51 protein-coding genes (2 of these 51 cut by a window edge) are annotated in these 57,671 nt (G+C 59.8%); 29 read left to right on the top strand and 22 right to left on the bottom strand.

Annotated features, from left to right (window positions below):
* Together BOP93_RS27620 and BOP93_RS13215 are read right to left on the bottom strand one after the other, a co-directional pair.
* Positions 1–96: the 5' portion of a hypothetical protein gene (locus BOP93_RS27620; RefSeq protein WP_163001619.1), read on the bottom strand. It extends 69 nt beyond the left edge of the window; the window shows 96 of its 165 coding nt (coding positions 1–96); its start codon is at positions 94–96; its stop codon lies beyond the left edge, outside the window.
* 25 nt (positions 97–121) lie between these two features.
* The gene (locus BOP93_RS13215; RefSeq protein ID WP_003173824.1) at positions 122–424 is read right to left on the bottom strand and encodes a DUF1883 domain-containing protein; all 303 of its coding nucleotides are present in this window, start codon (positions 422–424) and stop codon (positions 122–124) included.
* A 211-nt stretch (positions 425–635) separates the two neighbouring features.
* Here BOP93_RS13215 and BOP93_RS13210 point away from each other — a divergent pair, with 211 nt between their 5' ends.
* The 4 genes from BOP93_RS13210 (at position 636) to BOP93_RS13195 (ending at position 3,036) form a co-directional block, all read left to right on the top strand.
* Positions 636–986, top strand: a complete 351-nt coding sequence (locus tag BOP93_RS13210; protein WP_057722336.1) for a hypothetical protein — start codon at positions 636–638, stop codon at positions 984–986.
* Between the two features lie 186 nt (positions 987–1,172).
* Positions 1,173–1,820, top strand: coding sequence for a c-type cytochrome (locus BOP93_RS13205; protein ID WP_104502980.1), 648 nt, complete (start codon positions 1,173–1,175; stop codon positions 1,818–1,820).
* Entirely contained in the window at positions 1,817–2,728 is a 912-nt protein-coding gene (locus BOP93_RS13200; RefSeq protein ID WP_104502979.1) for a c-type cytochrome, read from the top strand. Before BOP93_RS13205 ends, BOP93_RS13200 begins: the two co-directional genes overlap by 4 nt.
* Positions 2,729–2,805: 77 nt before the next feature.
* Entirely contained in the window at positions 2,806–3,036 is a 231-nt protein-coding gene (locus BOP93_RS13195; protein ID WP_065885677.1) for a hypothetical protein, read from the top strand.
* Between the two features lie 9 nt (positions 3,037–3,045).
* Here BOP93_RS13195 and BOP93_RS13190 read toward each other — a convergent pair whose 3' ends face one another.
* Together BOP93_RS13190 and BOP93_RS13185 are read right to left on the bottom strand one after the other, a co-directional pair.
* Positions 3,046–3,327, bottom strand: coding sequence for a hypothetical protein (locus BOP93_RS13190; RefSeq protein ID WP_057722340.1), 282 nt, complete (start codon positions 3,325–3,327; stop codon positions 3,046–3,048).
* A 325-nt stretch (positions 3,328–3,652) separates the two neighbouring features.
* Positions 3,653–3,838, bottom strand: a complete 186-nt coding sequence (locus BOP93_RS13185; RefSeq protein WP_104502978.1) for a hypothetical protein — start codon at positions 3,836–3,838, stop codon at positions 3,653–3,655.
* A gap of 299 nt (positions 3,839–4,137) precedes the next feature.
* Here BOP93_RS13185 and galU point away from each other — a divergent pair, with 299 nt between their 5' ends.
* Together galU and gorA are read left to right on the top strand one after the other, a co-directional pair.
* Complete coding sequence (galU, locus tag BOP93_RS13180) at positions 4,138–4,977, top strand: UTP--glucose-1-phosphate uridylyltransferase GalU (RefSeq protein WP_003230743.1); 840 nt, start codon at positions 4,138–4,140, stop codon at positions 4,975–4,977.
* 106 nt (positions 4,978–5,083) lie between these two features.
* Positions 5,084–6,442 (top strand): glutathione-disulfide reductase, encoded by a 1,359-nt coding sequence (gorA, locus tag BOP93_RS13175; RefSeq protein WP_104502977.1) that lies wholly within the window; start codon positions 5,084–5,086, stop codon positions 6,440–6,442.
* Here gorA and BOP93_RS13170 read toward each other — a convergent pair whose 3' ends face one another.
* Entirely contained in the window at positions 6,443–7,450 is a 1,008-nt protein-coding gene (locus BOP93_RS13170) for a DNA-binding protein (RefSeq protein ID WP_104502976.1), read from the bottom strand. It lies immediately after the preceding gene.
* A 171-nt stretch (positions 7,451–7,621) separates the two neighbouring features.
* On the opposite strand from BOP93_RS13170, the gene BOP93_RS13165 reads away from it, so the two are divergent.
* The 3 genes from BOP93_RS13165 to ahpF all read left to right on the top strand — a co-directional run bounded on the left by BOP93_RS13165 (position 7,622) and on the right by ahpF (position 10,950).
* Positions 7,622–8,554, top strand: a complete 933-nt coding sequence (locus tag BOP93_RS13165) for a site-specific integrase (RefSeq protein WP_104502975.1) — start codon at positions 7,622–7,624, stop codon at positions 8,552–8,554.
* Between the two features lie 144 nt (positions 8,555–8,698).
* Positions 8,699–9,262: an alkyl hydroperoxide reductase subunit C gene (ahpC, locus tag BOP93_RS13160; protein ID WP_005788226.1), complete on the top strand. Its 564-nt coding sequence runs from the start codon at positions 8,699–8,701 to the stop codon at positions 9,260–9,262.
* 122 nt (positions 9,263–9,384) lie between these two features.
* Positions 9,385–10,950 (top strand): alkyl hydroperoxide reductase subunit F, encoded by a 1,566-nt coding sequence (ahpF, locus tag BOP93_RS13155; protein ID WP_104502974.1) that lies wholly within the window; start codon positions 9,385–9,387, stop codon positions 10,948–10,950.
* A 108-nt stretch (positions 10,951–11,058) separates the two neighbouring features.
* On the opposite strand, the gene gloA is transcribed toward ahpF, so the two are convergent.
* Positions 11,059–11,580 carry a lactoylglutathione lyase gene (gloA, locus tag BOP93_RS13150; RefSeq protein ID WP_065892185.1) on the bottom strand — a complete coding sequence of 174 codons (522 nt, stop codon included), beginning with the start codon at positions 11,578–11,580 and terminating at the stop codon, positions 11,059–11,061.
* 177 nt (positions 11,581–11,757) lie between these two features.
* Here gloA and BOP93_RS13145 point away from each other — a divergent pair, with 177 nt between their 5' ends.
* Positions 11,758–12,294, top strand: a complete 537-nt coding sequence (locus BOP93_RS13145) for a DUF4946 domain-containing protein (RefSeq protein WP_104502973.1) — start codon at positions 11,758–11,760, stop codon at positions 12,292–12,294.
* A 102-nt stretch (positions 12,295–12,396) separates the two neighbouring features.
* On the opposite strand, the gene BOP93_RS13140 is transcribed toward BOP93_RS13145, so the two are convergent.
* A complete protein-coding gene (locus BOP93_RS13140) occupies positions 12,397–12,762 on the bottom strand; it encodes a histone-like nucleoid-structuring protein, MvaT/MvaU family (RefSeq protein ID WP_104502972.1) in 366 nt (121 codons plus the stop codon).
* A gap of 196 nt (positions 12,763–12,958) precedes the next feature.
* Positions 12,959–14,500 (bottom strand): EAL domain-containing protein, encoded by a 1,542-nt coding sequence (locus BOP93_RS13135; RefSeq protein ID WP_104502971.1) that lies wholly within the window; start codon positions 14,498–14,500, stop codon positions 12,959–12,961.
* 395 nt (positions 14,501–14,895) lie between these two features.
* Here BOP93_RS13135 and hppD point away from each other — a divergent pair, with 395 nt between their 5' ends.
* Entirely contained in the window at positions 14,896–15,972 is a 1,077-nt protein-coding gene (gene hppD, locus BOP93_RS13130) for a 4-hydroxyphenylpyruvate dioxygenase (protein ID WP_104502970.1), read from the top strand.
* Between the two features lie 45 nt (positions 15,973–16,017).
* Here the strand turns inward: hppD and rarD are convergent, their stop codons facing one another.
* From rarD to BOP93_RS13115, 3 genes are all read right to left on the bottom strand, one after another.
* Entirely contained in the window at positions 16,018–16,899 is an 882-nt protein-coding gene (gene rarD, locus BOP93_RS13125; protein WP_104502969.1) for an EamA family transporter RarD, read from the bottom strand.
* 183 nt (positions 16,900–17,082) lie between these two features.
* Entirely contained in the window at positions 17,083–18,093 is a 1,011-nt protein-coding gene (locus BOP93_RS13120; RefSeq protein ID WP_104502968.1) for an aldo/keto reductase, read from the bottom strand.
* Positions 18,094–18,175: 82 nt separating this feature from the next.
* Positions 18,176–19,078, bottom strand: a complete 903-nt coding sequence (locus tag BOP93_RS13115; RefSeq protein ID WP_104502967.1) for a LysR family transcriptional regulator — start codon at positions 19,076–19,078, stop codon at positions 18,176–18,178.
* A 100-nt stretch (positions 19,079–19,178) separates the two neighbouring features.
* Between BOP93_RS13115 and BOP93_RS13110 the strand changes: the two genes are divergently transcribed.
* Positions 19,179–19,883, top strand: a complete 705-nt coding sequence (locus BOP93_RS13110) for an SDR family oxidoreductase (RefSeq protein WP_104502966.1) — start codon at positions 19,179–19,181, stop codon at positions 19,881–19,883.
* 559 nt (positions 19,884–20,442) lie between these two features.
* Here BOP93_RS13110 and BOP93_RS13100 read toward each other — a convergent pair.
* On the bottom strand, positions 20,443–21,753 hold the full coding sequence (locus BOP93_RS13100) for an MFS transporter (RefSeq protein ID WP_104502965.1): 1,311 nt from the start codon (positions 21,751–21,753) through the stop codon (positions 20,443–20,445).
* A 160-nt stretch (positions 21,754–21,913) separates the two neighbouring features.
* Between BOP93_RS13100 and BOP93_RS13095 the strand changes: the two genes are divergently transcribed.
* Together BOP93_RS13095 and BOP93_RS13090 are read left to right on the top strand one after the other, a co-directional pair.
* On the top strand, positions 21,914–23,014 hold the full coding sequence (locus BOP93_RS13095) for a sugar diacid recognition domain-containing protein (protein WP_104502964.1): 1,101 nt from the start codon (positions 21,914–21,916) through the stop codon (positions 23,012–23,014).
* A 96-nt stretch (positions 23,015–23,110) separates the two neighbouring features.
* Positions 23,111–24,250, top strand: a complete 1,140-nt coding sequence (locus tag BOP93_RS13090; protein ID WP_104502963.1) for a glycerate kinase — start codon at positions 23,111–23,113, stop codon at positions 24,248–24,250.
* An 8-nt stretch (positions 24,251–24,258) separates the two neighbouring features.
* Here BOP93_RS13090 and BOP93_RS13085 read toward each other — a convergent pair whose 3' ends face one another.
* Both BOP93_RS13085 and BOP93_RS13080 read right to left on the bottom strand, forming a co-directional pair.
* On the bottom strand, positions 24,259–25,836 hold the full coding sequence (locus BOP93_RS13085) for an alpha/beta fold hydrolase (protein WP_205885804.1): 1,578 nt from the start codon (positions 25,834–25,836) through the stop codon (positions 24,259–24,261).
* Positions 25,837–25,977: 141 nt separating this feature from the next.
* Positions 25,978–26,670 carry an aspartate/glutamate racemase family protein gene (locus tag BOP93_RS13080; RefSeq protein ID WP_104502962.1) on the bottom strand — a complete coding sequence of 231 codons (693 nt, stop codon included), beginning with the start codon at positions 26,668–26,670 and terminating at the stop codon, positions 25,978–25,980.
* A 276-nt stretch (positions 26,671–26,946) separates the two neighbouring features.
* Between BOP93_RS13080 and BOP93_RS13075 the strand changes: the two genes are divergently transcribed.
* From BOP93_RS13075 to BOP93_RS13055, 5 genes are all read left to right on the top strand, one after another.
* Positions 26,947–29,166 carry a cytochrome P450 gene (locus BOP93_RS13075; protein WP_104502961.1) on the top strand — a complete coding sequence of 740 codons (2,220 nt, stop codon included), beginning with the start codon at positions 26,947–26,949 and terminating at the stop codon, positions 29,164–29,166.
* On the top strand, positions 29,163–29,960 hold the full coding sequence (locus BOP93_RS13070; RefSeq protein WP_104502960.1) for a class I SAM-dependent methyltransferase: 798 nt from the start codon (positions 29,163–29,165) through the stop codon (positions 29,958–29,960). The genes BOP93_RS13075 and BOP93_RS13070 overlap by 4 nt, the downstream gene beginning before the upstream one ends.
* A 39-nt stretch (positions 29,961–29,999) precedes the next feature.
* Positions 30,000–30,542: an isopentenyl-diphosphate Delta-isomerase gene (gene idi, locus BOP93_RS13065; RefSeq protein ID WP_104502959.1), complete on the top strand. Its 543-nt coding sequence runs from the start codon at positions 30,000–30,002 to the stop codon at positions 30,540–30,542.
* A gap of 123 nt (positions 30,543–30,665) precedes the next feature.
* A complete protein-coding gene (locus tag BOP93_RS13060; protein ID WP_104502958.1) occupies positions 30,666–31,160 on the top strand; it encodes a hypothetical protein in 495 nt (164 codons plus the stop codon).
* Between the two features lie 82 nt (positions 31,161–31,242).
* Positions 31,243–31,908, top strand: a complete 666-nt coding sequence (locus tag BOP93_RS13055) for a DUF3313 domain-containing protein (protein ID WP_104502957.1) — start codon at positions 31,243–31,245, stop codon at positions 31,906–31,908.
* 55 nt (positions 31,909–31,963) lie between these two features.
* Here BOP93_RS13055 and BOP93_RS13050 read toward each other — a convergent pair whose 3' ends face one another.
* Together BOP93_RS13050 and BOP93_RS13045 are read right to left on the bottom strand one after the other, a co-directional pair.
* A complete protein-coding gene (locus BOP93_RS13050; protein WP_104502956.1) occupies positions 31,964–33,364 on the bottom strand; it encodes a DUF1254 domain-containing protein in 1,401 nt (466 codons plus the stop codon).
* Between the two features lie 110 nt (positions 33,365–33,474).
* The gene (locus BOP93_RS13045) at positions 33,475–33,834 is read right to left on the bottom strand and encodes a response regulator (RefSeq protein WP_104502955.1); all 360 of its coding nucleotides are present in this window, start codon (positions 33,832–33,834) and stop codon (positions 33,475–33,477) included.
* A 237-nt stretch (positions 33,835–34,071) separates the two neighbouring features.
* Between BOP93_RS13045 and BOP93_RS13040 the strand changes: the two genes are divergently transcribed.
* From BOP93_RS13040 to BOP93_RS13020, 5 genes are all read left to right on the top strand, one after another.
* Entirely contained in the window at positions 34,072–37,569 is a 3,498-nt protein-coding gene (locus BOP93_RS13040) for a response regulator (protein WP_104502954.1), read from the top strand.
* Positions 37,570–38,400, top strand: coding sequence for a CheR family methyltransferase (locus BOP93_RS13035; protein WP_170827544.1), 831 nt, complete (start codon positions 37,570–37,572; stop codon positions 38,398–38,400).
* Positions 38,397–38,996, top strand: coding sequence for a chemotaxis protein CheB (locus BOP93_RS13030; protein WP_104502953.1), 600 nt, complete (start codon positions 38,397–38,399; stop codon positions 38,994–38,996). The genes BOP93_RS13035 and BOP93_RS13030 overlap by 4 nt, the downstream gene beginning before the upstream one ends.
* A complete protein-coding gene (locus BOP93_RS13025; RefSeq protein WP_104502952.1) occupies positions 38,990–40,183 on the top strand; it encodes a hybrid sensor histidine kinase/response regulator in 1,194 nt (397 codons plus the stop codon). Before BOP93_RS13030 ends, BOP93_RS13025 begins: the two co-directional genes overlap by 7 nt.
* Positions 40,184–40,261: 78 nt before the next feature.
* Positions 40,262–40,639: a response regulator gene (locus tag BOP93_RS13020; RefSeq protein WP_017528049.1), complete on the top strand. Its 378-nt coding sequence runs from the start codon at positions 40,262–40,264 to the stop codon at positions 40,637–40,639.
* A gap of 40 nt (positions 40,640–40,679) precedes the next feature.
* Here BOP93_RS13020 and BOP93_RS13015 read toward each other — a convergent pair whose 3' ends face one another.
* The 4 genes from BOP93_RS13015 to BOP93_RS13000 form a co-directional block, all read right to left on the bottom strand.
* Entirely contained in the window at positions 40,680–45,491 is a 4,812-nt protein-coding gene (locus tag BOP93_RS13015; RefSeq protein ID WP_104502951.1) for a hypothetical protein, read from the bottom strand.
* A 163-nt stretch (positions 45,492–45,654) separates the two neighbouring features.
* Positions 45,655–47,325: a response regulator gene (locus tag BOP93_RS13010; RefSeq protein WP_104502950.1), complete on the bottom strand. Its 1,671-nt coding sequence runs from the start codon at positions 47,323–47,325 to the stop codon at positions 45,655–45,657.
* Complete coding sequence (locus tag BOP93_RS13005) at positions 47,322–48,824, bottom strand: ATPase domain-containing protein (protein ID WP_104502949.1); 1,503 nt, start codon at positions 48,822–48,824, stop codon at positions 47,322–47,324. The genes BOP93_RS13010 and BOP93_RS13005 overlap by 4 nt, the downstream gene beginning before the upstream one ends.
* A gap of 142 nt (positions 48,825–48,966) precedes the next feature.
* Entirely contained in the window at positions 48,967–50,025 is a 1,059-nt protein-coding gene (locus BOP93_RS13000) for a tetratricopeptide repeat protein (RefSeq protein ID WP_104502948.1), read from the bottom strand.
* A 206-nt stretch (positions 50,026–50,231) separates the two neighbouring features.
* Between BOP93_RS13000 and BOP93_RS12995 the strand changes: the two genes are divergently transcribed.
* From BOP93_RS12995 to BOP93_RS12975, 5 genes are read left to right on the top strand one after another with little or no spacing between them, the layout of a single operon-like run.
* Complete coding sequence (locus BOP93_RS12995) at positions 50,232–51,881, top strand: AMP-binding protein (RefSeq protein WP_104502947.1); 1,650 nt, start codon at positions 50,232–50,234, stop codon at positions 51,879–51,881.
* A 21-nt stretch (positions 51,882–51,902) separates the two neighbouring features.
* Positions 51,903–52,670, top strand: a complete 768-nt coding sequence (locus BOP93_RS12990) for an SDR family NAD(P)-dependent oxidoreductase (protein ID WP_104502946.1) — start codon at positions 51,903–51,905, stop codon at positions 52,668–52,670.
* 12 nt (positions 52,671–52,682) lie between these two features.
* The gene (locus BOP93_RS12985; RefSeq protein ID WP_104502945.1) at positions 52,683–53,867 is read left to right on the top strand and encodes an acetyl-CoA C-acyltransferase; all 1,185 of its coding nucleotides are present in this window, start codon (positions 52,683–52,685) and stop codon (positions 53,865–53,867) included.
* A gap of 9 nt (positions 53,868–53,876) precedes the next feature.
* On the top strand, positions 53,877–55,004 hold the full coding sequence (locus tag BOP93_RS12980; RefSeq protein WP_104502944.1) for an acyl-CoA dehydrogenase: 1,128 nt from the start codon (positions 53,877–53,879) through the stop codon (positions 55,002–55,004).
* An 11-nt stretch (positions 55,005–55,015) separates the two neighbouring features.
* Positions 55,016–55,789, top strand: a complete 774-nt coding sequence (locus BOP93_RS12975) for an enoyl-CoA hydratase (RefSeq protein ID WP_065884299.1) — start codon at positions 55,016–55,018, stop codon at positions 55,787–55,789.
* Positions 55,790–56,315: 526 nt separating this feature from the next.
* On the opposite strand, the gene BOP93_RS12970 is transcribed toward BOP93_RS12975, so the two are convergent.
* Positions 56,316–57,467, bottom strand: coding sequence for an acyl-CoA dehydrogenase family protein (locus BOP93_RS12970; protein ID WP_104502943.1), 1,152 nt, complete (start codon positions 57,465–57,467; stop codon positions 56,316–56,318).
* Between the two features lie 3 nt (positions 57,468–57,470).
* A protein-coding gene (locus BOP93_RS12965) for an enoyl-CoA hydratase/isomerase family protein (protein WP_104502942.1) crosses the window boundary here: on the bottom strand, positions 57,471–57,671 show its 3' portion. The gene runs 903 nt beyond the window's last position; 201 of the gene's 1,104 nt are visible here — the last part of the coding sequence; the start codon falls outside the window, past its right edge; its stop codon occupies positions 57,471–57,473.

Below are 57,671 nucleotides of genomic sequence, written 5' to 3'. Positions count from 1 at the left end.
CCGGGCCTCCTCGACGCTGTTGCTGGTCAGTTGGGCAAATTCGAAGCGACGTTCGCCGTTGAGCTTGTACTTGATGACGTATTTGGTGGTGTTCACAGCTTTTTTCCTTACGGTGTTCAGGTCAGCTCAGCTTGGTGCTGGTGCGACGAACGATGCGAATCTTGTGGGACAGCGCCGGCTTGCGGGTAACGCTGATGGCGCGGCGCGTAACCACATCCAGGGTAATGTTCCAGAACCCGGTGCTGGGTGCGGTGATTTTCGCCGGGAATTTGTCGAACGCGCCACCGTGGTAGGTATGGCGGCCACCGTTCTTGAAACTGCGAAAATTCGCGTCGCTCATCAGACGAATATTACAGGTCTGCGAGCATTCGATGACGACAATGTCTCCCTCGTTAAGGTGCTCACGCTGATGGATGAATTTCATGGGTGTCTCCAAAAGGGCTTTTTCTGAAAAATCAGAACGATACGTAGGTTAAGATGGAGTTTATCAGCCCCAGCGCGTTTATTATCGGGCCGTCGTCGACGACTTCGACAATTTAAAACAGTTATTTACCGAGTTTTCAGAGATAAATCCTACATTCGCGGGAGAAATTCCCTATGCCCGCTGTCGTAGGGTCTTTATCGGAGGTTTTAGTATGAAGTGGAGTGTGTTGGTGCTGGCTTTGGCAATAGGTGGGTGTGCTTCGGTTGCCGATATCAAGCAGACCCCACCCACATTGGTGGTCATTTCCGGGAAAAAACCGCAGGAATATGCGGCGTGCGTGGTACGCAAGTTGGAGGCGACGCGTCGTCCGCCACAGATCGAACCCCATAAGGAAGGTATTCAGGTGATCGTGCCGCAGAAGTTCTCGGCCGATCCGTCAGCGATTTTCGAAATCGAGGACCGCTCCAGCGGCAGCAGCATCAAGCTCTATGAAAGCATGTCCAACGTGCCGATTCGGCCGGGCGATGTGAAGAAAGCCGGGGAGGATTGCATTTCCGGTTAAGCCAGGGCGTATTACCACGAACTGAATCCGATAAAGCCCCACCCTGTAGGAACGCGTCTGTCCGCTCCTACAGGGTGGGGCTTTTTTTGTGCTTTTTTTGGTGTTGTAGCAGAAGGCTAATTCCCCTACCATCTGTGCGGTTATGCATTTATTGCCTAAGCTTATAACTATAAACATGGAGCGGTGATGATGTCTCTGGAGCGAGCACTGGTGGGAGGCGCGTTATGGTTGCTGTTGGGCAACGCTTACGCGCTCGACGGTAACAAGATTTTTTCCGAGGGCGGTTCGCAGCCCGGCGCGATGCCCTGTGTGGCCTGTCATGGCGCCGATGGGCTGGGAATGGCCGCGGCGGGTTTCCCCCGGTTGGCGGGGCTGCCCGCCCAATACGTGCGCAGGCAATTGGCAGGCTACGCCAACGGGGCGCGCAGCAATCCAGTCATGCAGCCGTTGGCAAGCGCGCTCACCGATGCCGAAATCGCTGCGCTGAGCGATGCGGTGGCTGCGATGCCTGCCCCCCTGATCGCTGCGGTACCCCGTAGCGAAATGCCTGCCAACCCGATACAGAAGCTGGCCCTGCAAGGTGCGTGGGACCGCCAGGTCCCCGCGTGCGTCAGTTGTCACGGCCCCGCCGGTGTTGGCGTGGGAGATGCGTTCCCACCCCTGGCCGGCCAGCCCGCTGCTTATCTGGCGGCGCAATTGAGTGCCTGGCAGAACGGCACGCGGCGCAACGATCCCAATGACCTGATGGGTCATATCGCCAAAGCCCTGACGCCGGATGAGGTGCAGGGCGTGGCCCATTACTTCGCCTCATTGCCTGTGGAGGCCAAGCCATGAAGGCGATCATATTGATGGGAATGCTGTTTGCACTGCCCGCCCAGGCGACAACGATCGCCATGGAAGATCAGTCCCAATTGCAGGCCGCGAAGCATCCCAGCGCCCCAGCCTTTGAACCGCCCCAGGAAAGCGAACTGCCGGACAATGCCTATGGCAAGCTGGTCAGGCAGGGTTACGGGTTATTCGTGGACACCAAGCGCCTGGCGCCGCAATTTGTCGGCAATGGGCTCAATTGCAGCAATTGCCATCTGGACCAAGGCCGCATGGCCAACTCGGCGCCGTTGTGGGGCGCGTATCCCATGTACCCGGCGTACCGCAAGAAGAACGACAAGGTCAATACTTTTGCCGAGCGCTTACAGGGCTGCTTTCAGTTCAGCATGAACGGCGGTACCCCACCGGCGGCGGACAGTCCCGAGATTACCGCGCTGTCGGTATACGCCTACTGGCTTTCCAGCAAGGCGCCCTTGGGTGTCGAACTACCGGGGCGCGGCTATCCCGATGTAGCGCAGCCCGCCAACGGCTACGACCTGGCCCGAGGCGCAGAGGTGTACAAAGGACAATGCGCGATATGCCACGGTGCCCAAGGGCAGGGGCAGAAAGTCGGCGAGGGGTATGTCATGCCGCCGTTGTGGGGTCAGGATTCTTACAACTGGGGGGCTGGCATGCACCGGATCAACACGGCCGCGTCGTTCATCAAGCACAATATGCCGCTGGGCAAGATTGGCAGCTTGAGCGATCAGCAGGCATGGGATGTTGCGGCATACATCAACAGCCACGAGCGCCCTCAGGACCCGAGACTGGTTGAGGGGTCGATCGAGAATACCCGTATCAAGTTTCACGCCAATGATGGGGTCAATCTCTATGGCCAGACGGTGGATGGCGTGTTGATCGGGCAAGGCATCCGTTAGACTGTCGGCCACTGCCTAAAGAAATGCCGCTCAAACCCTGGGTCTGAGCGGCAGCGCCCTGCCTGGAACGTCCCATTATGAAGCGAGAACACGTCAAAGCCCGCCATGCCGAAGGTCAGATCACGGCGACCCATGTCATCCAGAACCCTGCCGACCTGGGCGAGTGGATCGTATTTTTCAAGAAAAGTGACGGCCGCAGTTACTTCCTGGTGGACGACCAGGATGAGGTCGAGTCATTCCCGCGCCTGGATGACTTGATCGAAACCCTGCGCGGCCTGGGCATCAAGTTCGCCGAAGTTCACCTGTAGGGCTACGCCTTACTTGCATACCACCAGGACGCTACGGCTTTTGAAATTGCCCACGTCCTTGCCCAGGGTCTGTTCGCTTTCCTTGAGGGCAGGGGTGCCGTCGGTACCGACGATACGGTAGCCGGTGCCCGCGCAGGAGGCGTCGGCCTTCTCGTAGCAACTGGCCCACGAGTTGGCTTCGCCGGAGCAGTCGATGGTCAGGCCTTGTTCACCATTTTTCAGGTAAGTGTCGGATGTGGTGGTGCAGCCGGCCAGCGCCAATACCGCAGTGAGTGCCAGGATCTTGTTCATAGAGAGTTGTCTTCGAAGGTGTTGAGGGGGAGCGCTGACACTGTCGTGGGGCGTTGACGGAAGATTATAGCGAACTGCCATCTAGGTACAGCCAAACACAAAAAAGCCCCGCTTTGCGGTAATGCCGTTCAGTTAAGGCTTTTTGTAGGAGCGAGGGGGGGCGCCTAGCTCTTGCTCGCGAAAAACCACAGGCGCCGCGTCCAATCAGGAAACACGCGTTATCGTTGACGTTTTTCGCGAGCAAGCTCGCTCCTACAGAGGGCGATGTACGCTTAACTGAACAGCATTACCGCTTTGCGGGGCTTTTGCTGCAACGCCGCGTGGCTTACTTGCCCTTTGGCCGCTTGCTCGACGCGTGACCGGCTTCGTCCACGAACACTTCGGCCACCGCAATTGCCATGCTTTCGGTCTGGAAAACGCCTGCGACGCTGTCGCCATGGAAGTTGATCAAGTGCCAGCCGTCCGCACGCTGGGTGATCAGGTAGCCGTTTACGCCTTTTGGTTCTGACATCTAATTAGCAATCTCGTAAGCTGATTCAAGGGTGCAATGATAGCCGCAAATACCCCGCCGTTGCCCAAGTAATTCCAGCGCGGTGCCGGTCTTGGAAAAGCGTGCTACAAAGGATCAGGCCTTTTGAAAAATCAACGCTTGAGCACCGGCCAGCCTGCCGGTTGAAAGATCAGCGGAACTTACGCCGACATTTTTTCTCTATGATGACATCGCGGCGCCAGCAGGACCCATTGTAAGGTGACTGCGGCCTGATTAGACTGCGCCGAATTCCGTACGTACAGCCCTTTGTAAGGACTCATATGATCAAGAAATGCTTGTTCCCAGCAGCCGGTTACGGCACTCGCTTCCTGCCAGCGACCAAAGCCATGCCCAAAGAGATGCTGCCGGTGGTGAACAAGCCACTGATTCAGTACGGCGTCGAAGAGGCACTGGATGCCGGCTTGAATGAAATCTCCATCGTGACCGGCCGCGGTAAGCGCGCACTGGAAGACCACTTCGACATCAGCTATGAGTTGGAAAACCAGATCAAAGGCACCGACAAGGAAAAATACCTGGTCGGTATCCGCAAGCTGCTCGACGAATGCTCGTTCTCCTACACCCGTCAGACCCAGATGAAAGGCCTGGGCCACGCCATCCTCACCGGTCGCCCGCTGATCGGTGACGAACCGTTCGCCGTGGTACTGGCCGATGACCTGTGCGTGAACCTGGAAGGCGACGGTGTGCTGACCCAGATGGTCAAGCTCTACCAGAAATACCGCTGCACCATCGTCGCGGTAATGGAAGTCAACCCGGCGGAAACCAACAAGTATGGCGTGATCGCCGGCGACGATATTGGTGATGGCCTGATCCGCGTACGTGACATGGTCGAGAAGCCAGCGCCGGAAGATGCACCGTCGAACCTGGCGATCATCGGCCGCTACATCCTGACCCCGGACATCTTCAAGCTGATCGAAGAAACCGAGCCAGGCAAGGGCGGCGAGATCCAGATCACCGACGCGCTGCTCAAGCAGGCCAAAGACGGCTGTGTGATTGCCTACAAGTTCAAGGGCCAGCGTTTCGACTGCGGCGGCGCTGAAGGCTACATCGAGGCGACCAACTTCTGCTACGAGCACTTCTACAAGACTGGCAAGGCGTACTGATTTCACGCTTGCCGATCTGTTTCAACTGAAAGCCACCTTCGGGTGGCTTTTTCGTTTTTCAGCCCCATGTAAGTCGGTATGCTGGTGTCCTGCCGAGGAGAATGAAATGGCCTACGATTTTGACCTGTATGTAATTGGCGCCGGTTCCGGCGGTGTTCGCGCGGCGCGCTTTGCCGCGGGCTTTGGCGCCAAGGTGGCCGTGGCGGAAAGCCGCTACCTGGGTGGTACCTGTGTGAATGTCGGCTGCGTGCCGAAAAAACTGCTGGTGTACGGCGCGCATTTTGCCGAAGACTTCGAACAGGCCAGCGGTTTTGGCTGGTCGTTGGGTGAGGCGAATTTTGACTGGGCGACCCTGATCGCCAACAAAGACCGCGAGATCAACCGTCTCAACGGTATCTATCGCAACCTGCTGGTCAACAGCGGTGTGACCCTGCACGAAGGGCATGCGCGCCTGGTCGATCCGCATCAGGTGGAGATCAATGGCGAGCGCTTCACCGCCAAGCATGTCCTGATTGCTACGGGCGGCTGGCCGCAGATCCCGGACATTCCAGGTCGCGAGCACGCCATTGGCTCCAACGAAGCGTTCTTTCTCAAAGAACTGCCAAAGCGCGTGCTGGTGGTGGGCGGTGGCTATATCGCCGTGGAGTTCGCAGGCATTTTCCATGGTTTGGGCGCGCAGACGTCGTTGCTGTATCGCGGCGACCTGTTCCTGCGCGGCTTCGATGGCGCGGTGCGCAAGCATTTGCAGGAAGAGCTGACCAAGCGCGGCCTGGACCTGCAATTCAATGCCGACATCGAACGCATCGACAAACAAGCCGATGGCAGTCTCAAGGCCACCTTGAAAGACGGTCGGGTGCTGGAAGCCGACTGCGTGTTCTACGCCACCGGCCGGCGCCCGATGCTGGACAACCTGGGCCTGGAAAATACCGGTGTCACCCTCGATGAGCGTGGCTTCGTCAGCGTGGACGAGCTGTATCAAACCAGCGAGCCGTCGATCCTGGCCATTGGCGATGTGATCGGCCGCGTCCAATTGACGCCGGTCGCCCTGGCCGAAGGCATGGCGGTGGCGCGTCGCCTGTTCAAGCCCGAGCAGTACCGTCCGGTGGATTACGCGATGATCCCGACAGCTGTGTTCAGCTTGCCGAATATCGGTACGGTGGGCCTTACGGAAGAGGAGGCGAGGAAGAACGGCCACAAGGTGCAGATCTTCGAAAGCCGCTTCCGGCCCATGAAGCTGACCCTGACGGACTGCCAGGAGAAGACCCTGATGAAGCTGGTGGTCGACGCCGACACCGACAAAGTGCTGGGCTGCCACATGGTCGGGCCCGATGCCGGCGAAATCGTGCAGGGCCTGGCGATCGCGCTCAAGGCGGGCGCGACCAAACAGCATTTCGACGAGACCATTGGCGTGCATCCGACGGCGGCCGAAGAGTTCGTCACCATGCGCACGCCTGTGGCGGGCTGATCAGGCTTCGGGCGTTGCCTCTGGCGTCGTTGCAACGACGGCGGCCAGGCGCAACGCTTCAATACTGGCCTGGGCTTTGAGAAGGTCCAGCTCCAGCGCCTTGTTGGCCTGCTGATGCTCAGTCAGCGCTGCCTGGCGTGACTGACTTTCCAGCAGCGCCACCCGCAGACGCTCCTGAAGCAGTGTGCGCTCGCTGTCGACCTGGCTGATCTTCTCGTTCAACTCAAGTTGCAAGGCCTGGTCTTTGCGCCGTTGCTCCTGCACTGCGTTCAGCTCCTTCGCGGTCACCCGGTGTTCGATCAACAAGCGTTCGTTGTCTCGATGCAATTGGGTGATTTCGTCCTGACGCACCAGCGCACTCTGCTGGGCCTGGCGCAGCTCGGCTTGTACCTGCTGCAACTGACCTTCATGACGGCGCTGCTCCTGTTCACGCTGCTCCTTGACCGCATTGCGGTAATGCTCAAGGGCATCGCGGGCATGCAGGTGCTTGTCTTCCAGGGAGCGAATCTGCTCGTCCTTGTCCTTGATCCTCAATTCGTAATCGCTGCACGCCTGGCTGAGCCCGGCGTTGCGCGTTTGCTCGGTCTGCAGGCTGGTGCCGGCGGTTTGCAGGGCGGCGCTTTCCTCGGCGAGGGCGGCGGCCTGGATATCGAACTGCTGTTGCAACTGATCATGGGCTCCTTGCAACGCTTCAAGCTGAGTGAGCAGGGCGCTTTTGTGCTGCTCAAACTGCGCCAGGGCGAGGTCGATGGGCTCCTGGGCCTTCTCTTTCAGGCGCTGGGCGAGCCGTGCCACCAACTCCCCAAGCTCATCATCAATGGGGGCTTCGGTAATGGTCTGGCGGGTTTCGCTTTCGTCCAGCTCCTTGAGGTAGCGGTGAATGGTGGTTTTCGAGCCGGTATTGCCCATTTCGATGCGCACGGCGTCGATGCTGGGGTTTTCGCCACGGGCGAGGATCGCCAGGCGTGCCGTCTGAACGACTGCTTTGTTTATGCCACCACGAGCCATGGGGTCTCCTTCGATTTCGTACTGTGGTACAGGGTATGTATTTACATACTATATCACAGCTAAAAAATGCTTTAAATTCATGATTTAACAGATGGGATATTGGCGTATTATCCCGTGTGATAAGCATTTTTAACGCCGATATGGGCGTGAGCAGTACGCATAGGCCCCGCCATGAGTGATCTTGATCGTTACCTCAACGCCGCGACCCGCGACAACACGCGCCGCAGCTATCGCGCAGCCATCGAGCATTTCGAAGTCAGTTGGGGTGGGTTCCTGCCCGCCACCAGCGACAGCGTGGCGCGCTATCTGGTCGCGCATGCGGGCGTGCTGGCCGTCAACACCCTGAAGTTGCGCCTCTCTGCACTGGCGCAGTGGCACACCAGCCAGGGGTTTGCCGATCCGACCAAGGCACCGGTGGTGCGCAAGGTGCTCAAGGGCATCCGCGCCTTGCACCCGGCGCGGGAGCGGCAGGCCGAGCCGTTGCAGCTCAAGCACCTGGAGCAGGTGGTGGCGTCGCTTGAGCTTGAGGCCAGGGAGGCCGGCGATGATCAGGACAGGCCTCGATTGCTACGCGCCAAACGCGACACTGCGCTGATTCTGCTGGGGTTTTGGCGTGGCTTTCGCAGCGATGAACTCTGTCGCTTGAGCATCGAGCATGTCCAGGCAGTGCCTGAGGCCGTCATCAGCCTGTATTTGCCGCGCAGCAAAAGTGACCGCGACAACCTCGGCAAGACCTACCACACACCCGCACTGCTGCGCCTGTGCCCGGTACAGGCCTACAGTGAATGGCTGAGCGCCTCGGCATTGGTGCGCGGCCCGGTGTTTCGCGGGATCGATCGCTGGGGCAATCTGGGGGAGGAGGGGCTGCACCCCAACAGCGTAATTCCATTGCTGCGCCAGGCGCTGGAACGCGCGGGCATCCCCGCCGAGCAATACACCAGCCATTCCCTGCGACGCGGCTTCGCTACCTGGGCCCATCGCAGTGGATGGGATTTGAAGTCGTTGATGAGTTACGTCGGGTGGAGCGACATGAAATCGGCCATGCGCTATGTTGAAGCGACGCCCTTTCTCGGCATGACCTTGGCGACCCAGCCGTTGCTATGAGTTTTCTTCTATTAATACAGTCATCTGATAGAGAAACCCAATCATCAGCATCAGGTTTGCCAATGAGCCATCGTTGCCAAGAGTGGGTAGGATTCGTCCCATCAACTTATTAAGCCTTTCTACAAACCTGACGGAGAGTCAACGATGCCTATCATCAACAGCCAAGTAAAACCGTTTAAAGCCACCGCGTTCAAAAACGGCAGCTTCCTCGATGTGACCGACGCTGACCTGAAAGGCAAGTGGTCTGTGGTGTTCTTCTACCCAGCCGACTTCACCTTCGTTTGCCCAACCGAACTGGAAGACCTGGCTGACAACTACGCCGAATTCCAGAAACTGGGCGTAGAAATCTACAGCGTGTCCACCGACACCCACTTTGCCCACGCCGCCTGGCACAACACTTCGCCAGCCATCGGCAAGATCCAGTACACCATGATCGGCGACCCGACCCTGACCATCTCGCGCAACTTCGACGTGCTGATCGAAGAAGCTGGCCTGGCAGACCGCGGTACTTTCGTGATCAACCCGGAAGGCCAGATCAAGATCGTTGAACTGAACGACGGCGGCGTTGGCCGTGACGCCTCTGAGCTGCTGCGCAAGATCAAGGCTGCCCAGTACGTTGCTGCCCACCCGGGCGAAGTGTGCCCAGCCAAGTGGAAAGAAGGCGAGGCCACCCTGGCTCCGTCCCTGGACCTGGTCGGCAAGATCTAAGTCTGTGAAGTCTCAAGGGCGGGTATCCGCACCTACCCAGTAAGCTGCAACCGCCCTCAAAAACGCCCGGGCGAGATTCGCTCGGGCGTTTTTTTTACCCAGAATTAAAGGAAATCGCCCGTATGTTGGACGCCACTCTTAAAACTCAGTTGAAGTCATACCTGGAGCGGGTTACCCAGCCGATCGAGATCGTCGCCTCCCTCGATGACGGCGCGAAATCCCAGGAAATGCTCGCTCTTTTGCAGGACGTAGCCAGCCTCTCCACGCTGATTACCCTGCACAGCGATGGCAATGATGCGCGCAAGCCGTCGTTCTCCATCAACCGCCCGGGTGCCGAGATCAGCCTGCGTTTCGCCGGCATCCCCATGGGCCATGAATTCACGTCCCTGGTGCTGGCCCTGCTGCAAGTCGGTGGCCACCCATCCAAGGCCAGTGTCGAAGTGATTGAACAGATCCGTGCCTTGAAAGGCGAGTTCAGCTTCGAGACTTACTTTTCGCTGTCGTGCCAGAACTGCCCGGACGTGGTCCAGGCGCTGAACCTGATGGCCGTGCTCAACCCCAACATCCGCCACGTAGCCATCGACGGCGCGCTGTTCCAGGCTGAAGTCGATGAGCGCCAGATCATGGCGGTGCCCAGTGTCTACCTTAACGGTGTGAACTTCGGCCAGGGCCGCATGGGCCTGGAGGAAATCCTCGCCAAGCTCGACACCAGCGGTATCGAAAAGGCCGCCGAGAAAATCAGCGCCAAGGATGCCTTTGATGTATTGGTCGTCGGCGGTGGTCCGGCCGGTTCATCGGCTGCGATCTACGCGGCGCGTAAAGGCATTCGCACCGGTGTGGCCGCCGAGCGCTTTGGTGGCCAGGTGCTTGACACCCTGTCCATCGAGAACTTTATCTCGGTCCAGGAAACCGAAGGCCCGAAACTGGCCAGTGCCCTGGAAGCCCATGTACGTCAGTACGACGTCGACATCATGAACCTGCAGCGTGCCAGCAGCCTGGTGCCGGCGAAAAGCGCCGGCGAGCTGCACGAAATCCACTTCGAAAGCGGTGCGACGCTCAAGTCCAAGACCGTGATCCTGGCCACCGGTGCACGCTGGCGTGAAATGGGCGTGCCGGGCGAGCAGGAATACAAGGCCAAGGGCGTGTGCTTTTGCCCGCATTGCGATGGTCCGTTGTTCAAGGGCAAGCGCGTGGCGGTGATTGGTGGCGGTAACTCCGGCGTCGAAGCTGCCATCGACCTGGCCGGTATCGTCAGCCATGTCACCTTGCTGGAGTTCGACAACAAACTGCGCGCCGACGCTGTGTTGCAGCGCAAGCTGTACAGCCTGCCGAACGTTGATGTGATCACCAGCGCCTTGACCAGTGAAGTCAAAGGCGATGGTCAGAAAGTCACCGGCCTTGTCTACAAGGATCGCGACAGCGGCGAGTTCAAGACCCTCGACCTGGAAGGCATCTTTGTGCAAATCGGTCTGTTGCCCAACACCGACTGGCTCAAAGGCACTGTAGAACTGACGCCTCGCGGCGAGATCATCGTCGATGCGCGTGGCGAGACCTCATTGCCGGGTGTATTCGCCGCCGGTGACGTGACGACTGTGCCGTACAAGCAGATCGTGATTGCCGTGGGCGAGGGCGCCAAGGCTTCCCTGAGCGCGTTCGACCACCTGATCCGCACGTCCGCCCCTGCGTAAAATCCGAAGCGCAAATAAAAAACCCCATGAGTGATCATGGGGTTTTCTCGTTCTCGTTCCCACGCTCCGCGTGGGAATGCCCACCGTGACGCTCTGCGTCACACGGCGTTACATCGGTGCTGGCTGAATGATTTCAACCCAGTACGCATCCGGGTCCTTGATAAAGGCCAGGCTTTTCATGCGACCATCGCTCAGGCGCTTCTGGAAATCGCAGCCCAGGGCTTCGAAGCGTTCGCACGCTGCGACGATATCCGGCACCGAGATGCAGATATGGCCAAAGCCACGAGGGTCGGTGTTGCCGTTGTGGTAGGCGAAATCGGCATCGTTTTCGGTGCCGTGGTTGTGGGTCAGTTCCAGGATGCCAGGGATCGACTTCATCCACTGGGTGCGCTCGGCGGCGTCAGCCGGGATCTGTGCCTTGTCCACGAGAGCCAGGAAATACAGGCTGAATTCGGCTTCCGGGAAATCGCGTTTTTCAACCAGGGAAAATCCCAGTACGCGGGTGTAGAAATCCAGCGACTTGGTGATGTCCTTGACCCGCAGCATGGTGTGGTTGAACACGAAGTTCGCGGTGGCGGTATCAGGTTGGGCAGTCACGCCGGGAAAGGTGTTCAGTTCGTGCAGGCTCATGGGCCCTCCAGAAAAAATGGGGCAAAGCGGTCCCTTGGCTTGCGGCAAGCATCCGTGCAGCGGGGCCATGATACGCAAGGCCTGACGGTCACGCCAAATGAAAAAGCTTACGCAGCCCTTGCGAGCTGTGGGCCTGGGGCCGCAAACTTTGGTGCTGGAACCCTGGATGTTTTTGCAATGATCGAGTTTCGTAAGCCGCTGCTGAGTACCTTGTGTTTATTGCTGGCGAGCCCGCTCGCGTTGGCGGCCGACCCCAAGATTCATTGGCCCAGCGGCTGGCAGGTGGAGGAGGTTGAACCCGACGCCAACGCCGCCGCCAAGAGCCAGAGCGTGACCCGGCAACGTGCGATCAAGAATGATGAAAATGGCCAGACCTTGATGGTGATGGAGCTGACCGGTACGCCAATTGAGGCCGGGCACAAGGTTAATCTTCAAGGCGTCTTGCTGGAGATGCGCAAGTCTATTCAAAAAGATTTTGCCCAGGGCGGTTATCAAAGCGTGTGTACCAAAATGCACGCCGCTACATTGAGCCGCCTTGACGCGCTGGAAACTACCTGCGTGATTACCGAGAACGGCCGGCATGTGCTGTCGCAGACACTAGTGGCGGCGGTGGATGCGGATAAAGCCTACGTGTTTTCATACGCAGGCCAGGCGCAAGCGTACGAGGCCAGTAAGGAGGAAGTCAGTTCAGTGCGTGACAGCCTCACACTTTGAATGGGTGTATGCGAACGAATGTGAACTTTAATTTAAGTTCGTTTGCGAACCTGTAAACGAAAAAGCCCCGTCTGAGCGGGGCTTTCCATTAGCGCATGTTAATCAACCGCGAAGCCAGGAATCTACAGTGGCTGCGCCGTACTCTTCTTTCCAGGCTTTCAGGCCACGATGGTTGCCGCCTTTGGTCTCGATCAGCTCGCCGGTGTGCGGGTTCTGGTAGACCTTGACCACGCGAGCGCGGCGCTGTTTCGGCGCGGCGGCGGGTGAGACGCCCCGTCTGGCCGGGTTTGGATCAAGGATGGAGATCACGTCGCGCAGGCTCTTGTCGTAACTGCCCATCAGTTTTTTAAGTTTTTCTTCAAATTCGATTTCTTTCTTCAGCCCGGCGTCGTTCTTCAGGGATTCCAGCTGGGCAAGCTGCTCTTGAAGGGCTTTTTCTGCGGCGCGAAATTCGGCGAGTCTGGACAAAATCTGTACTCCAATAGTGTAGTTAGCTGATATCTACTGCGAAGAAAGCCTTAAGCCAAGAGGATTAAGCTAACTCAACGAAACACCTGGCTTTGAGTGTATCGCCGGCACGAAAAATTGTAGTAGTTAATCCACTTCGAGTAAATCATGTCCTTTATCTAAATAACGTTCCTTCATCTGGGGCCGTCGATGCTATTCAATGGCGGGACAACGACTTAATGAACTCATCACCCGGTAACGGACGGCCGAACAGGTAGCCTTGCAAAAAATCCACGCCTTTTGCGACAAGGTAATCACACTGTTGCGCGGTTTCCACGCCCTCGGCCACGATGCCCAGATCGAGCTTGGCGGACAGTTCTATGATGCTGTCCAGAATATGTCGTGAGAGTGCATCCGCATCGATCATGGCGACGAAGCTTTGATCAATCTTCAAGTAGTCCACATTGAAGTTGCGCAAATAACCCAGGCTGGAATGCCCGGTGCCGAAGTCGTCGATGGCGATCATCACCCCCAGTTGGTGCAGCGCGTCGAACAGGCGTTGTGTGATATCGGTGGGCTCGATCAACTCGCGCTCGGTCAATTCCAGTACCAGGGTGATCTGGCCGGGCGGGAAGGCCGCCAGGAATGCTCGGCAGTCGTCCACCAGCTCCAGGTCCTGGCAATGACGCGCGGTGATGTTCACGCCGATATGAAAGCCGGGGCTGAAGCGCTCGGCATGCGGTGCCAATTGCGCGGCAGTCTGGCGGAGCAGGGCGCGCGTCATGGGCACGATCAGTCCGCAGTGTTCGGCCAGGGGAATGAACAGATCCGGTCGTACCAGGCCCTCTTTCGGGTGTTGCCAGCGCATCAGCACTTCGCAGCCGGCCCATTGGCGCGTATCTCCGCGCACCACCGGTTGGAAATACGCAATGAATTCGTTGGCGTCCAGGGCACGTTGCAACTCGTGGGTGGGCGCTGAAGAGCGCTTCTGCAGCCAGTGGGCAAGGATGCCGGCCAGCGCTCCAAAAAAAACCACCAGACTGAATACGGCCGGATAACGCGCCTGCATGTAACGCCAGACCTCCCCCTTGGGCATACCCACGTCGACGCTGTATTGATAGCGGCTGGAGGCCAGGAAATGAGGCGCTACGGCAAATTCCGGTGGCGCGCCAGCATGGACCTTGCCGTCGGCGCCCAGCCAATTGGGACCAACCTTCAATACCAGGGAAGCGTAGCGGCTGATCAGACGTAGCGCATTGGTGAGGTGGTAACCGTCTATCGAGGCGAACGCACCTCGATCGCCGTCGACCAATCGGTACACCAGCAGTGCGGTATCCGGCGTGACAGGGTTGCCGTTCATCAACCAAAGACGCCCGCCGACGTAGTCTTCGGGATTGACCGGCGACTCATACCTACTGCCGAATAATGAACTGCAATAGATGTTTTTCTGCCAGGACAAGGTGGTGGCGCGTACGAATGGCCGGCGCGTCACCTGTTCACGCAGGGCTAGCTTCGCCGCGTTGTCACACGGCGAACCGGCCAGCGGCAACAGGTCCTGAGCCGCGAGGGCGGTGTTGTCGAGCATCAAGTCGAATTGACGCACCGCTTCCCGGGCCGTTTGCGCGGTACTTTGCTCAAGCGTGCGCTCGGCTTGCCAATACAGAATCACGACCCCCAGCAAAACGGGGAGCAGACCGCAGACGGTGCTGAAGAAATAACGGGCAATTCGGCTTCGTAGGCCTTTGGAGGTCAGGGGCATAGAGCAGCGGCCATGCAGAAAAGAAGGGGGCTATGCCGATGATAGATGGCATTGCCACAAGGCGCTCAGTAAAACGTCACACGCCCGCCTGGCGATGAAAACCTTTGCGCGCGGCAAGGCAATGGAGGTTTGATAAAGTACGGACAAATACAGTTACGCTGTGTAGAATCCATTTACGCATACAAGAATATGGACTTGCGCTCACGCAAGCCTGGCCGTCAGAGACCGATGACACCATGAAGCAGCTCGGTTCACCCCTCATCTTTGGTGACTTCCTCGCCCGCAGTGTGCGAGGCCTTTCCTGTGCGCCACCCGCCGACCTCATCCTTGCTCGCAAATAACCACATAGCTAGTAAATAACTAGTTGTTACCTCAAGCATGATGAGGCACCCCACATGACCGACCAATACGAAAACCCGATGGGCCTGATGGGCTTTGAATTCATTGAGTTCGCATCGCCGACCCCGGGCACCCTGGAGCCGATCTTCGAGATCATGGGCTTCACCAAGGTGGCGACCCACCGCTCCAAGAACGTGCACCTGTATCGCCAGGGCGAGATCAACCTGATCCTCAACAATGAGCCAAACAGTCTGGCCTCCTACTTTGCCGCCGAACACGGGCCGTCCGTCTGCGGCATGGCGTTTCGGGTGAGGAACTCGCAGCAAGCCTACAAGCGCGCCCTGGAACTGGGGGCGCAGCCGATTCATATCGAAACCGGTCCGATGGAGTTGAATCTGCCAGCGATCAAGGGCATCGGCGGGGCGCCGTTATACCTGATCGACCGTTTTGGCGAAGGCAACTCGATCTATGACATCGACTTCGTCTACCTCGACGGCGTAGACCGCAACCCGCAAGGCGCCGGCCTGAAGGTCATCGATCACCTGACCCACAACGTCTACCGCGGCCGCATGGCCTACTGGGCCGGCTTCTACGAGAAACTGTTCAACTTCCGAGAAGCGCGCTATTTCGACATCAAGGGCGAGTACACCGGCCTGACCTCCAAGGCCATGAGCGCGCCGGATGGCATGATCCGCATCCCGTTGAACGAAGAGTCGTCCAAGGGTGCAGGCCAGATCGAAGAGTTTCTGATGCAGTTCAACGGCGAGGGCATCCAGCACGTGGCGTTCCTCACCGACGACCTGGTCACGACCTGGGACGCGCTGAAGAAGATCGGCATGCGCTTCATGACCGCGCCGCCGGACACTTACTACGAAATGCTCGAAGGCCGCCTGCCCAACCATGGCGAACCGGTGGACCAGCTGCAGGCACGCGGCATTTTGCTGGACGGCTCGTCGATCGAAGGCGACAAGCGCCTGTTGTTGCAGATCTTCTCGGAAACCCTGATGGGCCCAGTGTTCTTCGAGTTCATTCAGCGCAAAGGCGACGATGGGTTCGGCGAAGGCAACTTCAAGGCGCTGTTCGAATCGATCGAACGCGATCAGGTCCGTCGCGGTGTATTGACCGCCGACTGAGCAATACAAAGCCCGGCTTTGGCCGGGCTTTTTTTTGCCTGGGATTCAGGCTTTGCGCTGGCGCACCAAATGCTTGAACCCTTCATACACCAGCACCATCACCGCCAGCCAGATCGGGATATAGGTCAGCCACTGTCCGCCCTTGATACCTTCACCCAGCAGTAGCGCCACCGCGAGCAACAACACTGGCTCCACATAGCTGAGCAGGCCGAACAGGCTGAAGGCCAGCAACCGGCTGGCGATGATATAGCTCACCAGCGCCGACGCACTGATCAAGCCCAGCATGGGAATCAGCGCGTACAGCTTGGGCTGCACATCCAGTACCGCGAAGCCCTGCTCGCCGCTCTGCACGAACCACCAGGCCACCGGCAACATCAGCGCCATGTCCAGCCACAGGCCGCCCAGATGGTCGGTGCCCAGGTACTTGCGCACCACGAAGTACACCGGGTAACCGATGATCACCACCAGCGTTGCCCAGGAAAAACCGCCGGCCTGGTACAGCTCGTTGAGCACACCCAGCGTGGCAAACGCCACGGCGATCTGCTGCAAGCGCGACAACTGCTCGCCGTAGACCAGGCGTCCGGTCAGCACCATGGTCAGCGGCAACAGGAAGTACCCCACCGACACGTCCAGGCTGCGCCCATTGAGCGGTGCCCACATGAACAGCCACAACTGCACGCCGAGCAGCGCGGACGACACCAGTACGCCGCCGATCAAGCGCGGCCTGGCCACCAGCATGCGCAGCAGCTCCCACACCCGTCGCCATTCACCGCTGACCAACATGAAGACGGTCATGCAGGGCACGGTCAGCAACATGCGCCAGCCAAAAATTTCCAGGCCACTCAAGGGTGTGAGCAGCGATGTGAAGTAATACATCACGGCAAACAACACCGAGGCCGATACCGATAACACAACACCTTTAGACACGCAGTCCTCGCGAAAGCCGATTGAGATAAACAGGAAGAATCGAGAGGGAGATTATGGTGCTTTTGGCGGCTCAGGTGCGCTGTTTTGGGGCGCAAGACGTAAAAAGGCTGGAAATGGTCGTTTTGTCCGCTTGGCTCGAGCGCTCCCACAGGGGGCACCGAGCCTGCGAGTCTCAAGGGCTGCCTACGAGCGTACCGTACGCCCCGAGACAAAGTGACTCACATCATTGAACCCAGGCGTGGATGAGTGCCCAGGGGTCACCAGCGAATCGATGAATGCCTCATCTTCAGCGCTGATCTTCACCTCGAGTGCGCCGGTATAGGCATCCCACTGCGCCTCGGTGCGCGGGCCGACAATCGCCGAACTCACCGCCGCGCTATTCAACACCCAGGCAATCGCAAACTCGACCATGCCCACGCCACGTCCCTGGGTGTATTGCTGGATCTGCTGGGCGATGCGCAGCGATTCCACCCTCCATTCGGTTTCCAGAATGCGTTTATCCTGGCGTGCAGCGCGGCTGCCGGGCTCAGGTTTCAGGTCGGGTGCGTACTTGCCGCTGAGCACACCACGCGCCAACGGGCTGTACGGCACCACGCCCAGGCCATAGGCGGCAGCGGCGGTGATCTGCTCGACTTCGGCCTGGCGATTGACGATGTTGTAAAGCGGTTGACTGATGATCGGCCGGTCAACGCCCAGGCGCTCGGCCACGCGTATGACCTCGGCGACACGCCAGCCGCGATAGTTGGACAAGCCCCAGTAGCGGACTTTGCCCTGGCGGATAAGATCGCCGATCGCTGATACCGTGACCTCCAGCGGTGTGTCGTGGTCCTCGCGGTGCAGGTAGTAGACGTCCAGGTAGTCGGTGTCCAGGCGGCGCAGGCTTGCCTCCAGCGCATTGAACATCCGCTTGCGGCTCAGCCCATTGCGGTTGGGTACGCCATCCGTCGGGCCGAACCCGACCTTGGACGCCACCACCCAGTCCTGACGGTTGCGCGCGATGGCCTCGCCGACGATCTCCTCGGACCGCCCGCCGGTGTAGACGTCGGCGGTGTCGATAAAGTTGATGCCTTGATCCCAGGCCTTGTCGATGATGCGCAGCGAGTCTTCAGTGCTGGTCTGTTCGCCAAACATCATGGTGCCCAGCGTCAATGCGCTGACCTTCAAGCCGGACTGACCCAATGTGCGGTAAATCATGCAAATCTCCTCCATGGCAGGCAAATATGTGTCATGCAATACCAGACACGCACGCTCTGGAACAAGCCCTGTACGTATTTCTTCATTCGCTCAGCAACGTCTGGCAGCGCGCCTGTAAAAAACGCTGCAGCACTTTCACCCGCTCCGATACCTGCAGGCGATGGGGACACATCAGGTTGAACGGCGCCGGTTCGCCTTGCCACGTATCGAACAATGCCACCAGCCGGCCGGCGGCAAGGTCGCCCACTACATCGAGTCGAGCTTTGTAGGCGATGCCGTGCCCGGCCAGGGCCCAACGGCGCACGATTTCGCCGTCGTCGCTGAGATAGTCGCCGTTGACCTCGACCTCTTCAACGTGCGCGCCCTGGCGAAAGCGCCAGGTCTTGCTGACTTGGCCCTGGCGCATGTAACGCAACGCGCTGTGCTGTGACAGCTGTGTGGGATGCAGCGGTGTGCCGTGGCGCGCCAGGTAGGCGGGGCTCGCGCAGGCAATGCGATGGTGGTCGGGGGCGATCGGCAGGGCGACGAGGCTGGAGTCCTGGGGCACGCCAAAGCGCAGGGCAATGTCGACCGTGTCCCGAAACAGATCGGCGTTGCTGTCGTTGAGCATCAGTTGCAGGCGAATATGCGGGTGTTCGGCCTTGAACGCGTCCAGCCAGCCCAGCACCACGTTGCGCCCGAAATCCGACGGCGCCGCCACTTGCAGCAAACCGGTCAGGCCCTGGCTGTGCTGCTTGAGCGCCTGTTCACCCTCGGTCAATGCGGCCAGCGCAACGCGCACGCTGTCCAGATAACGCCGGCCTTCCTCGGTCAGCCGCATGCTGCGCGTGGACCGGGCGAACAGGCGCAGGCCAAGGCGGGTTTCCAGGCGCTTGAGGGCGATACTGGCCGCCGCCGGGGTCAAGCCAAGCCCGCGCGCTACTGCAGACAGGCTGCCTGTGTCGGCGGTGCGCACGAACACTTCAAGATCCAGGATCGAACTCATTTGTAAAATTCCTTTAAAGATCTTGTCGTTTTACCGGGATTTTTCTCCGATTATCAAGCGTGGAAGATGAACGCTCACTTCTTAATCAGGATTTTTTTCCATGATGACGTCTCTGAGCGGCAAAACCATCATCGTGATCGGCGGCAGCAGCGGTATCGGCGCAGCCGTCGCCAACGCGGCCGTCGAGCGCGGTGCAAACGTGGTGGTGGCGGGGCGCCGCCTGACCTCGGCGGTTCACGACGGCGTGCGCAGCGAGCCGGTGGATGTGAGCGACAGCGCCTCGTTGCAACGCCTGTTCGAAAGCGTGGGGCGCTTCGATCATCTGGTCTACACCTCCGGTCCCTCGGTTAATGCCAGGACGCTGATCGACACCGACCTGGACGAAGCCCAGGGTAATTTCAATGTGAAACTCTGGGGGGCATTGCGCGCGATTCAACAGGCGCTGCCGTTTCTGCATGAGCATGGCAGCATCAGCCTGACCTCCGGCCAGTTGGGGCGCAAACTGGTGCCGGGGCAGTTCATCAAGATCGGTATCAATGCCGCCACCGAAGCGCTGGGCAAGCAGTTGGCCAAGGAACTGGCGCCGCGCCGGGTCAATGTGATCAGCCCCGGTGTGATTGATACACCGGCTTACGCCGGGCTTGGCGAAGAGCAGCGCCTGGCGATGTTCGCCAAGGTGGGTGGGGCCCTGCCGGTGGGGCGCGTGGGGCAGGCGCAGGAAGTGGCGGCGGGGTATGTGTTGGCGATGGAGAACGGCTTTATGACTGGTGCCGTGATCGATATCGATGGCGGCGGACAGTTGTAACCGCGCTCCCACAGGGGCATAGGTATCTACACAACATGGGTATGACGCCGACATGTGGCGAGGGAGCTGGCTCCCGGCGGCCTGTAACCCACGGTTACCAATCTGATACACCTCGGTCCAAATGTGGGAGGGGGCTTACCCCCGATGGCGGCCTCAGGGCCGACCAGGATGTTGGATCAGACCGAGTACATATCCGTTTCTGCGGTCACGGCCGCTTAGGGTCCCGCTTTTACAGCGGGTCACTTTTGGAAAAGCGCCCCAAAAGTAACCAAAAGGGCTCTTGCCCCACCACTCGGCACCTCGCTTAGGCTCGGTGTTCCCTCTCTCCGGCTTGAATCCGTGAGCCGCCGCAATGGGCCATCCATGGCCCAGTGCGGCTAACCCGGCGTCCTGCCGGGTTGCCCACGGATTCAAGCCTGCGTTCGGCCAGCGTGGTTTAACGGGGCGCCTAAGATCAAGATCAAAAGCCAGATCAAGATCAAGAGCGACTCGCTGCGCATCGTGGTTACGGTTGAGCGCTACAGAGTTGTTTAGATACCCAGGGCCAAATGGGCGCGCTTTAGACCTTCAAGGTGCGCGTCATCCGCAACGCCAACACACTGCCAGCAACGATCACTGCGGCAAGCAGATAAAGCGCCACATCCGTGGACCCGGTTGCATCTTTCACGAAGCCTACGATGTACGGGCTGAGAAAGCCGGCCATCTGGCCCATGGAGTTGATCAACGCCAGCCCACCGGCCGCGGCGCCCGCGCTGAGCATGGCGGTGGGCACCGGCCAGAACATCGGCAGGCCGGTGAGGGCGCCCATGGTGGCGAGGGTCAGGCCGAGGATGGCGATCACCGGGGTGGTGGCGAAATTCACCGCGATAACCAGGCCGATCGCGCCCATCAGCATCGGCACCACCAGGTGCCAACGACGCTCCTTGCGCAAATCGGCCGAGCGGCCCACCAGCAACATGAACACCGCGGCCAGCAGGTAGGGGATCGCACTGAGCCAGCCAATCACCAGGTTATCGCTGAAACCCAGGCTCTTGATGATCGATGGCAGCCAGAAGTTGATCGCATAGACGCCGCTCTGGATACAGAAGTAGATCAGGCCGAACGCCCAGATCGCCGGGTTCTTGAACACTTGCGCCAGGGAGTCGGTGGTGGTTTTCGGTTTGTTGGCCAGGTCGGTGGCCTGGTCAGCTTCCAGCAGCGCGCGCTCGTGGGGCTTGAGCCACTTGGCGTTGGCGAAGCTGTCGCTGAGCAGGAAGTAGGCGAGGGCGCCGAGGATCACGGTGGGGATGCCTTGCAGCAGGAACATCCACTGCCATCCGGCAAGGCCGCCCTGGCCGGCCGCGAAGTGGTTGAGAATCCAGCCGGAGAACGGGCTGCCGAGCAGGCCGGACACCGGAATCGCCGACATGAACAGCGCCATGATCCGACCCCGGCGAAAGGTTGGAAACCACTGCGAGAGGTACAGCACCACGCCCGGAAAGAAGCCCGCTTCAGCGGCACCGGTCAACAGGCGCAAGGTGTAGAAATGCGTCGGCGTGGTCACGAACAGCAGGCACGTGGACAACGTGCCCCACACGATCATCATCAGCGCAATCCAGCGCCTTGGTCCGAACCGGGTCAGCGCCAGGTTGCTCGGCACGCCACACAGCACATAGCCGATAAAGAAGATTCCGGCACCCAGGCCGTACACGGTTTCGCTGAATTTCAACGCATCGAGCATCTGCAACTTGGCAAAGCCAACGTTCACCCGGTCAAGGTAGTTGAACAGGTAGCAGATAAAGATGAAGGGGATCAGGCGCAGGGTTACGCGCTTGTAGATGGCGTTTTTATCGTCATCGGTGGCCAGTGCTGCAGCGGCGCTCTGTGACATGGCGAGTCTCTCTTTATTATGATTTTTAGCGATGCGAGGGTAACGTTGATCGCTTGAACAGTCTCGGCGAGGCGATGGGCGCCTGTCTTTGTGCTCGCGCACAGTCAAGCCTGCTTTGCGCTGTGCCGCTGACCAACCCGCTTGCGAAGGAAAATAGCCCATGTTCGAGCTGGATCACGAACTGGCCCAGGATATCGTCGATCGCACCATGGCGATCCTGCCCTACAACGTCAACGTAATGGACAGCCAGGGCCTGATCCTTGGCAGCGGCGAGCCGGAACGCATCAACACCCGCCACGAGGGCGCGCAGCTGGTGCTGGCCAACGGGCGCGTGGTGGAAATCGACGGGCAGACCGCCAAGCACCTCAAAGGCGTGTTGCCGGGCATCAACCTGCCGCTGATGCATGACCAGCGCCTGATCGGCGTACTGGGGATCACCGGCGAACCGGACGGGTTGCGCACCTACGCCGAACTGGTGCGCATGACCGCCGAAATGCTGGTCAGCCAGCGTCATCAGCAGGCCGAGCAGCAATGGCGACGCCAGCGCTGTGATGACTTGCTGGCATTGCTGCTGGCCGACACGGGCGACTCGCCGCGCCTGGTCGACGAAGCGCAACAGTTGGGCCTCAAGCCGCAACTGGCGCGCACGCCGTACCTGTTCGAACTGGGCGCGGGGCAGTCGGCGGAGGCCTTGAGCGCCTGGTTGATGTCGCGTTATCCGGACAGCTGGTGCGTGAGTTCCGCGCAGTTTTCCCTGCTATGGTGCCGTCCCGCTGCCCTGCAAGTCGACGACCCACGCCTGCTGGAAAAGCTCGATGGCCTGGGCTGGAATATTCTTCGGGTTGCCGTAGGCGGGCAAGCGCAAGGGCTGGCCGGCCTGCGCCGCTGCTATCGCCGCGTCGGTGACTTGCTGGCCTACGGTCGCGATATCCTGCCGCACGCGCGCCTGTTGATCCTCAACCGCTATCGCCTGCCGGTGATGCTCTGGCGCCACCGCAACGACGACGCCCTGGACGAATTGCTCAACCCGCTGCGCAAAGTACTGGCCAAGGACAGCAACGGCCAACTGCTGGCCACGCTGCGCAGTTGGTGCGAGCACGACGGGCAAAGCCAGGCCTGCGCCGATGCCCTGGGGATTCACCGCAACAGCCTGCGCTACCGTATGGAAAGAATCGCCGAACTGAGCGGCGTCGACCCGCTGACCCTGGACGGCATGCTTGCGTTGTACCTGGGCGTGCAGTTATTACCCCAGGCTTTGTAAAATTGAACAACAAACCTCATTCGCACTTGTGCATCGGACCGGCGTCAGCAGCGGTGCCAACTGTCAGCATGGGCGTTATAAAAACGGAGAATGCCCATGAAAATCATCATCGCCCCCGACTCGTTCAAGGACAGCCTGAGTGCCGAACGGGTCGCCCAGGCCATTGCCGAGGGCCTGGTTCAGGTCTGGCCTGAAGCAGCGCTGGTGCAATGCCCGATGGCGGACGGCGGTGAAGGCACGGTCGCGGCGGTGCTCGCCGCGTGTAATGGCCAGTTGCGCAGCCAGACCGTGCGCGGGCCACTGGGTGCTGCGGTGCAGGCGCATTGGGGATGGTTAGCCGACAGCCACACCGCGATCATCGAAATGGCTGAAGCCAGTGGCCTGCAGTTGGTTGCGCCGGGGCAGCGCGATGCCTGCTCCAGCAGTACCTATGGCACCGGCGAGCTGATCCGCGCTGCCCTCGACCTGGGCGCCCGACGCATTATTCTGGCGATTGGCGGCAGTGCGACCAATGATGGCGGCGCGGGCGCGATGCAAGCGCTCGGCGTGCAGCTATTCGATGCCCAGAATCAGCCACTGGTACCGGGAGGGCTGGCGCTGGGTGGTCTGGCCCGCATCAGCCTGGAAAATCTGGATTCGCGTCTGGCCCAGATCCGCTTTGAAATCGCGGCGGATGTGAACAACCCGCTGTGCGGTCCCCAGGGTGCCTCAGCGATTTTCGGCCCGCAAAAAGGCGCCACGCCCGAGCAGGTTCAACAGTTGGACGTCGCTCTCGGCCATTTTGCCGACCGCTGCGCACAAGTGCTGCCCAGGGATGTGCGCGACGAACCCGGCAGCGGCGCCGCCGGTGGCCTGGGGTTTGCCGCCAAGGCGTTTCTGGGTGCGCAGTTCCGCGCCGGCGTTGAGGTGGTGGCCGAGTTGGTCGGGCTGGACGCCGCAGTGCGCGGCGCCGACCTGGTCATCACCGGCGAAGGCCGCTTCGACGCCCAGACCCTGCGCGGTAAAACCCCGTTTGGCGTGGCGCGTATCGCCCGTCACCACAAGGTGCCGGTAATCGTGATCGCAGGAACGCTGGGGGAGGGCTACGAGCAGATGTACGACCATGGCGTGGATGCCGCGTTTGCGTTGCCGTCGGGGCCGATGAGCCTGGAACAGGCGTGCAGCGAGGCGGCGCGACTGTTGCGTGAGCGCGCGGCGGATATCGCCCGGCTATGGCAAACAGCGCTACGAGGCTGAACCTGGGATCAGGGTGATTCGTAGCAGATCGAAAAGCGGTCAGGTTTGCGTCCATAGGCCAGGAAGTCCCCGACATTCTTGTTCACGCAGGCATTGGTCCCGGAGAAAGACACGCCGTGTCGGTAGGCCCCCTTGAGCAGCGTCATGTGCGCGGCCGGCACGCTTCTGAAGGCTTTGAGGGCGCCTGCTGCGGGCGTCTGATCATCATATTCGGCCTGAACCATAAAGAGACCGTTGACCTGCGCCAGCTTGCGCTGCGGTACGCCATCAAGCGGTTTGCCGCGCCAATCGGCGCAATGCCTCGCCGGGAAGAAACTGCCGCCCACCGGATACTCGATGGCGTACTGGTTTTCCTTTTCGGTCCAGAATGCTTCGTCTGCGGACGCTGAATCGTTGCATAACACGGTGCTGCGGACGGACTCTCGGGGCGTGAGTTTCAAGGGACCAAGCGCCAGACCATTCCATGGCGACGGGTGGCGGGTGACTTCGAGCAGGCGTGCAAATGCCTGTTTCGCCGCCTCATTTACGACAGGGTCGGGGCTGAATCGATGGGCTTGGAGTTTGGCCAGCAGCTTGGCGTCTGGCAGGCCGGGTGATTCGCGCAACCACCGGCTGAGTGCACGGGCAGCCATCAGGTATTCAGGCACGCTGTAGTACTCGTTGTCTGAACGCAGCGCCGCTCTGACTTGAGACAACAGGTCGAGAAAAATCGCGCCTATGGCCTTAGGGTCGCTGCCCATCTGGTAGCGCCGTGGATCGTCGGCGGCGCGCTGCGCAACAAAACGCGCGAACACGCGGTCTTTTTCCGGTGCTTGAACCAACGAGGCGTCCTGGAATGTGGCGGTCCAGTCCGTACTCGAGTCGAGCACCATACGCCCGACCTGTTTCGGAAACAGGCCGGCGTACCAGGCACCCAGCCATGTGCCGTATGAATTGCCGAAGTAGTTGAGCTGGGGTTCGTTGAGCTCCATACGCACCAGCTCCATGTCCCGCGCCGTTTGTTCGGTATTGATATAAGGTGCCAGGCGCTGGCTGGCGCAGCCCCGGGCCAGTACGCCAGCGTTATGCCGGATAGCCTCGATGTTGGCGGGACTGCGATCTTCGGTCATGTCGTTTTGCGCAACGATTTCCTCATCGGATTGGCACACCAGTTGCGATTGCGGGTCGCTGCCCATTCCGCGAGGTGTCATTCCGATCACATCAAAGGCGTTGATCAAGCGCCGATAGGCCTCGCCTTGTGGCTGGTCAGCGTAGCCTTTCCATATGGACGCCAGAAGCACAGCGAATCCGTCGGCCTCGGCGCCGGGACCGCCCGGATTGGTAAACACGGCACCTTCGCGCTCAGCGGGCAGCAGGGCTGAAACGCGGGTGACATCCAGCTTGAGACTGCCGAGTGTAGGGTGCATGTGGTCCAGCGGCACGGTGGCGATGCCACATTGCGTTCTGGCGACCACCTCCGGGTCCAGCCCGGTGAAGGGCCGGTCGTCACAATCCGGCAGCCAGCGGATACCCCACTCAGGCGGTTGTCTGGTCGCACAAGCGCTGCCCCCCAATAGCACCGCGACGAAAAAGCAGGCTGACAGCATTCGTTGTTTTATCAATTGGCAGACACTCGGGTGCGTGGTTGGACGCGCCCGAGTTTTGCAAGTAAAGCTTGCCGTGAATGTAGGATCGTGCCGGTTGTTCGGTCAGCAACTTCTGGCACTACTGACCTGGCTTGAGCCGGTTTAATGCTCCAGCGCAAACGCCACCGCAGCCCGCGCATGCAGTTCGGTGGTGTCCAGCAGCGGCAGGTTACTGTGCTCGGGCTTGATCAGCAGGCTGATTTCCGTGCAACCGAGGATCACCGCCTGGGCACCACGCGATGCCAGGGACTCGATGACCCGCTGATAGATTGCGCGCGATCTGGCACTGATCACGCCCACACACAACTCTTCATAGATGATCCGGTGTACCTCCTTGCGTTCGTCTGTGTCCGGCACCAGCACGGTCAGGCCTTGTGCGATCAGGCGGGACTTGAGGAAGTCCTGTTCCATGGTGAACGCAGTGCCGAGCAAGCCCACGGTCAAGGTGCCGGCTTGCAAGGCCGCAGCCCCGGCCGCATCGGCGATATGCAGGAAGGGAATCGTCAGCGCCGCTTCGATACGTGACGCCACCCGATGCATGGTGTTGGTACACAGCACCACACACTCGGCGCCGCCGGCCTGCAGGCGGCGCGCGGCGTCTTCCAGGATCAGCGCAGCATCATCCCAGCGCCCGGCATGCTGGGCCTGTTCCACCGGACCGAAATCCACGCTGTACATCAACAGTTGCGCCGAACGCAGTGGGCCGAGCCGGTCGCGTACATGCTGGTTGATGATGCGGTAATACTCGGCACTGGACTCCCAGCTCATGCCGCCGATAAGGCCGATGGTGCGCATGTGATGCTCCGGACAGGGGAATGTGACTTCACCATACCCACCGAAAGCGGATTAGTCATAGGCAGTTGCCGGCCAATTCACCGGAGCAGTTCAGCATGGGTTCAAGCGGGCTCGCTCTCGCCTGTTGCAGGCGCCAATGCTCACGAGGACGATAGGTTTTTCCTACTACCCAAGGCTACTGTTGCCTGGGGGATGATCAGACAATCACCGCATCCTGGGCGGGTGGTTTTCGATAAGGTCCGACCTTATTGAACGTTCATCCAAGAGGAGCGCAGCATGACACCGCCACATCGCGAGGGGGACCCCGGCCCCAACCCGAGAGAACATCTACCGCCGCAGCTCTTCACCATCCCCGAGATTCAGTTTCCTTTCGCCGCACCGTCACCGCGCTGCGACAGCGAACGGTTGCGCGCCCATGCCCTCGCCTGGGCGCAGCGATACGGCTTGATCGGCCGCCGTGGTGCGCATCGTTTGAGCACTACTGCGCTGCTCGATCTGGGCGTGGCGCTATGCGGCGGGGCGCCCACGCACCGCGCCGAGATTCTGGTGTGCTGGTACCTGTGGGCGCTTACGCTGGATGACCGTATCGATGACGGCCCCTGGGCGGAAAACGGAGCGTTGGAGTGTTTCATCACTTCGGTGCAGGCCTTGACCGAGAGCGACGGTGAATCTGGCGAAAGCAGCCGATTCGAGGACCCGATGCTCGCGGTTCTGGTCGATGATCTCTGGCCGAAAACCCGGTGCTGGGGGGACGAGAGCTGGCGGGACAGACTTGTGCGACATCTGAGCGGGCATTTGCGCGCGCAGGCCACGCTGGTGCGCGTGCGGGAAAACGACACGGTGCTCACGCTGGCAGAATATCTGCCGTTGCGCCGGCATTCATTCGGCGCACTGTTCTTCTTTGACCTCATCGACGGTGCCGAGACGCTCGACCCATACAAGCCCGCCGCGCAGGCTCAAGCGTGGGACACCTTGCGCGAGCACGCTGCCGATCTGATTGCCTGGACAAACGATATCCATTCGATCGCCAAAGATGTGGTGTGTGGTGAGCGCTTTAACCTGGTGTCGATCCTCGCGGACACCACCGGCGTGGGTTGGCCCGCCGCGCTCGAATCCGCCCACCGGATGGTGAACACGGCCGTTGCGCAGTTCACTGCGGCCGCCGCCCAGTGTGCAAGTCACCCGCCAGGCGCGGCGACCGACCCGGACCGCCTGCGTCAGGTTGTGCGGGCGGCAGGCGACTGGCACTGCAGCGTCTCTCGCTATCATCTGCACGCCGCCGATTCCGGGACAACGAGCAATCGGCAGGTGGACCTGGAACTCACCCCTCCAACGCTGAAATCCCGGCAGTTCGAAATCGACCCCTACCCGTTGTATGAGCAATTGCGTACCAGGCTGCCGCTCGCTTACGACGAACCCACCGACGTGTGGCTGCTCAGCCGCCATGTGGATGTCAAGGCGGCCCTGACCCATCCGGGCGTCAGCAACAATAACTACAACTGGCAGATCGGGCCGCTGTTGGGTCACACCCTTGTCACCATGGACGGCTGCGAACACGCCCAGCACCGCGCGTTGCTCAGCCCTTCGTTTCGTGGCAAGGCCCTCGCTGCACTGGAAGCATCCGTCATTTCGGTCACCACGGACCTGCTGGCGCGCATGCATGGCCGATCTCAGGTTGACCTGGTTGCCGATTTCACCGCAGCGCTGCCGGTGCGGGTGATGGCGCATGCGCTGGGGCTCCCGGCTCAAACCCGCGAAGAGGTGGAGCGGCTCAAGCGCTGGTGTGCCATCGGCTTCGCCTACATGGGCAACTATCGACAGGACCCGGCACTGCTGACTGGCGGGTTGTCCAACCGAGACAGTTTCTATGACTTTATTCAGCCACACATCGACGCTCGCCGTGCCGAACCCGCAAACGATCTGATCTCCCAGCTCCTGGCGGCACGGATTGACGGTCAGCCGTTGTCGGAGACGTTCGTGCGCGCTTACTGCGCAATCCTGATGACGGCGGGCAGCGAAACCAGTCACGGTGCCCTGGCGAACCTGATTGTCAACCTGCTGAGCGAACCTGGCGTCAAAGCGGCGGTGATTGCCGATCCGCAACTGATGGATAATGCGCTCGCCGAAACCTTGCGCCGCAACCCGCCGTTGCAACTGGTACTGCGCGAGGCTCGTGAAACGCTGCAACTGCCCTCGGGAACGATCCCGGCCGGCGCGACGCTGGCCTGTCTGATTGGCTCGGCCAACCGTGATCCGGACCAGTTCAGTAACCCGGATACCTTTGACATGTCGCGCACCGAGCAGGCCACCAGTCATTTCGCCTTCGGCGCCGGGCGGCACTTCTGCCTGGGTTCCCTGCTGGCACGGATGGAGATCACCACCGGCGCCCGCATGCTGCTGCAAGCCTTCCCCAACGTGCGCTGGGCGCCGGGGTACACGCCTGTAGAGCGCGGCTTCCTCAATCGCTGCCCGGATCGACTGGAGGTCGTACTGTGACCACCACCGTCGATTCCGACAAGCCCGGCTACACCAGCAGCTACCTCGCGGACCAGCATGCTGGCCAGTTGGCACGGCTGCGCACCCTGGAGCGTGCGTTTGACCCGTTGAGCCAGGCGGTTTTCGATCAATTGGATCTACCGGACAATCCGGTCATCCTCGATCTCGGCGCCGGGGCCGGATCGCTTGCCGCCTGGCTGAGCCGGCGATATCCCGAAGCGAGCGTCACCGCCACGGACATCGACATCCGATTCCTCGCCGATATTCCCGGCATTCGGGTGCTTGCCCATAACGCCGCGACCGATGACTTCCCGGCGGCCTCCTTTGACGTGGTGCATGCCCGTGCGCTTCTGTGTCACCTCACCGAGCGCGAAGACCTGCTGGCGCGGGCCATCACCTGGCTGCGCCCGGGTGGCTGGCTGGTGATCGAGGACGTGAGCCTGGAACCGAGCCTGAAAACCGCCAACCCATTGTTTCGCAAATTGGCCCAAGCCGGGGTCACTCTCCTGGAGCAGTCCATAGGGTCCGACATGCTCTGGGCCACCCAGCTCCCGGCCCGGCTACGTGATCGGGGCCTGGCCAACGTGAGGCATCGCATGCTTGAAGGCTGTATCGGCGATAACAGTCCCGCCGATACCTTCTGGGCCGTAACCACCGCACAAGCCGGGCCTGCGTTGCTCAAGCTCGGGCTGCTCGAACAGGGCGACCTGGATGCCATGGCAACTCTACGTGCCGATCCCGCGTTCAGCGAGCCTGCCTTGACCTTCATCAGCGCGTGGGGGCAAGTCCTCTAACCTGGGGCGCCGCCTTCGCATACCACCAAGGAATATAGAATGGCCACTGAGGTCGTCTTAGTCGATGCGCAAGATATACAAGTGGGGGTGTACGACAAACGTGATGCCCATCTGGGAATGGGCCGGCTTCATCGTGCCTTTTCGGTGCATTTGATCGACAGTCAAGGGCGTCATCTGCTTCAGCGTCGTGCGGCAGGCAAAATGCTGTGGCCCGGTTTCTGGTCGAATGCCTGCTGCAGTCATCCGGCACCTGGCGAATCGATCCCGGATGCCGCGTCGCGCCGTTTGCGCGAAGAGTTGGGCGTCAGGGCTTGCTGCCGCGCGCTGTACAGTTTCGAGTATCACGCCAGCTTTGGTTCGATTGGCGCGGAGCACGAGTTATGCCATGTGCTGGTTGCCCGGTCTGACACGGTGGTTTCACCCGAGCCTGACGAAGTCAGCGACATCCAATGGCTGACCCGGGATGAAATATCAGCCTGGCTGGCTGATCCGCAGGCGCAATTGACCCCCTGGTTTCGGATGCAGTGGCATCGTCTTCTGGCGCAACATCCTTCGTTCGATACTCCCTCAGGCCCGAGGTGACCTGCCTGTAGCCGACAGCAGCCTCGTTGGCGAGCCGAGCACAATGACCTTTAGCCCGTACGCCTTGGCGCTGCATCTGCCATGATCGGGTTTCGCAACCTGGCTCACTCAAGGAAATCCGCAATGGACGATGTACAGCAACTGGGCGAGATGCTTCGTCGTTACGCCGAGAGCGAGGCGCATAAAAAGCAGCAATTCGATACACAGTCGGCGCGTTGGGCACACAAGCTTGGCGAGTTGTTCGAGCACATCGAACAGTGGCTGGAACCGGTCAAGAGCGCCGGTTTGCTGGAGGTGCGTCGTGAAGCCTATGTCGCCAGCGGGCCGAGCGTTCCAGTGGAAACATCGACCTTCAAAACCGAGAAGTTGAACGTGCTGATCACGGGTAAAAGCGTGGAGTTCGTGCCGGAGGTGATGGGGACGGACGGGTATATCCGCGTGGCGGTAATGGGCTTGACCGCGGCCCGGCACGGCAGCGTCTCGCTGGTACTGCCTGGGGATAAAAATGATTGGCTCTGGAAGAAAACCAATGGCCTCAAGGACCCGGATACCTTCGGCTTCGACGCCAATTTCCTGGCGGCGCAGTTGCAGAGCCTGATCCCCCGCGAACGCGGCTGAGGACCGTTCGCTGAAATAACCGGCCCCGTTGTGCCAGATTGGCTATACCTACAGCTCAATCTATCGACGGGGAGCTTCAATGATGAACCTAAGGTTAATGGTCAGCGCGCTGTGCATTGCCTCGATCGGCATGGCGGGTTGTGCCAGCAAGGTCACCCAACCGGACGAATATTCGGGCTTTCTGTCGGACTACAGCCGGCTCAAACAAGCCAAGTCGCCCTCCGGAGCCGAGGTGATGCGCTGGGTCGATCCCACATTGGACCTGAGTCGCTACAACTCGATGTACATCGAGCCCACGCAGTTCTATCCCAAGCCTCAAGCCACCCCCCGCATTCCTAACAGCACCTTGCGCGGCATCAGCGACTATTACAACCAGGCGCTCAAGCGTGAACTGGCCGGTTCACTGCCGCTGGCCAATGGCCCCGGCCCAGGCGTGATTGTGGTGCGCGCGGCGATTACGGCTGTCAGCAGCAAAACAGAAGGCCTCAAGCCTTATGAATTCATTCCTGTGGCGTTGGTCGCTGCGGCGGTGAGCACCGGCACCGGGATTCGTGACCAGGAAACCTCCCTGGGCACGGAGGCGCAGTTCCTCGATGGCGCCAGCGGCAAAGTGATTGCCCAAGTGGTGCGCAAAGGCACTGGAAAGCCGTTGGAGAACGACACTCAAGTGATGAAGGCTGACGATGTGAAAAGTGTTATCGATGGATGGGCGTCCGACCTGCATCAGTCTTATCTGAAGCTTAAATAGTACTGACGCGTATGGCGCGGCGGGCTGCATAGGTGAATCGCTGCCCGCCGTGCATTCACTTGAGCGGTGTCAGCGGCGGCAACTTCCATTGGCCACTGGTGACTTCGGGCTTGGGCAGGTAAATACGCAGCACTGCGAAGAACGGCCCGGTCGGGGCGGGCAGCCAGTTGCTCTGTTCGGCCTTCGGGGGCTCATGATGCTGCAGGGCCAGGGTCAGGCCACCGTCGGCGTCCAGCTTGAGACCGGGCAGCATGCGTGAGTTGATCAGGTAACGTTTCTTGTGGTTTGGCACCAGCAATTTGGTCTTGGCGTCGTACATTGTCAGCGACCAGAACGCATCGGCCGGCGGCAGTTGGTCCTTGGCAAAATGGACGGTGTAGCTGCGGCGTGCGCCGTTGGCCGGTTTGCCTTCGCTATCATCGAACCAGGTGAAGTAAGCGGCTTCGTCGGTGGAGTTGCCGAACATACCCAGGTTGGCGCCAGCATAACGGTAGAAGTAATTGTTTTTCAGGCGGTCACGGCTGCCGTACAACTCGCCGCTGGGGACTTGATGGGTATCGATCTTGTCTTTCTTGAAGGTGGCGAACTCAGCCTTGGCATCGGCAATCCCGTCTTCCAATGCTTTGCGCTGTTCGGCGCTCAGTTGGTTCAGCTTGAAAGGCGCGCCGGGGGCGATGCCGATGGTGGCGAAGCGTGCCAGCAGGTCTTTTTCACTGTCCTGGGGCGCGGCAAAAGCCAGCATGAAGTTCAGGTAGCGGAACAGCTGCGGGCTGTCGCTCATGTTCGCCATCGGCTTGGGCCACTCGATTTTCGGCGCGTTGGCCGGGGCCGCCTGCTTCACGTAGCTGCTCAGCGATTGCACTTTATAGCCGTTCTGGATTTGCTTGACCCTGCCCAGGTCTTTTTCATCGAACAGCTGTGTGCGATACAGGGCGTAGGCGATATTGCTCTCGCTGTAGACCACGCGGTCGATGTCGACCGGCTGCTGACCCTTCCAGTCAGGCCCCGCGATCATGTAGTGACCGCCGTTGTTGCCGGTGCTGCGCGTGCCCAGGTAGGCGATGTTCTGGGTATAGAGGTCGAGCAATTGCACCGAGTAGTAACGGTTGTCTTCGACCTTGGGCAGGGTCAGCACCAGGGGTTCCCTGCGCAGGTCCATCCAGACGAAGGAGTAGGGCGTGTCCGAGTTCGGGGTCGTGAACGCGGTGTCCTTGGGGGTGAAGACCTGCGCGGTGTTGCCGATGCGATTGAACGGCGCCTTAAAATTGGCCCCGCCTTTGTCCACAGCCTGGGTGTAGAGCGTCTTGTACATCTCCACCACGGGATAGCCGTACAAGTAGGCTTCCTTGGCAATGGCCCGGGCCTGGGCAGGAGTCGCCGTGAAGTCGGCCCAGGCGCCGCTGCTCAGGAGTATCGAAAGGCTCGCCAACACCAGGCGCGCAGGTTGTCCAATCATGTTGTAGCGTCCTTCCAGAGATCTTTTGACTGACGAGGAAATGCAGGCGCTGAGTTTCCTGTTTTCTTTGCCGCACGTCACGTTAAAACCTGCAAAAGAACGCGGGATGTTCAGGGCAACATCGATTTGACTTTATCGCGCAATTGGTCGATCGAGAACGGCTTGCCAATCACCTGCATACCGGCGGGCACATCGATGTTCTCGGCATAACCGCTGGCGAACAGGATGGGCAGGGTGGGGCGCAGTTCGCGCACTTGGGCTGCCAGTTGCTTGCCGTCCATGTCCGGCAAGCCGACATCCGTCATCATCAGGTCGATATGAGTGTCCTCGGCCTTGACGAATTCGAGCGCCTCTGCAGCATCGGCAGCCTCAAGCACCGTGAACTCCAACTCCTCAAGCACATCGACGATCAGCATGCGCACGATAGCGTCGTCTTCGACAACAAGGATGGTGGAGACAATTGCGGACATAGAAGGCTTTCCCAAAAAAAGACGAGTGTTTAACGCTGGCCAGTCTGACAGGCCTGTACTTGAGTAAGCGCGGGCTATCCACAAGTTCCCAGGGCGTTAAAACAATGCAGTACAAAAGACCAGGCAGAATAGCCTGTTCTGCTGTAGGAATCTGTACAAAAACGTCCCAGAAAAATGGTCTTGATCGTCACTTTGGGGCAAACTCCCGGTTTTTCCGCACTTGGCCAAGGCATGCCCATGAATCCCGCGTCGTCAGTTGATGAAAAGAGCTTCCGCAAACTCCTGAGCCGTAACGTGGCCCTGCCACTGGGTGTGGGTGTGCTCAGCGCGGTGTTTTTCGTGGTGCTGATCACCTACCTGCTGTCGGTGATTCGGTGGGTGGAGCACACCGATCGGGTGCTCAACAACCTCAATGAATCGTCCAAACTGACGGTCGACCTGGAAACCGGCATGCGCGGTTTCCTGATCACCGGCGACGAGCATTTTCTCGACCCCTATGAAGTGGCCAAGCCAAGGATCATTGCCGACCTGCGCAATTTGCAGGAACTGGTTGCCGACAATCCGCAGCAGGTCGACCGTCTCAAGCGCCTGGAAGCGCTGCAAGTGGAATGGAACAAGTACGCGCAGTCGATGATTGAATTGCAGCGCAGCAGCGGCGATTACCGTGGCGCGGTCAAGGCGGGCCGGGGCAAGCGCCTGACCGACGAGATTCGCAAGGAATATGACGACGCGGTAACGATGGAACAGCAGTTCCGTATTACCCGCAACGAAGAGGTCACGCGCACCACAGTGGTCAGCGTTACGCTGTACCTGGTGTTTGTGCTCGGGCTAAGCGGCGTTCTCGCGTATATCGGTCGGAAGAATTTACTCGAACTTTCAAACAGTTACAGCGCAAACCTCGCGTCGCAAAAGAAGATTGCCAAACACCTGGAGCAGCAGGCCTGGCTGCGCAATGGCCAAACCGAACTGGCCGAACAGGTGCTCGGCCAACTGACCTTGAACCTGCTGGGCCGCAACATCCTGCAGTTCTTCGCTCAATACATGGGCTCAGCCGTGGGGGCGTTGTATGTGCGCGAAGAGCACGGTGGCCTGCGGCGGGTCGCCACCTACGGCTTCTCCCGCGAACAGGCGCAGCTGGAACAGTCGATCTACAGCGACGAAGGCATCGTAGGGCAGGCCGCCCAGCTCGATCGCCTGATCCGCCTGGACGATGTACCGGTGGACTACTTCAAGGTCAGCTCGGGGCTGGGCGAGGGCACCACCCGCAGCGTACTGGTGGTGCCGACCAGCGACGACGACCGCGTCAACGGCGTGATCGAACTGGGCTTCCTGCGCCCGTTGGAAGAACGCGACGTCGAGCTGCTGGAGCTGATCGCCGACAATATCGGTACGTCCATCGAAGCCGCGCGTTATCGCCAGCGTTTGCAGGAAGTCCTCGCCGAGACCCAGCAGCTCAACGAAGAGCTGCAAGTGCAGCAGGAAGAACTCAAGACCGCCAACGAAGAGCTTGAGGAACAGTCACGCATCCTCAAGGAGTCCCAGGCGCACCTGGAAACCCAGCAGGCGGAGCTTGAGCAGACCAACGAGCAACTGGCCGAACAGACCCAGACCCTGGCCGAACAGCGCGACGCCATGGACCGCAAGAACGTCGAACTCAACCGGGTCCAGCTGGAACTGGAAGACCGTGCCGATGAGTTGCAACGCTCCAGCAAGTACAAGTCCGAATTCCTGGCCAACATGTCCCACGAGCTTCGCACGCCGCTTAACAGCTCACTGATCCTGGCCAAGTTGCTGGCCGAGAACCCCCAGGAAAACCTCAGTGCCGAACAGGTCAAGTTTGCCGAGTCGATCTATTCGGCCGGCAATGACCTGCTCAACCTGATCAACGACATTCTCGACATTTCCAAGGTAGAAGCCGGCAAGTTAGAAGTGCGTCCGGAAAATTCCAGCGTCGAGCGCCTGGTGGACGGCCTGCGCGGCATGTTCGAACCGCTGGCCAGGGACCGCAAGCTGGGCTTCCAGATCGATGTGCAGGCAGGTTCACCGACCCTGCTGTTCACCGACCGCCAGCGTCTGGAGCAGATCCTCAAGAATCTGCTGTCCAACGCCATCAAGTTCACTGAACAGGGCCAGGTCAGCCTGTCGGTATCCCGGGCGCCGGGGGAGGGCATCGCCTTTACCGTGCGCGACTCAGGCATAGGTATCGCCCAGGACCAACAGGAAAGCATCTTCGAAGCCTTCCGCCAGGCCGATGGCACCACCAATCGCCGTTACGGCGGCACCGGCCTGGGCCTGTCCATTTCCCGTGACCTGGCAACCTTGCTGGGTGGCTACATCAGCGTAACCAGCGAACCGGGCAAGGGCAGCATCTTCACGCTGGTTTTGCCGGAGCAGTATGTCGAACGCGGCGAAGATGCCGCGCCGATCGAAGCCCCACGCCAAGCCGTGGCGGTACCGGCGCCGATGCCCGTCAAGGTTGCGTCGCTGCCGGCGGCCGATGCCGAACCGATCCCGCGCTTTGCCGATGACCGCGACAAAGCGCCATTCACCACCCGCACCATCCTGGTGGTGGAAGATGAGCCGAATTTCGCGCGCATCCTCTTCGACCTGGCCCACGAACTGGGCTACAACTGCCTGGTCGCCCACGGTGCCGACGAAGGCTACAGCCTGGCCGAAGAATTCATCCCCGACGCGATCCTGCTGGACATGCGCCTGCCGGATCATTCCGGCTTGACGGTGCTGCAACGTCTGAAGGAGCACGCCAATACCCGGCACATTCCGGTGCATGTGATCTCCGTGGAAGACCGCGTCGAAGCCGCCATGCACATGGGCGCCATCGGTTACGCGGTCAAACCCACCACCCGTGAAGAGCTCAAGGACGTGTTCGCGCGCCTGGAAGCCAAGTTGACGCAAAAGGTCAAGCGGGTACTGCTGGTGGAGGACGACGACCTGCAACGTGACAGCATCGCCCGTCTGATCGGCGACGATGACATTGAAATCACCGATGTCGGCTACGCCCAGGCGGCGCTGGACCTGCTGCGCACCAACGTCTACGACTGCATGATCATCGACCTCAAGCTGCCGGACATGCTCGGTAACGAGCTGCTCAAGCGCATGGCCACCGAGGATATCTGCTCGTTCCCGCCGGTGATCGTGTATACCGGGCGCAACCTGACACGCGACGAAGAAGCCGAGCTGCGCAAGTATTCGCGCTCGATCATCATCAAGGGCGCGCGGTCCCCGGAGCGCCTGCTCGATGAGGTCACACTCTTTCTGCACAAAGTCGAATCCCAGCTGTCCCATGACCGCCAGAAGATGCTCAAGACCGCGCGCAGCCGTGACAAGGTGTTCGAAGGGCGCAAGATCCTGCTGGTGGACGACGATGTGCGCAATATCTTTGCCCTGACCAGTGCCCTGGAGCATAAAGGCGCCGTGGTGGTGATCGGGCGCAATGGCCGTGAAGCCATCGACAAGCTCAATGAGGTCGATGATATCGACCTGGTGCTGATGGACGTGATGATGCCGGAGATGGATGGCTACGAAGCGACCGCGCTGATCCGTCAGGACCCGCGCTGGAAAAAGCTGCCGATCATTGCCGTTACCGCCAAGGCCATGAAAGATGACCAGGAGCGTTGCCTGGCGGCAGGTTCCAACGATTACCTGGCCAAACCGATTGATCTGGACCGTCTGTTCTCGTTGATTCGCGTGTGGTTACCCAAGATGGAACGCATTTAAGTGGAGCGAAGTTTCTTGGACAAAAGCAGCGACATTGAGCTGCGCCTGTTGATCGAGGCGATTTACCTCAAGTACAGCTACGACTTTCGCGATTACTCCGGCGCGTCGGTCAAGCGGCGCGTGGCCCATGCCTTGCGCCAGTTCGACTGTGCGACCATTTCCGCGCTGCAGGAGCGCGTGCTGCACGACCCGGCGGCGTTCATGCAATTGCTGCAGTTCCTGACCATCCCGGTGAGCGAGATGTTTCGCGACCCGTCGCACTTTCTGGCGATTCGCCGGGAAGTCGTGCCGTTGCTCAAGACCTACCCGTCGATCAAGATCTGGATCGCCGGCTGCAGCACCGGCGAGGAGGTCTATTCAATGGCGATCCTGCTGCGCGAAGAAGGCTTGCTCGAGCGCACCATCATCTACGCCACCGACATCAACCCGGCCTCGCTGGACAAAGCCAAGCAGGGCATCTTCTCCCTGGAGAACGTGCGCGCCTACACCGCCAACTATCAGCAGGCCGGCGGCCAACGCTCATTTGCCGACTACTACACCGCAGCTTACGATAATGCGATCTTCGACAAGACCTTGCGCGAGAACGTCACGTTCGCCGACCACAGCCTGGCTACCGACAGTGTATTCTCAGAAACTCAATTAATTTCGTGCCGCAACGTACTGATTTACTTCAATAAAAACTTGCAAGACAGGGCGTTTGGGTTGTTTCATGAGTCGCTGTGTCATCGCGGCTTCTTGGTGTTGGGCAGCAAGGAAACCCTGGATTTTTCAGCCTACAGCAAGCAATTCGAACCCTTGGTCAAACAGGAACGGATCTACCGCAAATCATGAGCGATGCCGCCAGCCCCCCGATTCACGGGATTGAAGCCATCGTCGTCGGCGCTTCCGCCGGCGGCGTGGAGGCGTTGCTGAGTATTTTTGGCGCGTTGCCGGACACGTTCGGCCTGCCGATCATTGCGGTGCTGCACCTGCCGGATGAACGTCGCAGCCAGTTGGCCGAAGTCTTCGCGCGGCGCTTGCGCATTCCGGTCAAGGAGGCGCGGGACAAGGAGTCGATCGAGGCGGGCACCCTGTATTTCGCCGGTCCCGGCTATCATCTGTCGGTGGAACAGGACCGCAGCTTGTCGTTGAGTCAGGAGGACCGCGTGCACCATTCCCGGCCGGCCATCGATTTTCTCTTCACCTCGGCCGCCGATGCCTACGCAAGAGGCCTGCTCGCGATCCTGCTGACCGGCGCCAACCAGGACGGCGCGCGCGGGTTGGCTTATGTCAAGCAATCGGGCGGCACGACCGTTGTACAAGACCCCGTCGAGGCCCGGATTGCCGTGATGCCCCTGGCCGCGCTGGCGCTGCACACACCCGACCATATTCTTTCCTTGAGCCGCATTGGCTCATTGCTGGCTTCCCTGGAACCCTCCCCATGTTAAGTACTGTCCAGGCCAAACTGCTGATCGTCGACGATCTGCCGGAAAACCTGCTGGCCCTCGAAGCGCTGATCAAGCGCGAAGACCGCCAGGTATTCAAGGCATTGAGTGCCGACGAAGCATTGTCCCTGTTGCTGGAACATGAATTCGCCATGGCGATCCTCGACGTGCAGATGCCTGGCATGAACGGTTTCGAGCTGGCCGAACTGATGCGCGGCACCGAAAAGACCAAGAACATCCCGATTGTGTTTGTCAGTGCCGCCGGCCGCGAACTCAATTACGCCTTCAAGGGTTATGAAAGCGGCGCGGTGGACTTCCTGCACAAGCCGCTGGATATCCACGCGGTGAAAAGCAAGGTCAACGTATTCGTTGACCTGTACCGCCAGAGCAAGGCGATGAAGCTGCAGGTTGAAGCCCTGGAGCGCAGCCGCCGCGAGCAGGAGCTGCTGCTCACGCGCCTGCAGGCCACCCAGGCCGAGCTGGAGCAGGCAGTGCGCATGCGCGATGACTTCATGTCGATCGTCGCCCACGAAGTGCGTACGCCACTGAACGGGCTGATCCTGGAAACCCAGCTGCGCAAAATGCACCTGGCCCGGGACAACGCGGCGGCGTTCACCCTGGACAAGATGCACGCGATGGTCGACCGCGATGAACGCCAGATCAAGAGCCTGATCCGCCTGATCGAAGACATGCTCGATGTGTCGCGTATCCGCACCGGCAAACTGTCGATACGCCCGGCGCGCTTCGACCTGGCGCAACTGGTGCGCAACCTGGTGCATAACTTCGAGCCGCAGGTCGCCGCCGCCGAATCGTCGATGCAATTTCTGGCTGACGAGCCGGTCGAGGGTAATTGGGATGAGTTTCGCATCGAGCAGGTCGTCACCAACCTGCTGACCAATGCCTTGCGCTACGGCGCCAAGAGCCCGATCGAAGTGCGGGTGTATGCAGAACATGGCGAGGCCTGCGTGGAAGTGCGCGACCATGGCATCGGCATCAGCGAGGAGAACCAGAAGCGCATTTTCCAGCAATTCGAGCGGGTTTCCGTCAGCCATGCGGCTGCTGGCCTGGGCCTGGGGCTATTCATCTCCGAACAGATCGTCGCGGCCCATGGCGGCACCATCGAGGTTGAAAGCCAGATAGGCGAGGGCGCGTTGTTTCGGGTCTGTCTGCCACTGCAGGCAACGGCATGAAATCAATCGTCAGCTCGACGCAACCTCTACGTGACCCCATGGTCGTAACACCAGCTACCGACTGGACAAAGGCTTCCCATGAGTGAAGATGCACAAGATGTCGTACTGATCGTCGAAGACGACGAATCCATTATGTTTGTGCTGGGTGAATACCTGGCCGGCCTGGGTTATCGGGTATTGAAGGCGGTTAATGGCAAAGAGGCCTTTGAAATCCTCGCGACCAAGCCGCACCTGGACTTGATGGTCACGGATTACCGGCTGCCTGGCGGCATTTCCGGCGTGCAGATCGCTGAACCTGCGCTCAAGGTGAGGCCGGAATTGAAGGTGATCTTTATCAGTGGCTATCCGCAGGAAATCCTCGACTGCAACAGCCCGATTACGCGTAATGCACCGATTCTGGCCAAGCCGTTTGACCTGGATACGCTGCAGGAGCATATCCAGCGGTTATTGGCCTGATTTCGCCGCACCCTATGTCGTGTAATCAGGCTGCCACTTTCTATGCTTGTTTCGCGGCATAACCGGGATTGGAAATAAAGCTGCCAGATGAGTCGAATGCGCCAATAATGCGGTGGCCTGGAATATTGCTGCCGTAGTTGATCTCCCAGGGCTTTAAACTGACCGCCGTACTCGTCGGGTGTTCAACCGCGTGCCGGTTGGCGTATAAATGAAAGCCCTCCATATTGCGGCCATCCACAACATAGGTGTGGCCACCCTTATCCCCGCCATAATAATAAGCGCCGGCGCCACTGTTGTTGTAATACACCGAAGTTGAAATCCCGCGTCCGTCGGGGTCGAGAGCGTCATGCCCTCCGCCAAACCCGCCACGCGTACCGCTGACTTCCCGCACATCACTGATAGGCGTACGTAAAGTAAATCCGGTTTCAAATATTCCGGGTTCGGCATCTGCTGCGGCGACTTTGAATGGCGGGCGCATATCCCCACGAAAAACCAAGCCTGAATAGATATTTTTTTTATGTCCTCCCACATTGGTCAAGTTGACATGACTATTAACAATGGACTGCACGTCATCGGGCGTGGCCTGCGGTTTTATTTTGATCGGGTGACGCACAACATTGACCGGTGGTGCCAAATACCGGATCGGTTGTGTATTCGGATTGAGAAGGGGCGCCTCATAGAATGACTTGATATCCGAGCTCTTTACGTTAACTACGCGCTGCCAGGCATCATTATGGTCAAATACCTTAAACTCAAGATTATGCTGGTCAACGCTGTGGGTTTTATAGTTCTTGCCCAGTTGTTTATCAGTGAATACCCTGTGCAATGCTCCCTCCATGGCCTCGGCATTGGAGAATTTTGCAAGCCCATGATTGGGATCATAAAAATAGAAAGACTTACCGGAGGCATCGATTTTTACGCCTGCGGCCATGGCATGACCGGGAGAGTCGATCATGATGGACTTTGAAGTGGTCGCTTCACCCAAATTCGTGACCATGTTTCGATATGAACGCTGCTCAAAAGGCTGATTTGCCCGAAACAAGGTCGGCAGGTCGATTTTATTTTGCAGAGTGTTCAGACGTTGCATGAATTCTCTGGACTCGGGGGCCTTGGGAAAAGCGGCGGCGTCCATCATGTTTTGCAATAACTGAGCTTCCTTTCCTTCTGCAACGGCACTCGCCATAACGCGTGAAAGCGCGGCACTTTGCCCCTTGGATAGCTGGCCTGTCTGGCTAAGATAAACAACTTGCGGCATGGGCTGGAAAGTACCGAAGTGAGGGTCAACGCAATCAAAGAACCTGGCTGAGCCTTTTCGACCAAATTTAATAGCTATGTCGTCGTAGTGCTTAACCAGAACCCCGACTTGCTGGGCGGTGATATCGTCCCTGGCGGCAAGTTTCATCAGGTCTTCGAGAGTGGTTGAAGCCGTCAGCCCAGGGACATTTGATGGCAGACCAAACTTGTAGCCCTGTTCAAACGGAGTCGCGTCCATGGCGTCACGGTATTTGGCGACAGTACGTTTCCAGGTTGCGACAACAGCATTATCGATTTCCCTGACCGGATCGCTTGCTCGCGTCCAAGTATTTAATTGCTTGCCGTTCAAACGCATGGAAGGAATGAAATCAGTCAACGGAGGGCCGTAGGGTTGGCGGGTAACAGGATTGTACGCGTACCAATTATCGTTTTTGAAAACCGAAGGTCCTTCCATGAATTCATTGTTGTATTTGAACGTGCCGACTGCCGAAGCGTCGATGTTTTTCACTCCCTTGAACAAATCGCCGATGTCCGAGCCCTGGGTGAGCATTTTGTACTCGAAAACCAGGCCTCTTTTCAAATGGTTGGATACCTTGGATAACGCGCCGCCGATACCGTCCAGCGGGTTGAGTACACCAAGGGCCGCACGCCCGACAGTCTGTGCCGTCTTAACGCCTGCGGCAAATGTTGACGTGCCAGCTTTTAACGCTTTAATACCTTTACCAGCAGCCCCTAAACCGACCACTACGCTAAGCACATCCAATGCGAGGTCGACCAGCCCTTCAATGACATTCCCTTCTTGAAAATTTTTGATGGCAGAATAGAAAGGAACAAGGTTGAGGGTCAGGTTCGCAAAATTTTCGTAGAAGTGCTTCCTGCTTTCGAAGGTCGACAGCCCCTTGGCCTGCTCTTTATAACCGTAAGTATCTGCATTTTTCACCAACGCAGCGGCGATGTAGGCTGACCGTTCGCTGGCAAAACTAGTGGGAATGGCAGTCCTGAGTGGCTTTTCGTCAATGATGGACGATGCGAAGTCGCCCGCAGGTGTGAGGGTGGGAAATTCATGGTAAGTATAGCCAGCGCGCATATCCTGACGATCCTTCTTGAACCCTGGAACTGCCTCAGTCAAGTCATGCCGTTGAGTAATTTTGTTTTTCGCTAAGTCAACTTCGTATACCCGACGGTGTCCGTCGTTTACCACGCCCAACATGACCGCCTGATTGCTTGGAACCTGTGTTTTCTTGACCCCGCGAAAGTTATCCACGTTGATCTCGATATCCTTGAACACGTCAAGCTTACCGAACTCAATGTTCCTGCGATCCCAGAGGGGGAGCGTAGAAATGAGGTGCTTCACTTGTGCAGCAATGGCCGCCTCCATATTTTTTGCGTAATCGTCGAATACTTGATCGAACATAAGGTTGATCGGCGGTAAGGCATTGGTGCGGTGAATCAGGCTGGTGGGCAGTCGCGCATCCTTTGACGACCAACCTTCGACAAGATCTCTACTTGTGCCGCTTTGCAGGTAGAGATCTATCAGCGAGTGAAAACCCTTGTCATCTTTGGTGGAATAGAAACATTCAAGTTCGTAGTCAATATCGTCGCCATACTCTTTGCGCAAATTGTCCTTGGCCATCTCATGTCGCGAGGGCATCGGGGTTGAGAAGGTTGCCGATGCACCGCCGATCTCATTCATCATTTCTGAGAAGGCCAGGCGCACTGTATCCATCTGGGCTGTGGTGTATTGGTACTGGGCGTTGAAAGGAATCAGGCCCTGCGCGATGCCCCAGTCTTTCAACGCATTGGTTTGAGCTTGATATTCGATTGCCTGCTCCTCCAGGCTGTCGGGAGGCTGGGTCGCCAGGCTCATCACTTGGCCATAGCTCATCAAGGCAGTCGAACCGGGAGCCACGGCCTCTAACCGCGCTACAGCGACCTGCAGACTGACCCAGGAGTGGCAACTGGACGTGACGCGATCAGGGATATCTTTAACCAGATAAGCTGGCGCCCGCCGTGACAACAGAAGATGCGCTGCGGCTTCGGCACATTCACCGCTCGCTTTGCCCTGGATTTGCAAGTGAGCAGCTAACTTCTCGGTCATTTTGGAAATCGGCGCGCCGTAATACGCCGGTTTGTCCAGTTGGAAGCCCGCAATCGTATTGCGTGTACCTGTTCCGTCGACTACGGACTCTTTGTCGAGCGAAGCGTGAAGCGCGGCAAGTAACCAGTCGGCGTTCGAGTCGGGCGTCGGGACCGCCCCGAATTCCCTTTGCAGGTCCTCGCTGATCGCCTTGCCCGAGCGTGAAGATACGATTTCTTCGAGCATTCTGCGGGGGTGCGAAAGAGCCGTTTTGTCCCAGTTTTGGTTGCGCGTCAGTATTTTAAACACCCCGTGCTCCTCGACGCCCGGCAATGTTTGCAGAGGATGGAAATAAAGCTTTGCCTGATCCTGATGGCTGAGCGGAACTGGCCAGGATAGTGCGCCGCTGAAATTACCGTTTGGAGGGCCGGCTGGTATCGCGGCAGTCACGTTTATACCAAGCTCTTTAAATTCTTCAAAACTGGCAGGTACTGGCCAGCCGTTGTCCACGATAAAGCGCATCAGACTGACTTTTTCGCCGGACGCCAGACCGTTTTCCTGCCGATAGGAAGATTTGGAGTCGATCGGCATCATGGTTTCCCTTAGGGTTCGCTCTACGAGGCCCTTGATACGCTTTTTGTGTTGCGTCGGGTTTCGGTAATTGCGGTGGGACTTCGGTAACCGGGTGTCACGTTCCGCGCGAGCGTTGTCGTCCTCAATGTTTTCTAAGAATCTTCCATCAGGCGCGTTACGAAACACATATAAATTATTGATATCCGCCGCTTGTTTCTGACTCTCCAAGACGTCGTCTGCATTGAGTCGACTGTGTACCGTCTCGCTGAAAGCAATACTTTGCCTCAGCTGGGAGGCACGCTCGACGGCGCTCTCTTTGGTGGAAGGGATGGTTTCTCCATAAAAACTGGCCACTTGAGATAAGAAGACGGATCTTCCGTTATCCATATCGACGTAGAAAGAACCATTTGCCAACCGCTCAGTGGCTTGCATGATGAGGGGCCATGACAAAGGCAACGTATGAAAATTCTTTAGCGTGGACTCCCCGAAATATTTCGTCGAAGGCTCAGGCGTCACCAGCCTGTGCAGGCTGGCCGCGACGCCACCTGACGCGGGCGGTGCGGGCTTGACGCTCAGGGCTGCGTAACCGGGCTTGCCTGCTCGCGGTGGGAATAGCTTGACGGGCTTGGACAAATCGACATTTTGCGATTTCGCCCAGCGAGTGAAGTCTGGGCCATCGAGAAGCGCTTTGAGTTGTTGACGATATTGACCATATGTCGACTGCGACGGTATTGGGCCAATGACTTCGTGCCCTGGATTTTGCTGACCTCGCTGCGCACTTTGCATTAACGCGTTTGCATATAAAAGAGCAAGTTCATGGTCACCCTGTGCTTGCGCCGACCGATCGCTCGGCGCCATCTGGGTGGGGGAAGGTGTGTCGACGGGTTGGTCTTCGCGTAAAGAACTGGAGACGAAATTCGGGTTAGTGCGATTTACAGTCAGCGTCATGAAGAGCCTCACTCGGGATGCCAGAGAATAGCCAGGCCCTTTTTCCAGGGTATGCGTAGTATCTTGGTGTCCTGAACGTCAGCTCGATTCCAACTTTTCCCCACGTTTGCGTAAGCAGATTAGTATGAAGCAGGCCAGCCGGTGCCGCGGAAGGTTCACACTTTCACGCCCGAATCATCTCCCGCACCTTGGCTGTCAGCAAATCGAACGTAAACGGCTTGGTAATCAACTGCATCCCCGGGTCCAGAAAACCTCCCCGCACAGCCGCGTGTTCTGCGTATCCGGTGATGAACAGCACCTTGAGGTCCGGACGGATCTGCCGTCCGATTTCCGCCAATTGCCGGCCGTTCATGCCGGGCAGCCCGACATCACTGATCAGCAGGTCGATACGCTGCTCTGACTCGATGATCGGAACCGCCGTGTTCGCATCACCGGCTTCGACAAAGCTATAGCCCAACTCTTTGAGTACCGCGCTGACGAGCACCCGCACAGCCGGGTCGTCTTCAACGATCAGCACCGTTTCACCGTCATTAGCGAACGGCAGCATGGCCGGGTTCACCACGGCATCAGCGACGATCTCTCCCACAAAGCGGGGCAGGAACAAGCTGACGGTGGTGCCTATACCGACTTCGCTGTGCAGGGTGACGTGCCCACGGGACTGACGGGCAAAACCGTAGATCATCGACAAGCCCAGGCCGGTGCCCTGGCCAATCGGTTTGGTGGTGAAGAACGGGTCGAACACCCGGCCCATGACGCTTTCCGGAATGCCGCAACCGGTGTCACTCACGCTCAGCTCAACGTAATCGCCAGGGCTCAAGGTGCCATAGGCGGCGGTGAAAACACTGTCGAGGTGGCGGTTGGTGGTTTCCACCGTAAGGCTGCCGCCGCTGGGCATCGCATCACGGGCGTTGATCACCAGGTTGAGCAGGGCGCTTTCCAGTTGATTGGGGTCGGCCTCGGCGGTCCACAGGCTGTCGCTGAGGCGCATGTGCAGGCAGATGCTTTCATTGATACTGCGTTGCAGCAATTCGCCCATGGAGGTGACCAATTGGTTGATCTCCACGGGCTTTGGGTCCAGCGACTGCCTGCGCGAGAACGCCAGCAGGCGGTGGGTGAGGCCGGCGGCCCGGTTGGCCGAGGTGACGCCCAGGTCGATCAGGCCGTCCAGATCGTCCAGCTTGCCCCGCGCTACACGTCGTCGCAGCAATTCCAGGCTCCCGATGATGCCGGTCAGCATGTTGTTGAAGTCATGGGCGATGCCGCCGGTCAATTGGCCGACGGCCTCCATTTTCTGCGACTGGCGCAAGGCTTCTTCATTGCTGCGCAGTTGCGCGGTACGCTCTTCCACCTGCTGCTCGAGGGACTCCAGGGTGCGTTGCAGGCGCAACTCGCTGGCACTCAGGTCGAGCAGGCGGTCCCGTGCTTCGTACTGCCGCCGCCGCCCGCGCAGGGCGGCGCTGACCAGGCTGATCAGGGTCACGGGATGGAACGGACGCTCAAGGAAGGTGACATTGCCCAGCAACCCACTCAGGTGCGACGAGCCGTTTTGCTCGCTGCCGCCGTGATGGGTCATCAGCACAATCGGCAGGTCGGACCAGGCCGGTTGCTGGTGCAGGTACTCCAGCAGGGGGGCCAGATCCACGCCACGCAAGGCTTCAGCCGCAACGATGAGCAGGCCGGCACCCTCGTTCAACGCTTCACACAAATCGATGAGATTGCCGACGACCATACCCTGATAACCGGCTTCGTTGAGCATCATCAGCGCCAACGAGCTGTCGCGGCCCAAAGGCGCGAGGATAATGGCGCGTTCAAACACCGGAGACAGAGACGTCACACTCCCTCTTCCTTGAGCAGAGGCGAGCCAGCGCCCATATAGATCGGAATGCCGCGCAGCACACCCTGGAAATTATCCAGAGGTTCGCCGACCGTCATGCCATTGCTGCTGATGCGGTATTCGCGAATCGTCGATTCGTGGGTACCGGTGCGTTTCTTGATAATGGAAATGGCCCGGCGCACCTTGCCCAGCGCTTCGAAGTAACGCAGCAGGATCACGGTATCGGCCAGGTAAGTGATGTCGACAGGGGTTTGCATATCACCGACCAGGCCATGCTGGGCGACGGTCATGAAGGTCGCGGCGCCACGCCGGTTGAGGTACAGCAGCAGTTCGTGCATATGCAGGATCAGTGCGTTCTCTTCCGGCATGGCTGCCTGGTAACCGTTGATACTGTCGATCACTACGGTTTTGATGCCGCCTTCGTCCACGCAGCGACGTACCCGGTGTGAGAACTCACCAGGCGACAGCTCGGCCGCGTCGACCTGTTCGATCAGCAGGTTACCGGTGGCTTGCAGCGCAGCCAGGTCGATGCCCATGTTCTTCATGCGCTCGAACAGCAGGCCCATCTCTTCGTCAAAGATGAACAGCGCGGCTTTTTCGCCACGCGCTACCGCAGCAGCGGCGAAAACCATGGAAATCAGCGATTTACCGGTGCCGGCCGGGCCAAGGATCAGGCTGCTGGAGCCGGTCTCGACGCCGCCGCCCATCAAGGCATCGAGTTCGGCGATACCGCTGCTCATGGTCTGGCGCGTGTAGCCGCCACGATGTTCGGCGGCCACCAGGCGTGGGAACACGTGCACACCGTCGCCCATGATCGTGAAGTCATGAAAGCCGCCACGGTATTTCTGTCCCCGGTACTTCACTACCCGCACACGGCGACGTTCGGCACCGTAGCTGGGCGTCAGTTCTTCCAGGCGAATCACGCCATGGGCCACACTGTGCACGGTTTTGTCGAGGGATTCGGTAGTCAGGTCGTCGAGCAGCAGCACCGTGGCGTCATAGCGCACGAAGTAGTGCTTGATCGCCAGAATCTGCCGGCGATAGCGCAGGGAGCTTTGCGCCAGCAGGCGGATCTCCGACAGGCTGTCGACCACGACGCGGGTGGGCTTGACGCGTTCGACCACTTCGAAAATCTGCCGCGTGGCTTCGCCCAGTTCCAGGTCCGAGGAGTACAGCAGGCTCTGCTGATGCTCGGCGTTGAGCAGGCTTTCCGGCGGGGTCAACTCGAAGATATGAATGTTGTCGTCCAGGTCCCAGCCATGAGACTTGGCACCTTGGCGCAGCTCACGTTCGGTTTCGGACAAGGTGATATACAGCGACTTTTCACCGTTTTTCGCGCCTGCCTGCAAGAAGTGCAGGGCCACGGTGGTTTTACCCGTGCCGGGCTCGCCCTCCAGGAGGAACAAATGGCTGCGCGATAGCCCCCCGGAAAGAATGTCATCCAGACCATCGATGCCGGTGGCTGCCTTTTCACTCAAAAGCGAATTTGATGTAGACAAGAAGTGCCCTCAGGTCACGTACGTGTTCGGGGCACGCCGTTGGGCGCGCCATATTCACTTGACCCTATCGGCCTGTGGCGGTTCAACGTTTTGGATTATTTGTAGGCAACCTGGTGACTTTTTCCACATTTTTGGAGGGCCGTCACAGACCCTGTTGCAGCGCCGGGTCATCCGGGTTCTGCTGCTCCAGCTGTGCCAGCAGTACCTGGACGTTCTGCAACTGGCCGCTTTCTTTCCAATAATTGACCAGCAGCACACGCGCTTTTCGATTGGCCGGGTGGCGCTGGACGATGTCCTCCAGTTGCCGCTGGGCCGCCTCCAGTTCCTCCTGGTCGTGCAGCGTGGTGGCCAGGTCGTAGCGGTAATCCTGATTGTCCGGTTCGAGTTCTACCGCCTTGGATAGGCCGAGCAGGGCATAGGGGCGCTCGCCATGGTGCAGCAGCCACATGCCAAGGGCGTGTTGCAGGTAGGCCGATTCCGGATGCGCCGCCAATTGCTGCGCGAGCAACTGCCGCGATTCGTCGGTCTTGCCCTGTTTGTCCAGTAACTCGATCTGCGCCACCACCGCCTGCAGATTGTCCGGTTGCAGGCGCATGGCCTGTTGCAGCGCATGTTGTGCATCCGGCAGCAGCGCGCTGTGAATATAAAGGCGCGCCAGTTGAATCCAGCTTTCGGCGGTCTCGGGCTGGGCCTTGAGGGTTTTGGCAAATTCGTCGAGCACTTGCTGCAGCGGGCCGAAATACAGGCCCAGGGTGTCCGGCGACAGGCCGAGCAGGGCGTTGGCGGCGGCAAAGCGTACTTGCTGTTCGGGGTCGTCCAGTACAGGGCCGAGCAGCAAGGTGCGCTGGCCGGTCGGCACCAGGCCGACAATGCTGTGGATCGCCGCTTCACGCACCACGGGCGAGGCATCGGCCAGGTCTTTATCCGCCAGCTTCAGCGCTTGGGGGCTGGGGTAGTTGGGGAGCTCGGCATGCAGCGCGGCGCGCCGCTCGGGTGACAGGTCCGGCCGTCCCAGCTGTTGATACAACACCCGCGCCGCCCCCGGCTCGCCATTGCGCGCCTGCTTCAGGGCCTTGGAGTAACCCTGGGCAATCGCCGGGGGCGCGGTCACGGGCGTTGTGCGCGAGAAAAACCAGGTGATCAATACAATCGACAACAGGGCGCACAGGCCGATGATGGAGTAACGGCGTGACTTTGACATGCAGGCGTCCGAAGGCAGGGTACGGGTACAAAGTCGCAAGCTTCGGCCAGTGCAGGGCGAGTGTCAAACCGGATTGGCCAAACCAGTCAGCCATGTTGGCGGCTTTGACCATTGCTGGTGGCAGCGCTGTGGAGCGACTATTTGCAGGCGATTGACCTGGTTTGGAAGTGTCCTTAAAACAAAAAAACACACAAGGAACCGAAGCGATGCGTGATTACCTGGCCGCCACCACCGAATTCGATTACCAGCACACCGTCGACATGACGCTGGCCGGCAACCTGCAGGCCCTCAACGCCTGTGTGGAATGCTGTGACCGTCATGCACTGCCCGGGCGTATTGCGCTGTTCTGGGAGGGCAAGGACGGGCGCAGCGCCACGGTCACCTTTACCGACTTGCAGGACCAGGCCGCACGCTTTGCCAATTTCCTGCTGGGGCAGGGCATCAAGCGTGGTGACAAAGTCGCCGGTTTGTTGCCGCGCACGGCCGAACTGCTGGTGGTGGTCCTGGCCACCTGGCGTATCGGCGCGGTCTATCAACCCTTGTTCACCGCGTTCGGGCCCAAGGCCATCGAGCATCGCCTGAACAGTTCCGGCGCCGCCCTGGTTGTCACCGATGAGGTGAATCGGCCCAAGCTCGCGGACGTGGAGGGCTGCCCGACCATCGTGACGGTCACCGGTGCCAAAGGCGAAGGCCTGGTGCGCGGCGATTTCAGCTTCTGGGCCGAACTGCCCCAATATTCCAATACCTGCGAGCCCGTACTGCTGGGGGCGGACGAGCCCTTTTTGCTCATGTTCACCTCAGGCACCACCGGCCCGTCCAAAGCCCTGTCGGTACCGCTCAAGGCGATTGTCGCATTCCAGGCCTATACCCGCGACGCGGTGGACCTGCGCCCCGAAGACGCATTCTGGAACGTGGCCGATCCGGGCTGGGCCTACGGCATCTATTTTGGCGTGACCGGGCCGCTGTCCATGGGGCATCCGATTACCTTCTACGATGGCCCCTTCACCCTGGAAAGCACCTGCCGGGTCATCAACAAGTACGGCATCACCAACCTGACCGGTTCGCCCACCGCGTATCGCCTATTGATTGCCGGCGGCGAGCAGTTCGCCCGTTCGATCAAGGGCCGGTTGCGCATCGTCAGCAGCGCCGGCGAGCCCTTGAACCCCGAGGTGATTCGCTGGTTCGCCGACAACCTCGGCGTGACCATTCACGACCACTACGGACAAACCGAGCTGGGCATGGTGCTGTGCAATCACCACGGCCTGGCGCATCCGGTGCATGTCGGCGCGGCAGGGTTCGCTTCGCCCGGGCATCGCATCGTGGTACTGGATGACGACTACCAGGAATTGCCTGCCGGTCAGCCCGGCATTCTCGCCATCGACCGTGAGCAATCGCCGATGTGCTGGTTCGCAGGCTACGACGGTGTGAAAACCAAAGCCTTTGTCGGCAAGTACTACCTCAGCGGCGATACCGTGGAGCTCAACCCGGACGGCAGCATCAGTTTTGTCGGGCGCAGTGATGACGTGATTACCACCTCCGGCTACCGCGTGGGGCCGTTCGACGTGGAAAGCGCGCTGGTCGAACACCCGGCCGTGATCGAGGCCGCCGTGGTCGGCAAGCCGTGCCCGGAGCGCACCGAACTGGTGAAAGCCTTTGTGGTGATCAACGAGCAGTACCGCGCCACCCCGGAGCTCGCCGAAGAGTTGCGCCTGCACGTGCGCCAGCGCCTGGCGGCGCATGCGTATCCGCGAGAAATCGAATTCGTCAGCGACCTGCCCAAGACTCCCAGCGGCAAGCTGCAACGCTTTATTTTGCGTAATCAGGAAATAGCCAAGGCCCAGGCGGCCGTGGCGTGATCCGTTCAAAAGGAAACAGTGATGCAGATTGAAAACAAGGTATTCCTGGTCAGCGGCGGTGCGTCGGGCCTCGGTGCGGCCACTGCTGAGATGCTGATCGCGGCAGGCGCCAAGGTCATGCTGGTGGACCTCAACGCCGACGCCGTTGCCGCCAACGCCAGGCAACTGGGCGACAACGCCCGCAGCGCCGTGGCGGACATCAGCCAGGAAGCGGCGGCCGAAGCCGCCGTCCACGCCACGGTCGCCGCCTTTGGTGGTTTGCACGGGCTGGTCAACTGCGCCGGTGTGGTGCGTGGCGAGAAGATTCTCGGCAAGGACGGCCCGCACGCCCTGACCAGCTTCGCCCAGGTGATCAACGTCAACCTGATCGGCAGCTTCAACCTGTTGCGCCTGGCCGCTGCGGCGATTGCTGAAACCGACGCGGATGCCGATGGCGAACGCGGCGTCATCATCAATACTGCCTCGGTGGCGGCGTTCGACGGGCAGATCGGCCAGGCCGCGTATGCCGCCTCCAAGGGCGCGATTGCCAGCCTTACCTTGCCGGCCGCGCGCGAATTGGCACGTTTCGGTATCCGCGTGATGACCATCGCCCCCGGCATCTTTGAAACTCCGATGATGGCCGGCATGACCCCGCAGGTACGCGAGGCCCTGGCCGCCGGCGTGCCGTTCCCGCCACGCCTGGGCAAACCCGTCGAATATGCGGCCCTGCTGCGGCATATCATTGAAAACAGCATGCTCAATGGCGAGGTGATCCGTCTCGACGGCGCCTTGCGCATGGCAGCCAGGTAAGGAGGCATCTTCATGAATGACCCTATCGTTATTGTCAGCGCCGTGCGCACGCCCATGGGCGGGTTTCAGGGCGACCTCAAGGGCCTGACCGCACCGCAACTGGGCGCCGCTGCAATTCGTGCGGCGGTCGAGCGCGCCGGTATCGCCACCGACGCCGTCGACGAAGTGTTGTTTGGCTGTGTACTGCCCGCAGGCCTCGGCCAGGCGCCGGCACGCCAGGCAGCGTTGGGCGCCGGGCTGGACAAATCCACCCGTTGCACCACCCTCAACAAGATGTGCGGCTCGGGCATGCAAGCGACGATCATGGCTCACGATGCCTTGCGCGCCGGCAGTGTCGACGTGGTGATCGCCGGCGGCATGGAGAGCATGTCCAACGCGCCGTACCTGCTCGACCGCGCGCGCAGCGGCTATCGCATGGGGCACGGCAAGGTCCTTGACCACATGTTCCTCGACGGCCTGGAAGACGCCTACGACAAGGGCCGCCTGATGGGCACCTTTGCCGAAGACTGCGCCGAGCATAACGGGTTTACCCGCCAAGCCCAGGACGCCTTTGCGATTGCCTCCCTGACGCGTGCGCAGGAAGCCATCACCCACGGCAGTTTTGCCGCTGAAATCGTCCCGGTGCAGGTCACTGTCGGCAAAGAGCAGAAAACCATCCTGCATGACGAACAGCCGCCCAAGGCCAGGCTGGACAAGATCGCCAGCCTGAAGCCGGCTTTCCGCGAAGGCGGCACGGTCACCGCAGCCAACTCCAGCTCGATCTCCGATGGCGCGGCGGCGCTGCTGTTGATGCGCGAATCCGAGGCAAGCCAGCGCGGCCTCAAACCCCTGGCGGTAATTCATGGGCATGCGGCGTTTGCCGATGAGCCGGGGCTGTTTCCGGTCGCGCCTGTTGGGGCGATCCGCAAGTTGATGGGCAAAACCGGCTGGAGCCTGGAGGATGTCGACTTGTTCGAGATCAACGAAGCGTTCGCGGTGGTCAGCCTGGTCACCATGAGCAAACTGGAAATTCCCCACGACAAGGTCAATGTGCACGGCGGCGCCTGTGCCCTGGGCCATCCGATCGGTGCCTCGGGCGCGCGCATCCTGGTGACCCTGCTCTCGGCCCTGCGCCAGAAAGGCCTCAAGCGCGGCGTTGCGGCGATCTGCATCGGCGGCGGTGAAGCCACCGCGATGGCCGTTGAATGCCTGTATTAAGGACTGACCATGCTGCCTAATGACGAACACCTGCAAATCGGCGACGCGGCCCGGCAATTTGCCCAGGAACGCTTAAAACCGTTTGCCGCCGAATGGGACCGCGACCATCGCTTTCCCCGGGAGGCCATCGGTGAGATGGCCGAACTGGGCTTTTTTGGCATGCTGGTGCCGGAACAATGGGGTGGCTGCGACACGGGTTACCTGGCCTACGCCATGGCCCTGGAAGAAATCGCCGCCGGCGATGGCGCCTGCTCGACCATCATGAGCGTGCACAACTCGGTAGGTTGCGTACCGATCCTCAAGTTCGGCAACGACCGCCAGAAAGAACAGTTCCTCAAACCCCTGGCCAGTGGCGCCATGCTTGGAGCCTTTGCGCTGACCGAACCCCAGGCCGGTTCCGACGCCAGCAGCCTTAAAACCCGCGCGCGCCTTGAAGGCGATCACTACGTGCTCAACGGCTGCAAACAATTCATCACCTCGGGGCAGAACGCCGGCGTGGTGATCGTGTTCGCGGTGACCGACCCGGCGGGGGGCAAGCGCGGCATCACTGCGTTTATCGTGCCCACCGATTCGCCGGGCTACAGCGTGGCGCGGGTCGAGGACAAGTTGGGGCAGCACGCGTCGGATACCTGCCAGATCCTGTTTGAAGACTTGAAGGTGCCGCTTGCCAACCGCTTGGGCGAGGAGGGTGAGGGCTACCGGATCGCCCTGGCCAACCTGGAAGGCGGACGGGTGGGTATCGCCGCGCAAGCGGTGGGCATGGCCCGCGCGGCATTTGAAGCGGCCCGCGACTACGCCCGTGAGCGTGAAAGCTTCGGCAAGGCCCTGGTCGAACACCAGGCCGTGGCCTTTCGCCTGGCGGACATGGCCACGCAAATTGCCGTGGCCCGGCAGATGGTGCACTACGCGGCAGCCTTGCGCGACAGCGGCAAGCCGGCGCTGGTCGAGGCGTCCATGGCCAAGCTGTTCGCGTCCGAAATGGCCGAGAAAGTCTGCTCGGCCGCCTTGCAAACCCTGGGCGGTTACGGTTACCTGAGCGACTTCCCGCTGGAGCGGATCTACCGCGATGTGCGGGTCTGCCAGATTTACGAAGGCACCAGCGATATCCAGCGCATGGTCATCTCACGCAATCTTTAAGGAGCCGATACATGAGTTATGAAACCATTTTGCTCGAAGTCCAGGGCCGCGTTGGGCTGATTACCCTCAACCGTCCGCAGGCGCTGAACGCCTTGAACGCCCAACTGGTCAGCGAGTTGAACCAGGCGCTGGACGGCCTGGAAGCCGACCCGCAGATCGGCTGCATCGTGCTGACCGGCTCGAAGAAAGCCTTTGCGGCGGGTGCCGACATCAAGGAAATGGCCGAGCTGACCTACCCGCAGATCTACCTGGACGACCTGTTCAGCGACAGCGACCGCGTGGCCAACCGCCGCAAGCCGATCATTGCCGCCGTGAACGGTTTTGCCCTGGGCGGCGGCTGCGAACTGGCCCTGATGTGCGACTTTATCCTGGCCGGTGACGGCGCCAAATTCGGCCAGCCGGAGATCAACCTTGGCGTACTGCCTGGCATGGGCGGCACCCAGCGTCTTACGCGGGCGGTGGGCAAGGCCAAGGCCATGGAAATGTGCCTGACCGGGCGCTTCATCGACGCGGTGGAAGCAGAACGCTGCGGCATCGTCGCGCGCATCGTGCCCGCCGACGAACTGCTGGACGAAGCCTTGAAAGTCGCCACCCTGATCGCCGGTAAATCGGTGCCGATCAGCATGATGGTCAAGGAAAGCGTAAACCGCGCATTTGAAGTGAGCCTGTCCGAAGGCGTGCGTTTCGAGCGCCGCGTATTCCATGCAGCATTCGCGACCCAGGACCAGAAAGAAGGGATGGCAGCGTTCGTGGCCAAGCGCACGCCGGCGTTCAAGGACAAATAACGAGATTCTCACCTTCCATGGAGATCCAAATGTGGGAGGGGGCTTGCTCCCGATGCGGTGTGACAGTCCCCAAGATATTGACTGATCCGCCGCCATCGGGGGCAAGCCCCCTCCCACAATTTTGCCCGCGGTGTATTAGGCAGAGCGGGTAGCTCTGCATGATCGGCCAGGCGCCGATATCCAATGCAGGTAATCCAGATTTCAACAACACAGCAGATCCAATGTGGGAGGGGGCTTGCCCCCGATTGCGGTGTGACAGTCAACCAGGATATTGACTGATCCGCCGCCATCGAGAGCAAGCCCCCTCCCACAGTTTTGCCCCTATGTTGTCAGTCAGAGCGGGTGGTTCTGCATGATCGGCCAGGCGCCGATATTCAATGCAGGTAATCCAGATTTCAACAACACAGCAGATCCAATGTGGGAGGGGGCTTGCCCCCGATTGCGGTGTGACAGTCAACCAGGATATTGACTGATCCGCCGCCATCGAGAGCAAGCCCCCTCCCACAGTTTTACCCCTGTGTGTCAGTCAGAGTGGGTAGTGCTTCAGTTCCCTTGCAATGACCATGCGCTGAATCTCGCTGGTGCCTTCGTAAATCTGCGTGATCCGCGCATCCCGGTAGTAGCGCTCCACCGGGTAGTCTTCCAGATACCCATACCCGCCATGAATCTGCATCGCCTTGGAGCAAACCTTTTCGGCCATTTCCGAGGCGAACAGCTTGGCCTGGGATGCTTCGGACAGGCATGGCTTGCCGGCGCTGCGCAGGCGTGCGGCGTGCAGGATCAACAGGCGTGCCGCGTTCAACTGGGTTTGCATATCGGCCAGCAGGTTGGCCACGCTCTGGTGTTCGATGATCGCCTTGTCGAACTGCACCCGATCCCGGGCATAGGTCAGCGCCGCTTCAAAGGCGGCGCGTGCGATGCCCAGGGCCTGGGCGGCGATGCCGATACGCCCACCCTCCAGGTTGGACAGGGCGATGGCCAGGCCTTTGCCGCGCTCGCCGAGCAGGTTGGCTTCGGGCACCGCGCATTGGTTGAAGGTCACGGCGCAGGTGTCCGACGCTCGGATACCCATCTTGTGTTCTGTGCGATCGACCACGAAGCCCGCAGTATCAGTGGGCACCAGGAACGCCGAAATACCCTTCTTGCCCAGCTCCGGGTCGGTCACGGCAAACACAATCGCCAACTGGGCGCGCTTGCCGTTGCTGACAAACTGCTTGGCACCGTTGATCACCCACTGGCCGTCGCGCAGTTCGGCACGGGTGCGCAGGTTGTGAGCTTCGGAGCCGGCCTGGGGCTCGGTCAGGCAGAAGCAGCCGATGGCCTGGCCGCTGGCGAGTGCGGCCAACCAAGTGTGCTTCTGTGCCTCTGTGCCGTAGTTGAGGACCGGGCCGCAACCCACTGAATTATGGATACTCATCAAGGCCCCAGTGGCACCGTCACCGGCGGAGATCTCCTCCACGGCCAGGGCATACGCCACATAATCCACGTAGGTACCGCCCCATTCTTCCGGGACCACCATACCGAGCAGGCCCAGTTCGCCCATCTTGGCAACCAGCGCGTCGTCAATCCAGCCAGCCTTTTCCCAGGCCTGGGCATGGGGCGCGATTTCACCACGAGCAAAATCACGTGCCATGTCGCGGATCATCACTTGTTCTTCTGTGTATTCAAGATCTTGCATGGCTTAATTCTCAATCTGCACGAAGTCACGAAAAAAGCTTTCGACATGGCTGGCGTCCAACTCATGAACCGTTGGCGGATTCCACTGCGGTTTTTTGTCCTTATCGATGATCAGGGCGCGAACCCCTTCGATCAGATCGCCACGCACGAACCACTGGCGGTCCAGGTGCAGCTCCAGGGCAAAGCACTGCTCCAGCCGCAGGTG

Source organism: Pseudomonas orientalis, from assembly GCF_002934065.1.
GTDB lineage: Bacteria > Pseudomonadota > Gammaproteobacteria > Pseudomonadales > Pseudomonadaceae > Aquipseudomonas > Aquipseudomonas orientalis_A.
Note: the sequence above shows the minus strand (reverse complement) of the source record. Positions and strands in the feature narration are given on the sequence as shown.

Coding starts and splice junctions, on each gene's coding strand:
- BOP93_RS13135 (WP_104502971.1), bottom strand. CDS start 14,500: ATGCCCCTGACCTCCAAAGGCCTACGAAGCCGAATTGCCCGTTATTTC.
- BOP93_RS13100 (WP_104502965.1), bottom strand. CDS start 21,753: ATGTCACAGAGCGCCGCTGCAGCACTGGCCACCGATGACGATAAAAAC.
- BOP93_RS13015 (WP_104502951.1), bottom strand. CDS start 45,491: ATGACGCTGACTGTAAATCGCACTAACCCGAATTTCGTCTCCAGTTCT.
- BOP93_RS13115 (WP_104502967.1), bottom strand. CDS start 19,078: ATGAGTTCGATCCTGGATCTTGAAGTGTTCGTGCGCACCGCCGACACA.
- BOP93_RS13200 (WP_104502979.1), top strand. CDS start 1,817: ATGAAGGCGATCATATTGATGGGAATGCTGTTTGCACTGCCCGCCCAG.
- BOP93_RS13050 (WP_104502956.1), bottom strand. CDS start 33,364: ATGATTGGACAACCTGCGCGCCTGGTGTTGGCGAGCCTTTCGATACTC.
- BOP93_RS12970 (WP_104502943.1), bottom strand. CDS start 57,467: ATGCAAGATCTTGAATACACAGAAGAACAAGTGATGATCCGCGACATG.
- BOP93_RS13210 (WP_057722336.1), top strand. CDS start 636: ATGAAGTGGAGTGTGTTGGTGCTGGCTTTGGCAATAGGTGGGTGTGCT.
- BOP93_RS13025 (WP_104502952.1), top strand. CDS start 38,990: ATGTTAAGTACTGTCCAGGCCAAACTGCTGATCGTCGACGATCTGCCG.
- BOP93_RS12995 (WP_104502947.1), top strand. CDS start 50,232: ATGCGTGATTACCTGGCCGCCACCACCGAATTCGATTACCAGCACACC.
- BOP93_RS13075 (WP_104502961.1), top strand. CDS start 26,947: ATGACACCGCCACATCGCGAGGGGGACCCCGGCCCCAACCCGAGAGAA.
- gloA (WP_065892185.1), bottom strand. CDS start 11,580: ATGAGCCTGCACGAACTGAACACCTTTCCCGGCGTGACTGCCCAACCT.
- BOP93_RS13165 (WP_104502975.1), top strand. CDS start 7,622: ATGAGTGATCTTGATCGTTACCTCAACGCCGCGACCCGCGACAACACG.
- BOP93_RS13055 (WP_104502957.1), top strand. CDS start 31,243: ATGAACCTAAGGTTAATGGTCAGCGCGCTGTGCATTGCCTCGATCGGC.
- BOP93_RS13145 (WP_104502973.1), top strand. CDS start 11,758: ATGATCGAGTTTCGTAAGCCGCTGCTGAGTACCTTGTGTTTATTGCTG.
- BOP93_RS13205 (WP_104502980.1), top strand. CDS start 1,173: ATGATGTCTCTGGAGCGAGCACTGGTGGGAGGCGCGTTATGGTTGCTG.
- BOP93_RS13085 (WP_205885804.1), bottom strand. CDS start 25,836: ATGCTGTCAGCCTGCTTTTTCGTCGCGGTGCTATTGGGGGGCAGCGCT.
- BOP93_RS13215 (WP_003173824.1), bottom strand. CDS start 424: ATGAAATTCATCCATCAGCGTGAGCACCTTAACGAGGGAGACATTGTC.
- BOP93_RS13090 (WP_104502963.1), top strand. CDS start 23,111: ATGAAAATCATCATCGCCCCCGACTCGTTCAAGGACAGCCTGAGTGCC.
- BOP93_RS13020 (WP_017528049.1), top strand. CDS start 40,262: ATGAGTGAAGATGCACAAGATGTCGTACTGATCGTCGAAGACGACGAA.
- BOP93_RS13080 (WP_104502962.1), bottom strand. CDS start 26,670: ATGCGCACCATCGGCCTTATCGGCGGCATGAGCTGGGAGTCCAGTGCC.
- hppD (WP_104502970.1), top strand. CDS start 14,896: ATGACCGACCAATACGAAAACCCGATGGGCCTGATGGGCTTTGAATTC.
- BOP93_RS13170 (WP_104502976.1), bottom strand. CDS start 7,450: ATGGCTCGTGGTGGCATAAACAAAGCAGTCGTTCAGACGGCACGCCTG.
- BOP93_RS13000 (WP_104502948.1), bottom strand. CDS start 50,025: ATGTCAAAGTCACGCCGTTACTCCATCATCGGCCTGTGCGCCCTGTTG.
- BOP93_RS13185 (WP_104502978.1), bottom strand. CDS start 3,838: ATGTCAGAACCAAAAGGCGTAAACGGCTACCTGATCACCCAGCGTGCG.
- BOP93_RS13195 (WP_065885677.1), top strand. CDS start 2,806: ATGAAGCGAGAACACGTCAAAGCCCGCCATGCCGAAGGTCAGATCACG.
- galU (WP_003230743.1), top strand. CDS start 4,138: ATGATCAAGAAATGCTTGTTCCCAGCAGCCGGTTACGGCACTCGCTTC.
- BOP93_RS12990 (WP_104502946.1), top strand. CDS start 51,903: ATGCAGATTGAAAACAAGGTATTCCTGGTCAGCGGCGGTGCGTCGGGC.
- BOP93_RS13030 (WP_104502953.1), top strand. CDS start 38,397: ATGAGCGATGCCGCCAGCCCCCCGATTCACGGGATTGAAGCCATCGTC.
- gorA (WP_104502977.1), top strand. CDS start 5,084: ATGGCCTACGATTTTGACCTGTATGTAATTGGCGCCGGTTCCGGCGGT.
- BOP93_RS12975 (WP_065884299.1), top strand. CDS start 55,016: ATGAGTTATGAAACCATTTTGCTCGAAGTCCAGGGCCGCGTTGGGCTG.
- BOP93_RS13040 (WP_104502954.1), top strand. CDS start 34,072: ATGAATCCCGCGTCGTCAGTTGATGAAAAGAGCTTCCGCAAACTCCTG.
- idi (WP_104502959.1), top strand. CDS start 30,000: ATGGCCACTGAGGTCGTCTTAGTCGATGCGCAAGATATACAAGTGGGG.
- BOP93_RS12980 (WP_104502944.1), top strand. CDS start 53,877: ATGCTGCCTAATGACGAACACCTGCAAATCGGCGACGCGGCCCGGCAA.
- BOP93_RS12985 (WP_104502945.1), top strand. CDS start 52,683: ATGAATGACCCTATCGTTATTGTCAGCGCCGTGCGCACGCCCATGGGC.
- ahpC (WP_005788226.1), top strand. CDS start 8,699: ATGCCTATCATCAACAGCCAAGTAAAACCGTTTAAAGCCACCGCGTTC.
- BOP93_RS13120 (WP_104502968.1), bottom strand. CDS start 18,093: ATGATTTACCGCACATTGGGTCAGTCCGGCTTGAAGGTCAGCGCATTG.
- BOP93_RS13110 (WP_104502966.1), top strand. CDS start 19,179: ATGATGACGTCTCTGAGCGGCAAAACCATCATCGTGATCGGCGGCAGC.
- BOP93_RS13095 (WP_104502964.1), top strand. CDS start 21,914: ATGTTCGAGCTGGATCACGAACTGGCCCAGGATATCGTCGATCGCACC.
- BOP93_RS13045 (WP_104502955.1), bottom strand. CDS start 33,834: ATGTCCGCAATTGTCTCCACCATCCTTGTTGTCGAAGACGACGCTATC.
- BOP93_RS13060 (WP_104502958.1), top strand. CDS start 30,666: ATGGACGATGTACAGCAACTGGGCGAGATGCTTCGTCGTTACGCCGAG.
- BOP93_RS13190 (WP_057722340.1), bottom strand. CDS start 3,327: ATGAACAAGATCCTGGCACTCACTGCGGTATTGGCGCTGGCCGGCTGC.
- ahpF (WP_104502974.1), top strand. CDS start 9,385: ATGTTGGACGCCACTCTTAAAACTCAGTTGAAGTCATACCTGGAGCGG.